The following is a 57,475-nucleotide window of genomic DNA, read 5'->3' as shown; positions in this document are numbered from 1 at the left end:
AAGCTACCTGTAGATAAATATGAATAAATTTTTAAGAGAGTGTTCCATGAAGCTTGATTTTGGTGAGCGGGAAATCTGCAATGAGTTGTCTCTAATGCATGTTGGTGAATATCAAGAGTTTATTTGCCACGAGGCAGCTGTATATTTTGAAAATGAGCCTGAAGATAATTTCCCACTCAATTAAAAGAAATGGCTAATGAAAATTGTTGCGATAGAGGCGAATATTGCCGCAGGGAAAACGACGCTTCTTGAGCCTCTTGCTCAGGAATTATCAAAATTAACAGATGCTACATGGGAGGTCATTAGAGAACCGGTGGATGAAGACCCTATTTTCCTGGAGTTATTACAGATTTTCGTAGAAAACCCTGACAACGCTGATGCCAGAGTCGCCTTTCAACTGTATATAACCCGTAACCGACAGGCTCTTTTAAGCAATATAGCTGAGGGGAATTACATCATTGAACGCTCATTGTTTAGTGACCTGGTATTCTGCCATGCAAATTTCTTAACAACCGAGCAGCCGTCGGCCAGTTACATGTCATACTTCTATCAAATTAAAAATTATCTAAAACATTATCCGCAAATCGATTTGGTCGTCTATGTTGATCGAGATGTTGAATCTTGTTTTAACGCTTGCATGGCTCGTGGGCGCGCCGGAGAAAGTGAATATTCTTTGGATTATTTTCAGGATCTTAAAGCTTTTCACGATGCTTGCTTACCTCAGATTACTCGCCAATACGGGGCAAAACTCGTTACGCATAATGTTGAAACGGGGTTTGCGTGCCCTAATGAAGTGGCGCAAGCAATCATTAAGAATCTATAACAACTCTGCATACAGACCAAATTAATTATGGTTGATGATTCAAATGTAAGTAAAAATAAAGGATGCGATTTTAAAACTTCGCTACTGGCCAAATGCGGGTATTCTCGTAGAGTACAGGAGTCTACTGCGCACGAGAACCGGTCTTAAGTTAAATGAATTTGCAAATAATGTTTTTAATTTAAAAAACATCTAAGCGCACCAAGTCTTCGACACGCTTCCAGAAGGATTAATGTGGGGCGGATTTTGAAAAAATATTAATAACAAGCACCCCGGCACAAATAAGGAACATACCTGCGATCGCGGGGAAATCAAGCTTCTGCCCACTGACCAACCAAGCTAAAAGACTGATTAATACTATCCCAGCGCCAGACCAAATTGCGTATGCAATACCCGTTGGAATAGTCGACAGCGTCTGAGCAAGCAAATAAAAGGCAGTGCAGTAGCACACGATGGTTGCTACAGATGGCCAAAGGCGTGTAAATCCGTCGGAGAACTTCATCAGTGTCGTACCGATGACTTCAGCTACGATGGCCCCAGCAAGAAAAATGTATGAATTCAAAATCTGACCCTATGTGGCAGTCTAAAACAAATATTTTATCACAAAGGGTTAGATGAGTTTGAACATAAACCCAACGCGGTGAGATGCTCGCGCTTCGTTTCGCTGATATGGCTTTGTGCGAAGATCTCTTATGTGATTTTAACCAGCTTGGGTATCGGCAGGCTGTTTGAGCCGGTATATCAGCTGCAGCCGGACAAAGCGCAGTTTGTCCCGGGAATGGAAAATTACTGGCGGAAGTACCCGGCGGTCTATCTTTACTACCTAAAGAGCGCGGGCAGGAGCAAGCGGGTCAGAGTGCTTATCGATTTTCTCATCGCGCAGACGAAACGGTAAGCGTGCTGAATTACGACGCAGATAGCCGTTGGCCCCGGCTGGCAAAAAAAAGAGCCCGCAGGATGGCGGGCTCTTTCGACAGACCTTATGGATTTAGCGCGATTGACGCTGAAATCACCGTGTGACTTACTTTTTCTTCTCGCCCAGCGTTGGCGTTTCGTCGAAGAAGTTCCACGGTTTCAACAGTGCGTGCGCCCATTCGGTTGGCATAATCGGCCACTCTTCCGCGCGAGCCACGTGGGTGGTCCCGGTGGTAATCCATACCACGTCATCGTTATTTTTCAGCGACTCGTCATCCTTCGCATATTGTCCCAGGCCGGTATCGTGCACCGAACGGTTCGGGTATTTACCTTCTGGATAACGCTCTTCCTGATGGTAACGAGTGACCCACAACTGTTTGTCCATAAAGCTCAGGCGATGATAAATCCACTCGTCTGGCGCGAATTTCGCGCCGGTTGCCGCCGGGTGAGTGCCTCCCGCGTAAGGGATAATCTGGTACGACACCGGATTGCCCATGCGGTTTTCTTTGGTGGTGTTGCTCAACAGGCGAATCGTGCCTGGGTCATATTTCTGCGCGGCTTTCTGCTCGGTTTCGATGTCGTACTGGTTCACCTGCATGGTGCTGGTGCGCGGGCCACCGCTGGTGTTTGGCTTCACTTCCGGGTCCATCGCCACCAGGCTGTTATTCTCACCGTCCACGTCGAGATCGAGGCGGAAGTTGTAAATATGCTGGTGGGTGGTGCCGACGATATTATGGTCGATCAGCGTCCCGTAGCGGGTATCGTCTTTGGCGCTTGGGTCGTGCATGGTTTTCGCCAGTACGCCTTTCACCGCTTCAATCCCCGTTGCACCGGCATCGATACCGATAGTGCCGTTTTCGTGGAATACCCAGTCGAAGATGTAGTCGTAGTTACCGACGGTGCTTATCCAGCGCACCACCAGCTCACGACGTTCGGTACTGACGTTCGGCTGGCCCATCTCCTGGTGCTTATATTCCGGCCCGGCATAACGTTCAAAGATTGCCACCGCGCGTGGAATGGTGGTTGGCGTACCGGTGTAGTCGGCAATGGTTTCATCCAGCAGCACGGCGTTAGATGGCGCATCTTTACCGCGGGCGATAGGCGAGGTCAGGGTGCCCATCCCGTAATCGCCGGAGTCCAGATACGCTTTGAAGTACCAGCCGATATCCGGGTCGCCGTAAGGCACGATCATCCCACCCAGCGATCCTTCGTACATCACCTGGCGTTTTTTACCGTTGTCGTTATAGGTCACGGTAGAGAGAATCGGCCCGACGCGGGAGTTCAGGCGCAGGTGGAAGTCCCAGTTCTGCCAGTGCACCATATCGCCGGTGATGGTGTAGTTTTTACCTTCTGGTTCGATAATATCCAGCGGTTTCACCGATTTTGCCACGCGATCGCGACCATCAAACGGACGAGATTCCATTGGCACCGGAATGACCGGGCCTTCTTCAATTTTGATGATTTTTTTCTGCTCAAGATCGACAACGGCCACCAGGTTCTCAATCGGGTGCGCCCAGTAGTTGCCGTCGCCGGTGTTGAGATAGCTGATCACTTTCAGCAGGCGCGCGTCCTGCTTGAGGCCATCTTTGCCGTCGAAGTAGCCGACGGTCAGCGGCGTGGTGACGACCTTGGTAGTGTCTTTAATTCCGCGTTTCTTCAGCACGTCAGCAAACTCGGTGCTGGCGTTAATGATGTTCTGCACGCTGACGAAATCGTCAATCAGCACCATGCCGTGGGCATCTTTGATTGGCGTCCAGGAGAGGATCTTTTTGCTTTGCAGATCGACGACCGCTTCGATAACGTGCTTACCGTCGAGCATAATCACGTCGGCGGTGCGCGGGGCATTCACCGGGGTGCCGTTGAGGGCGAAATCCCAAACCGCTTTTTTATCCGGCTCATGCAGGGAAATCTCGGTGAAACGGGTATTTGGCTGGAACTCAGGCGCGGCTTTCACAATCGTTACCGCTTCGCCAATCTCGGCAGAGGACAGCGAGTTCAGCGGGTGCGGCACCTTCTCAACCTGGAAGGTCTGGTCAAGGCCAGACTGGAACACGTCGTTGATAAAGGTGTCAGAAACCCACGCTTTACCTTGCTTCATCACCACCGGGGCCTGCAAATTCAGGGTTTTGCCGTTGAGGATCGCGGTTTTCGCGCCCGGTTTCACCTTCACATAGGCGCCGTCTTTAATCAGGGTGTACATCTGCGCATAGTCATCCCACTGCACGTCCGCGCCAAATTCCTGCAAGGTTTTGTCCATTGGCACCATATGCGCTTCGCCGCCGTGGGCGAAGGCCGGGCTTTGCCAGGCGCAACACAGCGCGATAGCCAGCGCGAGCGCCGTTTTACGTTTAGACAGATTCAAAGCTTTAGACATTGTGACCTCATCTTATCGTTATGTTGTGCCGTGCCAGGCTTTTCTTGTTCAGTCTCTTAACCTAACAGCCGAACGTCATTCAGCGTTTGCTTGCGCTTGCCAGGTTATTTGTCAGTTTTGCCAGTTACAAAAAAATGCCTCCGCAGAGGCATTGAGTAAATTGTTGCGCTGGCTCGACGTTGGCACACGCCGTTATCGTGCCGCGATGGCGACCGCGTTAGACAGGGAAATCACCCTGCTGACGGGCGACCAGCGTCAGGATGGAGTAGAGGGCGACCGCCTGCTGATGCTGGTTGAAAATCTCCACCGACCATTCCACCACGCCGGTGGCTTTCTCTTCGGCGTTGCGCTGGCGCTTGACCGTTTTACGCTTGCAGGTCAGGCGAACCTGAATGGTGTCGCCCGGCTTAACCGGCTCAATAAAGCGCAGGTTTTCCATACCATAGTTGGCGATAACCGGGCCGACGCCCGCATCAACAAACAGACCGGCCGCGGCGGAAATCAGGAAGTAACCGTGCACCACGCGTTCGCCAAAAATCGACTCGGCGGCGGCAATTTTGTCCATGTGGGCGTAGAAGTGATCGCCGCTCAGACAGGCGAAGTTGACGATGTCCGCTTCGGTTAGCGTCCGGCGCGGGGTCAGCAGGCTATCGCCCGGCTGGATCTCTTCGAAGTATTTACGGAACGGGTGAATGCGGTCTTCCGCGACCTGCGCGCCGCGTACCCACTGCTGGCCGATAACGGCCAGCATGGTTGGGCTGCCCTGAATCGCCGTGCGCTGCATGTAATGTTTCACCGAGCGCAGGCCGCCCAGCTCTTCACCACCGCCGGCGCGTCCTGGGCCACCGTGAACCAGCTGCGGCAACGGCGAACCGTGGCCGGTTGATTCAGCGGAAGATTCTTCGTTCAGCACCTGAATACGACCGTGCGCACGCGCTGCACCGAGAATAAACTCACGGGCCAGCGGACCGCTGGCGGTCACCAGCGTACCGGCCAGGCTACCGCCACCTGCGCGCGCCAGTTGCATGGCGTGGTAGCTATTCTGATACGGCATCAGCGTGGCTACCGGGCCAAAGGCTTCGATGGCGTGAACGGCGGAGACTTCATCCGGCTGGGTGCACAGCAGCAGCGTTGGCGGGAAGAAGGCTCCGGCGGCGCTCAGGTCGGCTTTACCACCCAGCAGCACCTCGCAGCCGGCCTGTACCAGGCGGTTGACGTTGTCCTGCACATCCTGGCGCTGCTCGGCGTTAACCAACGCCCCCATTTTGACGCCTTCCTGCGCGGGGTCGCCGACCACCACTTTTTGCAGACGGGCAATCAGCGCGTCGCTCACCGCCTTAATCTGTGCCTGCGGCACGATAATACGGCGAATGGCGGTACATTTTTGCCCAGCTTTCGCCGTCATCTCACGCACCACTTCGCGGATAAACAGCGCGAATTCCGGCTGTTCAGGAGTCACATCATCGCCTAAAACGCAGCAGTTGAGCGAGTCGGCTTCCATGGTGAATGGAATCGATTTCGCCACCAGATTCGGATGCACGCGCAGCTGCTGCCCGGTATGGGCCGAACCGGTAAAGGTCACCACGTCCTGGCTATCAAGCTCGTCGAGCAGAGAGCCCGCGCCGCCGCAAATCAGGCTGATCGCACCGTTTGGTACCAGACCACTCTCGACAATCGCTTTGACCATTGCCTGCGTCAACTGCGCGGTGGCGGTGGCCGGTTTGATGATAGCCGGCATCCCGGCAAGCCAGGTTGGCGCCAGCTTTTCTAACATGCCCCAGCACGGGAAGTTGAAGGCGTTGATATGTACCGCTACCCCGGATTTCGAGGTCAGTACGTGGCGTGCGGCAAAGCCGCCCTGTTTAGACAGGGGGATCAGCTCATCTTCCGGCCACAGGGTATCGTCCGGCAGCTCACGCCCGCCAAGCCCGGCGTAGGTGAAGAGGGTGCCGATACCGCCTTCAATATCCACCCAGCTGTCGGCGCGGGTGGCGCCGGTTTCGGCAGAAATGGCGTAGAAATCAGCTTTTAGCTCCAGCAGATGTTTTGCCACTGCTTTGAGCATTGCGCTGCGTTCAATAAAGGTCATTGCCTGTAAGGCTTTGCCACCGTTCTCGATAGCGAAACGACGCGCCTGCGCCATATCCAGACCTTCGCTGGTCACTTCCCACAGTGCTTCGCCGCTGATGGCGTGGTGAATGGTGCGGGTGCGGCCCTGGCCTGTCTGCCAGGTGCCGGATAAATAGCTGGCTAACTTCTGCATCGTAAATCTCCAGATATGTTACGTAATCTCGCTATAAATAGTTCTTTTCTGAATCATAAAATGCAAGCCTGATTTTAATAATTTGTTAACAATGCGATCGCGGACACGAAGCGACAATGCGTCACGTGGCTGTTTATAAGAGGTTTTGCAAAAGCCTTTGCGGTACGCATCACAAAATTAACAAACAAAATTTGTGGTTTTATTTAACTAAGATGTAACTTTTATAAAACAAAGTGATTCACAAAAATTGATTTGTTGAATTTATCGGAATCATAAGGTGATGACGTGACAGAAGAACAACGCTTTGACCAGCGCATCGCGCAGGAAACAGCCATCGAACCGCAGGACTGGATGCCCGATGCCTACCGTAAAACGCTGATCCGCCAGATTGGCCAGCATGCGCACTCCGAGATTGTCGGCATGCTGCCGGAAGGCAACTGGATAACCCGCGCTCCAACGCTTCGTCGCAAAGCGATTCTGCTGGCGAAAGTGCAGGATGAAGCCGGGCACGGCCTGTATCTCTACAGCGCCGCCGAAACCCTCGGCTGCGCCCGCGAAGATCTGTACCAGAAAATGCTCGACGGGCAGATGAAGTACTCCTCCATCTTTAACTACCCAACCCTGACCTGGGCCGACATCGGCGTGATTGGCTGGCTGGTTGATGGCGCGGCGATCGTCAACCAGGTCGCGCTGTGCCGTACTTCATACGGCCCGTATGCACGAGCGATGGTGAAAATCTGTAAAGAAGAGAGCTTCCACCAGCGTCAGGGCTTTGAAGCCTGCATGGCGCTGGCTGCGGGCAGCGAAGAGCAACGGCAAATGCTGCAAGACGCGATTAACCGCTTCTGGTGGCCGGCGCTGATGATGTTTGGGCCAAGCGATGACAACTCGCCAAACAGCGCGCGCAGCATGGCGTGGAAAATCAAACTGCACTCCAACGATGAACTGCGTCAGCGCTTTGTCGACAACACCGTTCCACAGGTTGAGATCCTCGGTATGAAAGTGCCGGATGCCGACCTGCAGTTGGACGCAGAGAGCGGCCACTATCGCTACGGCGAAATTGACTGGCAGGAACTCAACGAAGTTATCAACGGGCGTGGCATTTGTAACCACGAACGTCTGGGCGCGAAACGTAAGGCCTGGGAAGAGGGGGCATGGGTGCGCGAAGCCGCGCTGGCACATGCTCAAAAACAACAGGCCCGCGACGCCGCCTAAGGAGAAAGAGAATGAGCAACACATACTGGCCGTTATACGAAGTTTTTGTCCGCAGCAAACAGGGGCTGTCGCACCGCCACGTGGGAAGCCTGCACGCCGCCGATGACCAGATGGCGCTGGAAAATGCCCGTGATGCCTACACCCGCCGCAGCGAAGGCTGCTCTATCTGGGTGGTAAAAGCCAGCAGCATCGTCGCCTCGCAGCCGGAAGAACGCGGTGAGTTCTTCGACCCGGCGGAAAGCAAAGTCTACCGTCACCCAACGTTCTATACCGTGCCGGACGGCATGGAACATATGTGAGGCAGCGATGAATAACCTGAATCCTGTTGCAACGTATGCCCTGCGTCTGGGCGATAACGGCCTCGTGCTGGCCCAGCGCTTAGGCGCCTGGTGCGGCCATGCGCCGGAGCTGGAAATTGATCTGGCGCTGGCCAATATCGGTCTGGATCTGCTGGGGCAGGCGCGCAATTTCTTAAGCTACGCCGCCGAACTCTCCGGCAGCGGCGACGAAGATACGCTGGCCTTCGGCCGCGACGAACGTCAGTTCCGCAATCTGCTGCTGGTTGAACAACCGAACGGCAACTTTGCCGACACCATTGCTCGTCAGTTCTTTATCGACGCCTGGCACGTGGCGCTGTTCAGCCGTCTGGTCAACAGCCGCGATGCGCAGATTGCCGCGATTGCCGCCAAAGGACTGAAAGAAGTGCGCTATCACCAGCGTTTTAGCCGCGGCTGGCTGGAGCGACTGGGCAACGGCTCCGAGCTCTCCGCCCAGCGGATGCAGCAGGCGGTCGACAGCCTGTGGCGTTTTACCGGCGAGCTGTTTATGGCCGATGAGCTGGAATTAACGCTGGTTGAGCAGGGGATCGCCGTCGACTCGCGTGAACTTGAGGCCGAATGGCAGACCACGGTGCATACCGCGCTGCTCGACTCCGGCTTACAGATCCCGCAGGAAGCCGCGTTCCGCAGCGGCGGTAAGCAGGGCCTGCACAGCGAACATCTGGGGCCGATGCTGGCGGAAATGCAGTATCTGCAGCGTTCGTATCCCGGTCAGCAGTGGTAATGGAGGTGGCTATGCAACGTCTGGCTGCAATCGCACCCGCCGAGGTGCGCACCGTCTGGGGATTGCTCAGCGCCATCCCCGATCCGGAAGTGCCGGTACTGACGATTACCGACCTTGGCATGGTCAGAAGCGTTGAACGTCATGGCGACGGCTGGGTGATTGGCTTTACGCCAACGTACTCCGGCTGCCCGGCGACTGAGCACCTGCTGGGTGAGATTCGTTCGGTAATGACCGAGCACGGTTATACGCCGGTGCACATTGTTCTGCAGCTTGACCCGGCATGGACCACCGACTGGATGAGCCCGGACGCCCGCGAGCGTCTGCGCCAGTACGGCATCAGCCCGCCGCAGGCCCACGCCTGCCATGCGGAAATGCCGAGCGAAGTGCTGTGTCCGCGCTGCGGTAGCACCCACACCTCGCTTATCAGCGAATTCGGTTCGACGGCCTGTAAAGCGCTCTATCGCTGCGACAGCTGCCGTGAACCCTTTGATTACTTTAAATGTATTTGAGGTTGCGATGACAACATTTCATTCGCTTACCGTGGCAAGCGTCGAGCCGGAAACCCGCGATGCGGTGACCATCACCTTCGCCATTCCCGACGCACTGCGCAGCGTTTACGCCTTTCGCCCCGGCCAGCATCTGACGCTGAAAACCCGCCTTGGCGGTGAAGAGCTGCGCCGCTGCTACTCCATCTGCCGCAGCCGCTCGCCGTCCGAAATCAGCGTGGCGGTGAAAGCTATCGACGGCGGCCGCTTCTCGCGCTATGCCCAGAGCGATATCCAGCAGGGCATGGAATTTGAAGTGATGGTGCCGCAGGGCCACTTTGGCTATCAGCCGTCTGCCGAGCGCCGCGCTAACTACCTGGCGATTGCCGCCGGTTCCGGTATCACCCCGATGATGGCGATTATTGAAGCCACGCTGGCGACCGAAAACGACAGCCGTTTCACGCTGATTTACGGCAACCGCAGCAGCCATAGCATGATGTTCCGCCAGGCGCTGGCCGATCTGAAGGATCGCTACCCGCAGCGTTTGCAGGTGGTGCACCTGTTCAGTCAGGAGTCGATGGACAGCGATCTGCTGCAAGGGCGCATTGACGGCGACAAGCTGCGCGCACTCTCCGAACACCTGCTTGATTTCAGCCGCTTTGACGACGCGTTTATCTGCGGCCCGTCGGCAATGATGGACGACGCGGAAACCACGCTGCGCGCCCTCGGTATGCCGGAGAAATCCATTCACCTTGAGCGCTTCAACACCCCTGGCACCAGCGTGAAACGCGCCACCGGTGTACAGGCGGAAGGCCGTACCGTCACGCTGCGCCAGGATGGCCGTGAGCGCCTGATTTCCCTGAGCGCCGAGGACGACAGCATTCTGGATGCCGCGCTGCGCCAGGGGGCGGACCTGCCGTTCGCCTGTAAAGGCGGCGTGTGCGCCACCTGTAAATGCAAAGTGGTCCGCGGCGAAGTGGCGATGGCCGCCAACTACAGCCTGGAAGCCGATGAACTGGCCGCCGGTTATGTGTTGAGCTGCCAGGCACTGCCCACCAGCGGCGATGTGGTGGTCGACTTTGATGCGCGGGGGATGGCATGAGCGAACTGCTAATAACCCGTCACGACCGCGTCCTTCAGCTAACTCTGAACCGCCCGCAGGCGCGTAACGCCCTGAATAACGCGCTGCTTGGGCAGATTGCCGAGGCGCTGGAAAGCGCCGCGGCGGACGCCACGATTAGCGTCTGCGTCATCAGCGGCAACCCGCGCTATTTCGCCGCCGGGGCCGATCTCAACGAAATGGCGGAAAAAGATCTGCCCGCCACCTTCGACGATCTGCGCCCCCGTCTGTGGGCGCGGATTGATGCATTCAATAAGCCGCTGATTGCGGTGGTCAACGGCTACGCGCTGGGTGCGGGCTGTGAACTGGCGTTGCTGTGCGATCTGGTGATTGCCGGGGATAACGCTCGCTTTGGTTTACCGGAAATTACCCTGGGCACTATGCCGGGCGCCGGCGGTACCCAACGTCTTATTCGCAGCGTCGGCAAAGCGCTGGCTAGCCGCATGGTGCTGAGCGGCGAAAGCATCGACGCCCAGCGGGCGCAGCAGGCGGGGCTGGTGAGTGATATTCACCCGGCAGCGCTTTCCGATGAGTATGCGCTGAAGCTGGCGGCGACCATCGCTCGCCATTCACCGCTGGCGCTGCGCGCGGCCAAGCAGGCGCTGCGTCTGTCGCAGGAAGTGACTTTGCAGGCCGGGCTGACCCAGGAACGCCAGCTGTTTACGCTGCTGAGCGGCACGGAAGATCGTCGTGAAGGCATCGCTGCCTTCTTAGAAAAACGTACACCGGAATTTAAAGGACGCTAACCGTGGAAGCTTTCATTCAGTGTGAGATTGAACAGGGCGTTATGACCCTGACGCTAAACCGCCCGGACCGCCTCAATAGCTTTAACGATGTGATGCACCAGCAGCTGTCCGATTGCTTAAAACAGGCCGAGCGCGACGACACCATTCGCTGCCTGTTAATCACCGGCGCGGGACGCGGTTTTTGCGCCGGTCAGGATTTGAACGACCGTAACGTTGACCCAAGCGGCCCCGCGCCGGATTTGGGCATGTCGGTAGAGCGTTTTTACAACCCGCTGGTGCGCCGTCTGGCCGCGCTGCCAAAACCGGTTATCTGTGCGGTTAACGGCGTTGCCGCCGGTGCGGGCGCGACGCTGGCGCTGGGCTGCGACATTGTGATTGCCGCGCGCTCCGCCAAATTTGTGATGGCGTTCAGCAAGCTCGGCCTGGTACCGGACTGCGGCGGGAGCTGGGTGCTGCCGCGCGTTGCCGGGCGCGCCCGTGCGATGGGCCTGGCGCTGCTGGGCGATAGCCTTAGCGCCGAGCAGGCCGCGCAGTGGGGGATGATTTGGCAGGTGGTGGATGACGCAGCGCTGAAAGACACCAGCCTGACAATGGCTCGCCATTTCGCTTCGCAGCCGACCTACGGCCTGGGGCTGATTAAAAAAGCGCTGCAGCTTTCCGAGACCCACACCCTTGACCAGCAGCTTGACGTCGAACGTGACTTCCAGCGTATGGCCGGGCGCAGCGACGATTACCGTGAAGGCGTCAGCGCCTTCCTCGCCAAACGCGCGCCACAGTTCAGCGGGAAATAAGCCATGAGCCAGAATCAATTCACTGTCGCCGTGATTGGCGGCGGCACCATGGGCGCCGGCATTGTCGAAGTGGCGGCCAGCGCCGGGCATCCGGTGCGCCTGTATGACATCTCCGTAGAAGCGATTACCCGCGCCATCGACGGTATCCGTCAGCGTCTGGAGAGCCGCGTCAGCCGGGGAAAACTCAGCGCCGAGCAGGCTCAAGCACTGCTTGCGCGTATTACGCCAGCCACCGAATTAAGCCAGCTCGCCGACGCGCAGCTGGTGATTGAAGCGGCATCTGAGCGTCTGGAGATTAAACAGGCGCTGTTTAGCCAGCTGGCGGAGATCTGTTCAGCGTCAACGCTGCTGACCAGCAACACCTCGTCCATCTCTATTACCGCTATCGCTGCCGGAATCAAGCACCCGGAGCGCGTGGCGGGGCTGCATTTCTTTAATCCCGCGCCGGTGATGAAACTGGTGGAAGTGGTCAGTGGGCTGGCGACCTCTGCGGAAGTGGTAGAGCAGCTGTGCGCCTGCGTAAGCCGCTGGGGCAAACAGGCGGTGCGCTGTCGCTCAACGCCGGGCTTTATCGTTAACCGCGTGGCGCGCCCTTACTACGCAGAGGCCTGGCGCGCGCTGGAAGAGCAGGTAGCGTCGGCGGAAGTGATTGATGCCGCGCTGCGTGATGGCGGCGGATTCCCAATGGGGCCGCTGGCGTTAACCGATTTGATCGGCCAGGACGTCAATTTCGCGGTCACCTGTTCGGTATTTAACGCTTTCTGGCAGGACCGTCGTTTTCTGCCGTCGCTGTTGCAACAGGAGCTAGCGATTGCCGGGCGTCTGGGTAAGAAAAACGGCCACGGCGTCTACCGCTGGCCGGTGGAAACCCAGCCAGAACTGGCTGAACCGACATTAACCGCCGACTCAGCCGCGCAAATTATTGTAAGTGACAACGTCACTAAGCTGGATGGCGTTTTGCTGCTCGAGACCTGTGGGGAAACCGCGCTGGCGCTAAGCGTGCGTCACGGCTGTCCGGTGGTGGTTTACGACCATAGCGCTGGCGATACGGTCGTGTTGGCGGCGGCTGCCACCAACTCTCCGGCCGAGACCGATAAAGCTATTTACCACTTCCAGCAGCAGGGCAAAAAAGTGCTGCGTATCGCCGATTACCCGGGCCTGCTGGTGTGGCGCACGGTGGCGATGCTGGCCAACGAAGCGCTGGATGCGGTGCAAAAAGGCGTTGCCAGCGCCGAGGATATCGATACCGCCATGCGTTTGGGAGTGAACTACCCACGTGGCCCGCTGGCCTGGGGCGAATCGCTTGGCTGGGGACGCGTACTGCGCGTGCTGGAAAACCTTCAACAGCACTACGGCGAAGAACGCTACCGCCCGAGTGCACTGCTGCGCCAAAAGGCGCTTCTGGAGATGCGTCATGAGTAACGAAGCCTGGCGCAACGCCCGCGCCATGTACGAGAAAGATACCTGCGCTCGCGCGCTGGGGATTGAGATTATCGAAATGGACGACGGCTATTCGCAGATGACCATGGCGGTAACGCCGTCAATGCTGAACGGCCATCAGACCTGCCACGGCGGGCAGCTGTTCTCGCTGGCCGATACCGCGTTTGCCTATGCCTGCAACAGCCAGGGGCTGGCCGCGGTGGCGTCTGCCGCCAGCATCGACTTTGTTCGCCCAGCGTTTACCGGCGACCTGCTGACCGCCACCGCGCGGGTGAAACAGCAGGGCAAACTGACCGGCGTTTACGACATTGAAATTGTGAATCAGCAGCAAAAAACAGTAGCCCTGTTTCGCGGTAAATCGCACCGCATCGGCGGCACTATCACGGGAGAAGTCTAATGCGCGACGCGTTTATTTGTGACGGAATTCGTACTCCGATTGGCCGCTACGGCGGTGCGCTGGCGGGCGTCCGCGCCGACGATCTGGCGGCGATCCCGCTGCGCGAACTGTTGAGCCGCAACCCGCGTCTGGACGCCAGCTGTATCGATGATGTGATCTTCGGCTGCGCTAACCAGGCGGGTGAAGATAACCGCAACGTGGCGCATATGGCGACGCTGCTGGCGGGCTATCCGCACAGCGTGGCGGGCACCACCATTAACCGCCTGTGCGGTTCGGGTCTGGATGCCATCGGCTTTGCCGCGCGCGCCATCAAAGCCGGTGATGCGGATCTGCTGATTGCCGGCGGCGTCGAGTCAATGTCTCGCGCACCGTTCGTCATGGGCAAAGCCACATCCGCCTTCCAGCGTCAGGCCGAGATGTTTGATACCACCATCGGCTGGCGTTTTGTGAACCCGCTCATGCAGCAACAATTTGGTACTGACAGCATGCCGGAAACGGCGGAGAATGTAGCTGAATTGTTAAATATCAGCCGCGAAGATCAGGACGCCTTTGCTTATCGCAGCCAGCAGCGTACGGCGCAAGCCCAGCGCGACGGCATTCTGGCGCAGGAAATTGTGCCGGTGCAGATAATCGGCAAAAAGGGCGCGGTGAGCGCAGTGCGTGATGATGAGCATCCGCGTGCGGAAACCACGCTCGAACAACTGGCGGCGTTGAAAACTCCCTTCCGTAAAGGCGGCGTCGTCACCGCCGGTAATGCGTCTGGCGTTAACGACGGCGCCGCCGCGATGATCATCGCCAGTGAACAGCAGGCCCATGCTCAGGGGCTGACGCCACGTGCGCGTATCGTGGCGATGGCGACTGCAGGCGTGGAGCCTAAATACATGGGGCTGGGGCCGGTGCCAGCGGTACGTAAAGTGCTGGAACGCGCCGGGCTGAATATTAACGATATGGATGTGATTGAACTCAATGAAGCCTTTGCCGCTCAGGCGCTGGGCGTCATGAGGCAGCTTGGGCTGGCGGATGACGCCGCGCATGTTAACCCGAACGGTGGCGCCATCGCCTTAGGCCACCCGTTGGGCATGAGCGGCGTGCGCCTGGCGCTGGCGGCAAGCCTGGAACTGGAACGACGCAAAGGACGCTATGCGCTGTGTACGATGTGTATTGGCGTGGGCCAGGGCATTGCCCTGATCCTCGAGCGAGTGTGAGCTAATTGACCTGCGAGTACCCTAAAAAATGACAACTACAACAACATTAGATCCGATTGAAACCGCATCGCGTGACGAATTACAGGCACTGCAAACTGAACGTCTGAAATGGACGCTCAAACACGCCTATGAAAATGTACCGATGTATCGCCGTAAATTCGACGCGGCGGGGGTGCACCCGGATGATTTCCGTGAGCTGAGCGACCTGAGCAAATTTCCCTGCACCACCAAGCAGGATCTGCGTGATAACTATCCGTTCGACACCTTTGCGGTGCCGATGGAGCAGGTGGTGCGTATCCATGCGTCGTCCGGGACCACCGGCAAGCCGACCGTCGTCGGCTATACGCAAAACGATATCGACACCTGGGCCAATATCGTCGCCCGCTCGCTGCGCGCAGCCGGCGGTTCGGCGAAAGATAAAATCCACGTTGCCTATGGCTATGGCCTGTTTACCGGCGGCCTGGGCGCGCACTACGGTGCGGAACGTTTAGGGGCGACGGTGATCCCGATGTCCGGCGGCCAGACTGAAAAACAGGCCCAGCTGATTCGTGATTTCAAACCTGACATGATCATGGTGACGCCGTCCTACTGCCTGAACCTGATTGAAGAGCTGGAACGCCAGATGGGCGGCGATGCGCGCGGGTGTTCGCTGCGTACCGGCGTGTTTGGCGCCGAGCCGTGGACCGCCGGTATGCGGGCGGAAATTGAACGCCGCCTCGGCATTACCGCGCTGGATATCTACGGCCTGTCAGAAGTGATGGGCCCGGGCGTGGCGATGGAGTGTATCGAAACCAGCGACGGCCCAACCATCTGGGAAGACCATTTCTTCCCGGAAGTGGTTAACCCGGAAGACGGCACGCCGCTGGCCGATGGTCAACACGGCGAGCTGCTGTTCACTACGTTGACCAAAGAAGCGCTGCCGGTTATCCGTTACCGTACCCGCGATCTGACGCGCCTGCTGCCGGGCACCGCCCGCACTATGCGCCGGATGGATCGCATCAGCGGCCGCAGCGACGACATGCTGATTATTCGCGGCGTCAACGTCTTCCCATCGCAGCTGGAAGAAGAGATCCTCAAAATTGAACATCTGGCGCCGCACTATCAGCTGGAAGTGGATCGTCGCGGGCATCTTGATTCGCTTTCCGTGCGCGTCGAGCTTAAAGAAAGCAGCTTAACGCTGAGCCACGAACAGCGCTGCCAGATTTGCCACCACCTGCGTCACCGCATTAAGTCGATGGTTGGCATTTCCACCGACGTGAGCATCGTCAACTGCGGCAGCATTCCTCGCTCTGAAGGCAAGGCCTGCCGTGTGTTTGACCTGCGTAAAGCGGCGGCAAACGGTTAAGGTCACCCCTCAGCCTTCGGTAGCCCGGCATCGAGCCGGGCTACCAGATCCTGCCATACCCGGGATTATTTCCTGTGCTATGATTCAAAAAGGATATAAATAACAACAGAATGAATCATATGGACAAACTCGATAGCTTTATTCAGCAGGCGGTGACGACGATGCCCATCAGCGGCACCTCGCTTATCGCCTCGTTATACGGTGACTGCTTATCCCAGCGCGGCGGCGAAGTCTGGCTGGGAAGCGTGGCCGCGTTATTAGAAGGATTAGGATTTGGCGAGCGCTTTGTGCGCACCGCGCTGTTTCGCCTGAACAAAGAAGAGTGGCTGGACGTGGTGCGAATTGGCCGCCGCAGCTTTTATCGTCTGAGCGACAAAGGGCTGCGCTTAACCCGCCGCGCGGAGAGCAAAATCTACCGCGCCAGCGCGCCGGAGTGGGACGGCACCTGGCTGCTGCTGCTGTCGGAAGGATTAGAAAAATCCACCCTGGCAGAAGTCAAAAAACAGCTGATTTGGCAGGGGTTTGGCGTGCTTGCGCCGAGCCTGCTGGCGTCGCCTTCGCAAAAGCTCGCCGACGTCCAATCGCTGCTGCATGAAGCGGGCGTGGCGGAGAACGTTATTTTCTTCGAAGCCCATTCGCCGCTGGCAATTTCCCGCGCCGCGCTGCGCGAACGGGTAGAAGAGTGCTGGCATCTGACCGAACAAAACGCCATGTACGAGGCGTTTATTTCGCTGTTCCGCCCGCTGCTACCGCTGCTGCGCGATGCGCAACCGGATGAGCTAACGCCAGAGCGCTGCTTCCAGATCCGTCTGCTGCTGATCCATTTTTACCGCCGAGTGGTGCTTAAAGATCCGCTGCTGCCGGAAGAGCTGCTGCCCGCCCATTGGTTAGGGCAAACGGCGCGCCAGCTGTGCATCAATATCTATCAACGTGTGGCCCCTGGGGCGCAGGCTTTTGTCAGTGAAAAAGGCGAAAGCTCGGTGGGTGAACTGCCCGCGCCGGGGCCGCTCTATTATCAACGTTTCGGGGGATTGCCCGAGGCGTAACAGGAGAAGCCATGCCGATTTACCAGATGGACGGGATGATCCCGGTGGTTCCCGCGGAAAGCTATGTGCACCCAACCGCCGTACTGATTGGCGATGTGATCCTCGGAAAAGGGGTCTACGTTGGGCCAAATGCCAGTCTGCGCGGTGATTTTGGCCGCATCGTGGTGAAGGATGGCGCCAATATTCAGGATAATTGCGTAATGCACGGTTTTCCGGGCCAGGATACGGTGGTAGAAGAAGACGGCCACATCGGTCACGGCGCCATCCTCCATGGCTGCGTGATTGGCCGCAACGCATTAGTGGGCATGAGCGCGGTGATTATCGACGGCGCATCTATCGGTGAAAACAGTATCGTCGGCGCGTCGGCGTTTGTTAAAGCGCGCGCCGACATGCCCGCCAACCACCTGATTGTCGGCAGCCCGGCGAAAGCGATTCGCAGCTTAACCGAGCAGGAACTGACGTGGAAAAAGCAGGGCACCCGCGAGTATCAGGTGTTGGTTGAACGCTGCCAGAATACGCTGTTTGAAGTGCAGCCGCTGACCGAGGAAGAACCCAATCGTAAGCGGCTGGAGTTTGATGACGACCTGAAGCCAAAATCGGCTATTTAGTATCGCGTAGCGCGTCGACCAGCAACGAAAAGGCGGTGGTGTGCTGGCGACGGCTTGGGTAGTACAGATAGTAACCGGGGAACGGTGCGCACCAGTCGGCGAGCACGTGCTGTAAACGCCCGTCGGCAATGGCTTCGCGTACCGTATCGTCTGGCACATAGGCTAGCCCCAGCCCGGCTTCGGCTGCATCAAGCCGCTGCGGCAGGCAGTTAAGAGTCAGCTGGCCTTCCACGCGCACCCGCAGCGGTTCGCCGTTTTGTTCAAACTCCCACGCATATAGCCCGCCGCGCGTGGGTAAGCGCATGTTGATGCAGCGATGCTGCTGCAAATCGTGCGGAGTTTGCGGCACACCGTACTTTTCCAGATACGCCGGTGAGCCGACCACCGCCATACGCATATCCGACGCAATACGCACCGCAATCATATCGCGCGCTACCTGTTCGCCGAGGCGCACGCCCGCGTCGTAGCGCGCATCGACGATATCGGTCAGACCGTTATCAACGGTAACCTCGATATTGATATCCGGGTATTGCTGCATAAACGCTTTGAGTTTGGGCCACAGTACTTCGTTCATCGCATGTTCACCTGCGGTCAGGCGAATGTTGCCCGCCGGATGTTCGCGCGAATCGCGCAGGGCGGAGATCTCCTGCTCAATTTCCAGCAGGTGCGGGCTCAGGCGCTGATAGAGCTTTTCCCCGGCCTCGGTCGGCGCGACGTTGCGCGTGGTGCGTGTTAACAGGCGTACATCCAGTCGACTTTCCAGATTACGCATCGCATGGCTTAGGGCAGACTGCGACACCCCAAGCTGTGCGGCGGCGCGGGTAAAGCTGCGCTCGCGGGCGACCACCATGAAGGAGATCAGATCGTTAATATTGTCTTTTAGCATCGGGGAAGGCCATTAATGAATCTGGTTCATATTTTCGCGGAATTTATTTAGTGTAATGGCCACAGGTTTATATGCAACTCTCTGAATGTTAGCGAGGCCCGATGAAAATCAATGTGGTAGGAACCAGCGGTGTCGGCAAATCAACGCTGGCCCGCCGTCTGGCGCAAACGCTCTCACTGCCGTATATCGAAATGGACCGCTTGTACTGGCGGCTCGATTGGCAGGGAACGCCCGATGACGAACTGTTCGCCAGGCTCACCGAGGCGACCGATGCGCCGTGCTGGGTGCTGGACGGCAACTATAACCGCAGTCGCCCGGTAAAGTGGCGCGATGTTGATATGGTGGTGTGGGTCGATTACGGTTTCTGCCGCACCCTGCGCCAGGCGGTCTCCCGCGCCGCCACGCGGGCGTGGCGAAAGCAGGAACTGTGGCCCGGCACCGGCAACCGCGAAAGCTTTCGCCGATCGTTTGCCAGCCGCGAGTCGATAATCTTGTGGACGCTAAAAACCTGGCGGGCCAACCGTCAGCGTTATCTCAGCGACATGCACGATCCGCGCTGGCAGCATATCCGCTTCGTGCGTCTACAAAATCGCCGTGATACCGAGGCGTTCGTGGCCGAATTGACGGCCCAAAAAATGAATTAATTCGCGGTATTAGCGCACAAAATGCCCGCCGTTTTGTCTGCGCTATGATAGTTTTAAACCTCTAACAATAAGGAGTCCTGCCGATGCCACACGTTGATATTAAATGTTTTCCCCGCGAGCTGAGCGATGAACAAAAAACCGCGCTGGCCGCTGACATTACCGAAGTGCTGATTCGTCATCTGAACACCAAAGACCGAGCGGTGAGCGTGGCGCTTAATCAGGTGCAGGAGAGCGACTGGCAGCAGGTGTGGGACGGTGAAATTGCACCGAAAATGGATGAGCTGATTAAAAAACCGGGCTATAGCATGTAACCGAACTGCCTGCATTCCTGCATTTTTTCGGGCTACGTTCAAGACCATTGAAGCGTAGCCCGAATTCCATTCTCAATCCTGAAACCCCTCGTACAGACGTCGTCAGCCTTACACCGGCTTATCGTCCGGCGTATTGGCGCGGATCTGCCTGCCGCTGGCAACAAACGTCCCAGCACCAAGATGATGCAGCGTATTGCGCTTATCGTCGTCGAATTGCCAGCGTCCAGCAACGAACGCCTGTTCATCGGCGGCGGCGGCAACCACTTCGCCGAAGAGCGTGTCGTACTGCGCCGCCGCGGCGGTGGCGGGCAGTAACCGGCACTCCATCCACGCCAGACATTTTTTTTCCACCAGCGGCAGGCCAAGTACCGGGCCGGTTATCGCCGGAATCCCGTAGGCGTTAAATTTATCCTCTTCACGCCCGCTGACGCTACCGACGGCATAGGTCCAGCTGGCGGCGGCGACGCCCGGTACCACGATGCCAAAGGTGCCATTGCGTTCGATGATTTCCCGCGACCATGCGCTTTTATCGACCACAATCGCTATCCGCGGCGGCGCAAACTCGACCGGCATCGACCAGGCGGCGGCCATCACGTTGCGGCGTTTGGTTTCAACATCATAGCTGGTTATCAGAACGGTAGGGCCGTGGTTAAGCAAACGGCTGGCGTGCTGGAGTTCAACGGGGCGAAAACGGCTCATGGGTTTTCCTTTGCGTAAATAGACATGTCTCTCGCCACACATTAAATCGCAATAAAAGCGTAATCAATACGTCATATCGCCTGCCTATAGTCGCCTGCACTAAGTCCCAAAGAGGATAACACTATGTTAGCTCCCCTGTTTTTATCACAGGTGAGCGTGTCTGCCTTGTCGCCACTCCCATGGGGAGGACGATAATGCGCGCGCTTACCGGCATTCGGCTCGATGGCGTCTCCTTTGCCTTCGGCGCTACCACCGTACTCGATAACATCGCTTTGCACATCGAACCGGGCAGCATTGTTGCACTGCTGGGGCCATCCGGCTGCGGCAAAAGCACGTTGCTGCGCCTGCTGGCGGGGCTCAGCGTCCCGGCGCAAGGCTCTATTCACTTTGGCGATCGACTGGTGGCAAAACCCGGCTGGGGATTGCCGCCGGAGCAGCGCGATATCGGCATGGTTTTCCAGGATTACGCGCTGTGGCCGCATATGACGGCGGCGCAGAACGTGGCGTTTCCGCTACGGATGCGCAAGGTGCCGCGCGATGAACGCGAACGGCGAGTCAACGAGGCGCTGGCGATGGTTGGGCTGGCGGACTTTGGCGGGCGGAAACCGTCGGGGCTTTCCGGCGGCCAGCAGCAGCGGGTGGCGCTGGCGCGAGCGATTGTTGCTGAACCGCGCGTGTTGTTGTTCGATGAACCGCTCTCCAATCTCGATAGCGAACTGCGCGAGTCATTGTGCGTGGAGATGAGCCGCCTGCTGCGCCAGCTGGGTATTACCGCCGTTTACGTCACCCACGATCGCCGCGAAGCCGAGCTGTTAGCCGATCGCATTGTGCATCTTTCTGCGGGCAGCATTGCTGCTGTTCGCGCCGTTGCTTCATCCTCAGGGGAACTTGTATGAAATCCATTAAACAGGGCGTTGCACTTGCCATGATGTTATCTGCCACCATGATTTCCAGCGCCCATGCGCTGACCGTGTATACCGCGGGCCCAGGTTCGCTGGCGAAAAGTCTCGCCAGCGGTTACGAGAAGAAAACCGGCGTGAAGGTGAATATTTTCCAGGCCACCACCGGCAAGGTGATGGCGCGTCTGGAGGCCGAACAGGCCAATCCACAGGCCGATGTGCTGATCTCCGCATCGTGGGACACGGCGGAAGACTTACACCACCGCGGCTGGCTGCTGCCGTATCAGAGCGGTAATGCTGATAAGGTTCCGGCGGCGCTGAAATCGGCGGACTACGTGGCGCAGGGAATTTCGGCGTTAGGGATCGTGTGGAACAGTAAAAGCGGCACCCCGGAACCAAAAGAGTGGCGCGATCTGACCGAAGCGGCGTTTAAAGATAAGGTGACCACGCCAGACCCGGCGCTTTCTGGCGCATCGTTGGATTTGCTGATCGGGTTACAAAATGGGTTAGGGGACAAAGCCTGGACGCTGTTTGAGGCGCTGAAAAAGAATGGCATGGTGGTGAGCGGCCCGAATGCGCAAGCGGTGACGCCGGTGATGCAGGGCGCGAAAGCGGCGGTGTTCGGCGCGGTGGACTATGTCTCCTATGGCAATATTGCGCAGGGCGAATCGCTGAAGGTGATTTTCCCGGCCAGCGGGACGGTGATTGCGCCGCGTCCGATGATGATCCTCAAAACCACTCAGCACGCGGATGACGCGAAAGCTTTTGTCGATTACGTGCTGTCGCCAGAAGGCCAGGCGATGGTGGCCGATGCGTGGCTGATGCCCGCGCGCAGCGATGTGCAGGCAAAACGCCCGCTGTTGGGCGAGCTGAAAATTCTGCCGACCACCAGCGATGGCAGCAGCGAGCGCAGCGCGGTCCTGTCCCGCTTCAACGGTTTGTTCGGTCAGTAATTCCTCTTTGTGGCCCGGTCAGGCGTAAGGCCGCCGGGCTTCTCGTCACCGAAGGACAATCGGGTGAAACAAAAACTTATTTCCAGCGCTACGCTTGCCGCATTGGTCGTGCTGGTGGCGTTGCCGCTTTTCTTTATTCTCCTGCAAGCCATATTCCCACACTTTAGCGCCGGGTCGCTGAGTGCGCCGTTTAGCGGAATATCCGCGTTGCTAAACGATCCGCAGTTGCTGCCGATGCTCGGCGGTACGCTGTGGATTGCCTGTGGCGTGGCGCTGGTGAGCGTGTTAATCGGCCTGCCGCTCGGCGTCCTGCGCGGGCTGTTTAACCTGCCGCTGCCTAAGCTGTGGGATTTGCTGTTTTTGATCCCTTTTCTCACGCCGCCTTATATCGCCGCGCTGTCGTGGATGCTGGTACTCCAGCATAACGGCTATCTGCAGCAGCTCACCGGCTGGGATCTTAACGATCTGCTGTTTAGTCGCTTGGGTATTGTGCTGGTGATGACGCTCAATATCTTCCCGGTGGTCTACTTTGCGGTCTCTCGCAGCCTGCTGGCGAGCGGGCAGCGGCTGGCGACCGTCGCCCGGGTGCACGGAGCGAACAGCGGGCAGGCGTTCTGGCACGTGACGCTGCCAATGCTCTCTCCGGCGTTGGCCGCCGGGATGCTGCTAGCCTTTACGCTGGCGATTGAAGAGTACGGTGTGCCGGCGGCGTTAGGCTCGCGGGCCGGGGTGGTGATGTTGACCGTTGGCATTGAGAAAAAACTCGCCGATTGGCCGATTGATCTCACCGGCGCATCGCTGCTGTCGGTGTTGTTGATTACCGTGGCGCTGCTGGCCTGGTGGCTGCAAAAGCGGCTTACCGGCAATACGGAAGTGACCAGCGTCACCGGCAAACCGGGTGAAAACAGCGGGGCGGCGCTAGGTTGGATGACGCTGCCCGCCGTCTTACTGATGGCGACGATTGGCGCGCTGGCGGTGCTGCTGCCGGGGGCGTCGATGGTGGCGACCAGCCTAATGAGCACGTTATCGGGCGGCCTGAGCGGCGATAACTTTACCTGGCATCACTTTGGCGCGCTGTTTGCCCAGCAGGGCGATGCGCTGTCGGCGCTGGGCACCAGTTTATCGCTGGCGCTGGCCTCGGCGCTGATTGTTGGTCTGCTCGGGCTGGTGGCGGCCTGGTTGGTATTGGTGCAAAAGATCAAAGGCAGCGCGATTATCGATGCGCTGTCGCTGATGCCCGCCGCGCTTCCCGGCGTGGTGGTGGGTGTCGGGCTGATTTTGCTGTGGAATCAGCCGTTCTGGCCGCTGTCGCCGTATAACACGTGGTTTATGCTGCTGCTCTCTTATTGCTGTCTGCTACTGCCGTGGCCGGTGCGCTATGTCGGCAGTGCGCTACGGCAATTGGGCACCAATCTGGAACCGGCGGCGCGGGTTCACGGGGCGTCGTCGTTCCAGGCGCTGCGGCTGATTGTGTTGCCGCTGGTGTTTCCGGCGCTGCTGGCGGCAATGCTGATGGTCTTTGCCGTCGCTTCCCGTGAGCTGGTGACCTCATTGCTGCTGGCTCCAGCCGGGACACAGACCGTGGCGGTGTTTATCTGGCGGCAGTTTGAACAGGGTTCGGTGGGACAGGGCATGGCGATGGCCAGCCTGACGTTGTTTGTCGGACTGGCGTTAATGCTCAGTGCCTTAGCGCTGATGCAGCGCAATACACGCTAGCTCAACCGATCGCACAAAACAGTCAATGCGGGGGCGAAAATAGGCTATAAAGTACGGAAACAGAATGCTGGAGGCATTGATGACCCGCTTTTTAAACGCCTATTTCGCTCGTCTGGGTTGGACGGGCACCCCCGATGTCTCAATCGAGACGCTGCGCAGTTTGCATCTTCATCATAACGGCGCCATCCCCTTTGAAAACCTTGATGTGCTGCTGCCGCGCGAGATGCATCTCGACGATCAGGCGCTGGAAGATAAGCTGGTCAATGCTCGTCGCGGCGGTTATTGCTTTGAACAAAACGGCCTGTTTGAGCGCGCGCTGCGCGAGATAGGTTTTAACGTTCGCAGTCTGCTGGGCCGCGTGGTGCTGGCGCATCCGCCGCAGATGCCGCCGCGTACCCACCGTTTGTTGCTGGTGGAGACCGACGGCGAACGCTGGATTGCCGATGTCGGTTTTGGCGGCCAGACGCTGACTGCGCCAATCAAACTATTGGCCGACATTGTGCAGACCACGCCGCACGGTGATTACCGCCTGCTGTATGAAAATCAGGAATGGATCCTACAGTTCAACCATCACGACCATTGGCAGTCGATGTACCACTTCGATCTTGGCCGTCAATATGCTTCCGACTATGTGATGGGTAACTTCTGGTCGGCACACTGGCCGCAGTCCCATTTCCGTCACCATCTGTTGATGTGCCGCCATCTGCCGGACGGCGGTAAAATGACGCTCACCAATTTCCATTTTACCCACTGGGATAAAAACCACGTGGTGGAGAAGGTGGATTTCCCGGATGTTCCAGCATTGTATGAAGCGCTGCAAAGCCGCTTTGGGCTGGGCGTTGACGATCCAAAACATGGCTTTAGCGTCGCTGAACTGGCGGCGGTGATGGCGGCGTTTGATACCCATCCGGATGCCGGGAAGTAACATCCCCTTAATTGGCGCTGTGCGTCCTGCTCGCGCCGATTAGACTCAGAGTTTCATTGTTCAGGGAAGAAAACACATGGCACTCACGCTTAAGGTCCTGCTGGAAAACCACCGCGCCGTCCGCGCTAACGAAACGCTGCGCGCAAAAGCCGGGCTTAGCCTGCTTCTCCACGATGACAGCACCTCTATTTTGTTCGACACCGGCCCCGACGACAGCTTCCTGCACAACGCGGCGCTGATGGGTGTGGATCTGAGCGATCTAACCGCTACGGTGCTTTCCCACGGCCACTACGATCACTGCGGCGGCGTACCGTGGTTGGCGGAGAATAGCCGGATCATCTGTCACCCCGACGTCGGGCATGAACGCTACGCGGCGCTGTCACTTCCTGGCTTTCAGCGCAAAATCAAAAAACTTTCCCTCGATATCGATTATTCGCGCCACCGCGTGGAGTACAGCCGCACGCCGGTGCAGATTAGCGATCGCTTTATCTGGTCGGGAGAAATTGCGGTAGAGAAACCGCGGGCCTATGGGGTGCTTGGTGGGCAGTCGGCGGCGACGGACTATGTGAGCGATGAGGGCGTGCTGATTTATCTGTCGGATCGCGGTTTGGTGATAATCACCGGCTGTGGGCATCGCGGGTTGATCAATATTGTGCGCCACTGCCAGAACATCACCGGCATCCAGCACGTTCACGCGCTGATTGGCGGTTTACATCTGCGCAGCGCGTTGCCGCGCGAACTGTGGCAGGTGAGACGTTTCTTGCAGGCGCTTAAGCCCGATAAGATCATGGCCTGCCACTGCACCGGCGCGTGGGGGAAAATGTGGCTGCCGGAGGTTATCTCTCCGGCAACCGGTGATACGTTTGTTTTAGGCTAGATGTCGTGCGTTATGACGACTTAGTTCAAACCTAAGAAATGTTGGGCAATTTTGAAGTAAATAATCAGCCCGGTGCCGTCAATCAGCGTGGCGATAAACGGTGCGGAAACCACTGCCGGGTCAATCCCCAAACGCTTAATCACCAGCGGAATGACCGATGACACCACCGCACTCCACAGCGTGACGCACACCAGCGTCAGGCTGACGATAAAGGTGATTTCCGGGCCAATGCCCATCATCCATGCCCGGATACAACCGGCGGTCCCGAGCGTGATAGCCACCAGCACCGCCGTCGACATCTCTTTGCGTAAAATCCGCCCAAGGTCACGCAGGCCGACTTCGCCCAGCGCCATGGCGCGCACCAGCGTCGAGGTTATCTGCGTACCGCTGTTGCCGCCGGTCCCAATCAGCAGTGGGATAAAGAAGGCCAGCGCAATGGCCGACTCCAGCGCCTCTTCGAAATGCTGAATCACGCTGCTGGTGTAGGCTTCGGCGATAAACAGCAGCAGCAGCCACACCGCGCGTTTCTTCCACAGCATCACCGGACTGATGTCCAGATACGGTTTATCCAGCGGCAGGGTGGCGCCCTGGAGCTGCGCATCTTCCGTTACTTCATCCTCAAGCAGCTGAGCGATCTCTTTTTCGTTCAGGCAGCCGATAAGCTTACCGTTATCGATAACCGGCAGCAGAGTCAGATGGTGTTTTTCAATTAAGCTCGCGGCAACGGATCTCGCATCCTGCGGGCCAACGTGAAATAGGGTGGTGGTGATTAATTGCGTCAGTGGCTGATTATCATCGGCGGCTTGCAGTAATTTGCGCGTTGATAATATACCGCGCAGGTTTTCACCGTCGACGACAAATACCGCGCACGGGAAATGATCGTCATTTAATATCTGTAAAAAAAGCTCCCGCGCTTCTTTTACATTCAGATGTTCGGGCAGGGAAATAAAATCTCTGGACATATAGTTCGAGATAATATCGCTGGCGTGCTGCTCGGTTGGGTAGAACGGTGCTGTTGCTTGAATATGTGACATTGGAAATTCCCTATAGAAAAACGCGCTTATAGGGCGAACAAAACTGGAAGAGCTGAGAAGAATCCCTACGTCCCGGTTTTAGCACTGAACAACGTATCTGTACGGTCTATACCGTCAGAAGTTATCTTGGCAACACCTTGATTCGATGGATGCCTGTATTTCCCTGCGATGGTCTCTCTCGATACCACCAGGGCGATAACTTATGTTTGTTCAGGAGCCTCGCCATAACAAGATTATTAATAAATTGGCCGTGCTGACTGATATTTATCGCCGTGAGGAGAACAGGGCGGTAAATGATGTGTTTCTTCACCTCGTTGGTTGTTATCCATTTCGTGAGGGTAATATAGCGTGATATTTTAATTAAGGAAGACAAAGAATATTGTTGTTGAGTCAGCGTTTAGAATTTTCTGGTGGCATAAAAAACCCGGCGTCGCTGTGCTCGGCCGGGTCGGCTATTTAATAATACGGTTATCGACGAGAACGAACTACCTGATAACGGCGGGTCAGATATTCGATTGGCGCGCTCCAGACGTGAACCAGACGCGTGAACGGGAACAGCAGGAATATGGTCATCCCCAGCACCAGATGCACGCGATAAACCCATGCCACGCCATCGAGATGAGCCGAAGCGCCGCCGTGGAAGGTGACCACCGCCTGCGCCCAGTTCACCAGTTTCAACATTTCACTGCCGTCCGGATGCTGGGCGGAGAACGGAATGGTGGAGAGGCCAAGGCAGCACTGAATCAACAGAATGCTGAGGATCAGGATATCGGCGGTGCTGGACGTAGCGCGAATGCGCGGGTTGGTGAGGCGACGAATCAACAGACCCGCGCCGCCGACCAGCGTCAACACGCCGCAGGCGCCGCCGAGAATCATCGCCATCAGCTGTTTCTGCGACAGCGGCAGCCAGGACTCATAGACCCAGTGCGGCGTCAGCATGCCGAAGAAGTGGCCAAAGAAGATCCCCAGAATGCCGACGTGGAACAGGTTTGACCATAGCACCATGCCACGTTTGTCGAGCATTTGGCTTGAGGAGGCGCGCCAGGTGTACTGCCCGTAGTCGTAGCGCAGCCAGCTGCCCAACAGAAACACCGTGCCGCACAGGTAGGGGTAAATATCGTAAAAGAAGACGTTGAGGTACTGTATCATTTCGGGCCTCCCGCACGGACGTCCACATACTGTGGCGCCACGTCCTGGCTAAAGCGTCGTTGATAGCTCTGCAGCGGGGAACTGTCGCAGGCGGTGGCGTTATCTTCGATAAACTTCACCTGCTCCTCTTCCCATACCGCATCCAGCGCCTGGCGGGTGTCATCGCGTGCTTCACCCGCCACCTGTTTAGTGACACTGTCACTTGATAATGAGGTGTTGGCCAACGCCAGCAGGGTATCGAACAGCTGATACCAAGGTGCCTGGCGCTGTTTCAACCGCCCGCCGAGCAGCGCCAGAATCGGCGCCACGTTCTGCAAGCCTTCGCGCGCCTGCTCCTCGGGCAGAATGCTGAGATATTCGAGATACAGCGGCAGATAGTCAGGCAGCTCGCGGCAATCCAGCTGCAAACCGACCTGTTCATACTGGGTCATCAGCTCGACCATCGCCTGGCCGCGATCGCGCGACTCGGCGTGCACGTGCTCGAACAGCAGCAGCGAGGTGGCGCGGCCGCGCTCGAAGATTTCGCACCATTCGGCCTGCTTATCGAGCAGCGCCACGCCCAGATGCTGCTCGAGGAAGGGACGCAGCGCCGGGGCATCGCTGTCGATAAGGGAGAACAGCTCGTCTTTGTTCTCCCAACTGAGCTCATCGGGGTACTCCAGCAGCAGCCCGATGATTTTCAGGATCCGCATTAGTCTTTCTCCCCGATGTTGATGGCATCAATACGATGGCTGTTAAACAGGTTGAACTTGGTGTCGGACCCGTGGCAGCCGTCGCCGAAGGTGAAGCCGCAGCCGTTTTTCTCCGGGAAGGCATCTTCTGCCATTTCACGGTGGCTGGTAGGGATCACGAAGCGATCTTCGTAGTTAGCAATCGCCAGATAACGGTACATCTCTTCGACCTGCTCAACGCTCAGGCCCACTTCTTCAATCGCCCGGGTATCGGTGACGCCTTCGACCGTCTGCGAACGCTTGTAGTGGCGCATCGCCATCATGCGTTTCAGGGCGCGCAGCACCGGGCCCGTGTCGCCAGCGCTGAGCATGTTGGCCAAATACTGCACCGGGATGCGCAGGCTTTCGACCGCAGGCAGAATGCTGTCAGATTTCGGCAGGCCGCCGGCGTCGGCGACGGACTGAATTGGTGACAATGGTGGGACGTACCAGACCATTGGCAACGTACGATATTCCGGGTGCAGCGGCAGGGCCAGCTTCCAGTCCATCGCCATTTTGTACACCGGCGAGCGCTGGGCAGCGTCGAGGGTGTTTTGCGTGATGCCCTGTTTCAGCGCTTCTTCAATCACCGCCGGATCGTGCGGGTTGAGGAACACATCGCACTGGCGTTCATACAGATCGGTTTCGCGCTCGGTGCTGGCGGCTTCTTCAATGCGGTCGGCATCGTACAGCAGCACCCCGAGGTAGCGAATGCGGCCGACGCAGGTTTCTGAACAGACCGTCGGTTGGCCGGACTCAATACGCGGATAGCAGAAAATGCATTTCTCTGACTTACCGCTTTTCCAGTTGAAGTAGATTTTTTTGTACGGACAGCCGCTGATGCACATCCGCCAGCCGCGGCATTTATCCTGATCGATCAGCACAATGCCATCTTCTTCACGCTTGTAGATGGCGCCGCTCGGGCAGGTGGCGACACAGCTTGGGTTGAGACAGTGTTCGCACAAGCGCGGCAGGTACATCATGAAGGTGTTTTCGAATTGACCGTACATCTCCTTTTGCATGGCGTTGAAGTTTTGGTCGTGGGCGCGTTTTTCAAACTCGCCGCCGAGCAATTCTTCCCAGTTCGGGCCCCATTCGATTTTGTTCATCCGCTGACCGCTAATCAGCGAGCGCGGGCGGGCGGTAGGCTGGTTTTTGCCTTCCGGCGCGTTGTGCAAATGCTGATAGTCGTAGGTAAACGGCTCGTAGTAGTCGTCGATACCGGGGATCAGCGGGTTGGCGAAGATTTTAGCCAGCACGTTCACGCGGCCGCCCATGCGCGGGGTCAGCTTACCGGTAATGCCGCGCACCCAGCCGCCTTGCCATTTTTCCTGATTTTCCCAGTCTTTAGGAAAGCCGATGCCGGGTTTGGTTTCCACGTTGTTAAACCAGGCGTACTCCATCCCTTCACGGCTGCTCCAGACGTTTTTACAGGTCACGGAGCAGGTGTGGCAGCCGATGCATTTATCGAGGTTTAAAACCATTCCAACCTGTGAGCGTATCTTCATTTTGACGCCTCCTGAACCTGATCATTGCCTTCATCATCCAGCCAATTAATGTTCTTCATTTTGCGAATCATAATGAATTCATCACGGTTCGAACCGACCGTTCCGTAGTAGTTGAAGCTGTAGGCCAGCTGCGCGTAACCGCCGATCATGTGGGTCGGTTTCGGGCAAATACGGGTGACCGAGTTGTGAATGCCGCCGCGTCGTCCGGTTATCTCCGAGCCTGGAATATTCATAATGCGTTCCTGGGCGTGGTACATCATGGTCATCCCCGGCGGCACGCGCTGGCTGACCACCGCGCGGGCGGTGAGCGCACCGTTGGCGTTAAACGCTTCAATCCAGTCGTTATCGGCAATGCCCAGCTCTTTGGCGTCGGTTTCGCTCAGCCAAACGATAGGGCCACCGCGCGACAACGTCAGCATTAGCAGGTTTTCGCTGTAGGTGGAGTGAATGCCCCATTTCTGGTGCGGCGTCAGGAAGTTGAGCGCTTTTTCCGGGAAACCGTTGGGCGGGATCTCGTTCATATGGCTGACGCTGCGGGTATCAATCGGCGGGCGATAGGCCACCAGGCTTTCGCCAAAATCGCGCATCCACGGGTGATCCTGATACAGCGATTGACGTCCGGAGACGGTGCGCCATGGGATCAGCTCATGGACGTTGGTGTAACCGGCGTTATAGGAGACGTGCTCATCTTCCAGACCCGACCAGGTGGGGCTGGAGATAATCTTACGCGGCTGCGCCTGAATATCGCGGAAGCGGATTTTCTCGTCTTCTTTGTTGGTCGCCAGATGTTTATGGTCGAGCCCGGTAAATTCCCCCAGCGCGGCCCAGGCTCTTACCGCCACCTGGCCGTTGGTTTCCGGGGCGAGGGCGAGGATCACTTCGGAGGCGTCAATCGCGGTCTCAATGCACGGGCGGCCTTTCGCAGGGCCATCGAGCTTGACGTAGTTGAGCTTGCCGAGGAAATCGACTTCGGTCTGGGTTTTCCACGCAATCCCTTTACCGCCGTTACCGAGCTTATCCATCAGCGGGCCAAGGGAGGTAAATCGCTCGTAGGTAGCCGGATAGTCGCGCTCTACGGCGATAATGTTCGGCGCGGTTTTACCCGGAATCAGGTCACACTCGCCTTTACGCCAGTCCTGAATGGCGAACGGCTGCGCCAGCTCCGCCGGGGAGTCGTGCTGCAGTGGCTGTAACACCACGTCGGTTTCGGTGCCCAGATGTCCCTGGCAGATTTCCGAGAACGATTTGGCGATCCCTTTGTAGATATCCCAGTCGCTTTTTGACTCCCATGCCGGGTCAACGGCGGCGGAGAGCGGGTGGATAAACGGATGCATATCCGAGGTGTTCATATCGTCTTTTTCATACCAGGTGGCGGTTGGCAGGACGATATCGGAGAACAGACAGGTACTGGACATGCGGAAATCCAGCGTCACCAGCAGGTCGAGCTTGCCTTCCAGCGCCGCGGTCTGCCATTCCACTTCCTCCGGCTTGACGTCATCGGTCGAGCCCAAATCCTCACCCTGAATCCCGCTGTCGGCACCCAGCAGATACTTCAGCATGTATTCGTGGCCCTTGCCGGACGAACCCAACAGGTTAGAGCGCCAGATAAACATGTTGCGCGGGTGGTTTTTACCGTTGTCAGGCTGTTCGCAGGCCATGCGGATATCGCCGGATTTCAGCGCCTGCACGGTGTACTCCTGCGGAGTCATCCCCAATTCTTCGGCTTTGGCCTTCACCGTCAGCGGGTTAACGTTAAGCTGTGGCGCGGAAGGCAGCCAGCCCATACGCTCGGCGCGGACGTTAAAGTCGATCAGATGACCGGTATAGTTATCCGGGTTAGCCAACGGGGAAAGCAATTCCTGGGCGGTCAGTTTTTCGTAGCGCCACTGGCTGGCGTGGTTGTAGAAGTAGGAGGTGCTGTTCATCTGGCGCGGCGGACGATTCCAGTCCAGCGCGAAGGCCAGCGGTAACCAACCGGTTTGCGGACGCAGCTTTTCCTGGCCGACATAGTGCGCCCAGCCGCCGCCGCTTTGGCCGACGCAGCCGCAGAACACCAGCATGTTGATCATGCCGCGGTAGTTCATGTCCATGTGGTACCAGTGGTTGACCCCGGCACCGAGGATAATCATCGACCGGCCGTGCGTTTTGTGCGCGGTATCGGCGAACTCCAGCGCGATTTTCTCAATGTTATGCCGTGAAACCCCGGTAATCTGCTCGGCCCAGGCAGGGGTATAGGCTTTGACCTCGTCGAACCCTTTTGCCGCCAGGTCATCATTCAGGCCGCGATCGAGGCCGTAGTTTGCCAGTACCAAATCGTAGACGCTCACCACCAGACGGCTGCTGCCGTCGGCAAAGGTCAGCTGTTTTGCCGGCAGCTGACGCACCAGAATCGGATCCTGCTTCACGCTTCTGAAGTGCGGGTTTTCGTTACCGCCAAAGTAAGGGAACGCGACGCCAACCACAGTATCGCGATTCTCGAGCAGCGAAAGGGTGAGTTCAGCTTCTTTGCCCCCGGCCAGCGTTTGCAGGTTCCATTTGCCTTTCTCGCCCCAGCGGAAACCAATCGAACCGTTAGGCGCCACCAGTTCGCCATTGCTGTCATAGGCTACGGTTTTCCATTCTGGATTGTTGCTTTCGCCGAGCCCATCGACCAGATCGGCGGCGCGTAGCAGGCGGCCTGCGGTGTAAGAACCGTCATCGCGACTATCGAGCATCACCAGCATCGGCATGTCGGTATAGCGACGGCAGTAGTTGATAAAGTAGTCGCTAGGGTTGTCGAGGTGGAAGGCTTTTAAAATCACATGGCCCATGGCCATCGCCAGCGCGCTGTCGGTACCTTGTTTCGGCGCCAGCCACTGGTCGCTGAGCTTGGCGACTTCGGAGAAGTCAGGGGTGATGGCGACGGTTTTGGTGCCCTTGTAGCGCACTTCAGTGAAGAAGTGGGCATCCGGAGTACGGGTCTGCGGCACGTTGGAACCCCAGGCGATGATATAGCTGGAGTTGTACCAGTCGGCAGATTCCGGCACATCAGTCTGCTCGCCCCAGGTCATCGGCGATGCTGGTGGCAGGTCGCAGTACCAGTCGTAGAAGCTCAGGCAGGTGCCGCCAATCAGCGACAGATAGCGGGTCCCGGCGGCATAAGAGACCATCGACATCGCCGGAATCGGCGAGAAGCCCGCCACGCGGTCCGGGCCGAAGTTTTTGATGGTCCAGACGTTGGCGGCGGCAATCAGCTGGTTAAGCTCTTTCCATGAGGAGCGAACGAAACCGCCTTTACCGCGCGCCTCTTTGTAGCCGCGGGTCTTTTCCGGGCTTTGCATAATGCTATCCCAGGCCAGTACCGGGTCGGGGTTCTGCGCCAGCGCTTCACGCCACAGTTCAATCAGCTTTCTGCGCGCCAGCGGGTACTTCAAACGGTTGGCGCTATACAGATACCAGGAGTAGCTGGCACCGCGAGGGCAGCCGCGCGGTTCATGGTTAGGCAGGTCGGGGCGGGTGCGAGGGTAGTCGGTTTGTTGGGTTTCCCAGGTGACCAGGCCGTTTTTGACGTAAATCTTCCAGCTGCATGAGCCTGTACAGTTCACGCCGTGCGTGGAGCGGACGATTTTGTCGAACTGCCAGCGCTGACGGTAGCTATCTTCCCAATCACGGTTGTTGTCATAGACCTGTCCGTGACCGTTGGCAAAGGTCTCGCCTTTCTGCTTAAAGTAGCGAAAGCGATCCAGTAGTTTGCTCATGACATCTTCTCCTGACGGAAGACAAAGTCTCCGTGGTTACACTGCTCACATTTTTCCGCCATCGTTGACGTTGCAGATGCCTCACCCGCAGCAGACGGTTGTCCATCGCGGGTGAGGCGTTGCTTTGCTGCCGTCCTACAACGTTCATGACGTAGGGAATCGTTCTATTTATTTGGTTGTCGGCTTACGGCGGCCGTAGACCAGCCAGGTCACCAGCACGCAAACGACGTAGAAGACAAAGAACACTTTCATGGCGCCAACCGGCGAACCGGTCATGGCTAAAGAGGTGCCGAACGCTTTGGGAATGAAAAAGCCGCCGACAGCGCCGATGGCCGAGATAAAGCCGAGCGCCGCCGCGGTATCGGTGACCGCTTCGTGCTGCGCCTCTTCATCGCTGCCGCCGCGCTTTTTCACGCTGTCGATGGTGATTTGGCGGAAGATCACCGCAATCATCTGGAAGGTCGAGCCGCTGCCCAGACCGGCGGTGAGGAACAGCCCCATAAACACCACGTAGAAGGCGACGAAGCTGCCGGAGCCGCTGCCCGGTAGGGTGAGGAACAGCAGGCCGCTAAATAACGCCATCAGAATGAAGTTCACCAGCGTGACCTTGACGCCGCCCAGACGGTCAGAAATGACCCCGCCAAACGAACGCGCCAGCGCGCCGATAAATGGCCCGAAGAACGCCAGTTTCAGGATGTTGACGTCCGGGAACTGGGTTTTCGCCAGCATGGCAAACCCGGCGGAGAAACCGATAAACGAGCCAAAGGTGGCCAGATAAAGCAGACTCAGCAGCCACATATGCGGGCGCTTAAGCACCGGTAGCTGATCGCGCACCGACGCTTTCGAGCTGGCAATATCGTTCATGCCAAACCAGGCGGCGAGCGTTGCGATAATCAGCAGCGGTACCCAAATGATGGCGGCATTGCTGAGTGACAGGGTTGAGCCGTCTTCCTGAGCCACGCCGTGAATACCGATAAAGGTAAACATCGGCAGGAAAATGACCGCCGGGGCGACCATTTGCATCACGCTGACGCCGAGGTTACCAAGGCCACCGTTGATGCCAAGGGCGCTGCCCTGTTTGGCTTTCGGGAAGAAGAAACTGATATTGCCCATGCTGGAAGCGAAGTTAGCGCCGGCAAAACCGCACAGCAGCGCGATGGTAATAAATACCCAGTACGGAGTAGCGGTATTTTGAATGGCGACTCCCAGCCAAATGCACGGAACGACAAGGATAATGGTGCTGATAACCGTCCAGCGACGGCCGCCGATCATAGGTACCATAAAGGAGTAGGGTACGCGTAATATCGCACCGGAAAGAGAAGGTAATGCGGTTAATAAAAATAGTTGGTCAGTGGTGAAATTAAATCCGACTTTATTGAGATTTACCGCAACTGCACTAAATAACATCCAGACGCAGAAGGCGAGTAATAAACAGGCAACGGATATCCACAGGTTTCTTCTTGCAATTGATTTTCCTTTATTTTCCCAGAAGGCTGAGTTTTCAGGTTTCCAGCCTTTTAAAAGGTAATGATTCTCTTTCTCATTATTTGCCATAATACCCTCGAAAGAAACGTCATAAAAAAGAAATAAAGGAAAAACAGCGAAGTAGGTAGAGGGAGATTATTGTCGCCAGGCCGTTTTATCTCTTTATCGTTGAAGAATAGATAAAAAAAGCGCGTTGTAAGAAAACGCGCCGTGAATAAAACGTTGTTAATTGTTACTAAATGTAAATTAAACGGGATTGAGCTCTAGCGTAATATAATGTTGTATATAGCGAGTGAAGGTTTCATCATTAATTTCGTTCATCCCTAGCGCATATATTCCATCTAAGCCACAAACTAAGGCAATTAATCGCCAGGCAATATTGTCTGCATTATCAATCGGTCGGAATTCATTGGCCTCGGTTCCTTGCAAAATGAGCGCGACGGTTTCTTTGTGCCACATGTCCATCGTTAACAGGTACGCGCCCTTAATATCGGCATCGCTGTCGGCCAGCAGCTGCGCTTCACGCCACAGGCGAATGTAGGGCTCAAGCCGGCCATCATCGCTGCCGACCATCGCAAACAGCCGTTCCTGCCAGTTCGCATCGTCAGGGACCAGCGGCATATCGAGCATTTCGCGAATGAGCCGCACGAAGGCCAGCGCTTTAAGTTCGCCAATAGAGGTGAAGTGATGATGCACCTGACCGCTGGCGACACCGGCAATAGTCGCGATATGGCGAACGGTCATTGCCGTAAAGCCGCCGCTGAGCGCCACCTGCATCGCCGCTTTTAGGATCACTTCCCGCCGTTCATCCCGAGTTAAATAGTTCATTTTTCTTTGTTTAAGTGGGGTTTAACTGAGAATAACAAAAAATTGGACATGCGTTCAACAATCCGGCAGGATCCTTTTCCTGGACAAGTGTCCAACATAAATGAAATGAGGAAAGGAACTATGTCACGCCAATGGTTAACGCTTATGGCAATTTTGATGGTCTATATCCCGGTGGCGATTGACGCAACCGTGCTGCACGTAGCGGCACCGACGCTCAGCGTCGCGCTGGGAACCAGCGGCAATGAGCTGCTGTGGATCATTGATATTTATTCATTAGTGATGGCCGGGATGGTACTGCCGATGGGTGCGCTCGGCGATAAAATTGGTTTTAAACGCTTGCTGCTGCTCGGCAGCGGGATATTTGGCGTCGCTTCGCTGGCGGCGGCGTTTTCACCCACCGCGCTGGCGCTTATTGCATCCCGCTCGCTGCTGGCGGTCGGGGCCGCAATGATTGTGCCGGCGACGCTGGCGGGGATCCGTAGCACCTTCGCTGAAGCTAAACATCGCAATATGGCGCTGGGGCTGTGGGCAGCGGTAGGTTCCGGCGGTGCGGCGTTTGGCCCGCTGGTGGGCGGCCTGCTGCTGGAGCACTTCTACTGGGGATCGGTATTCCTGATTAACGTGCCGATTGTGCTGGTGGTGATGGTGTGCAGTGCGCGCCTGGTTCCACGGCAACCGGCGCGCCGCGAGCAGCCGCTGAACCTGACTCAGGCACTGATGCTGATCGCCGCCATTTTGATGCTGGTGTATAGCGCCAAAGCGGCGCTGAAAGGGCAATTAGCTCCGTGGATCACCGCATCGGTGGCGCTGGTCGGTCTGCTACTGCTGGTGACGTTTGTTCGCCAACAGCTGGCGGCGACTCGCCCGATGATTGATATGCGTCTCTTTACCCATCGCATCATCCTCAGCGGCGTGGTGATGGCCATGACGGCGCTGGTCACGCTGGTGGGCTTTGAACTGCTGATGGCGCAGGAACTGCAGTTTGTGCATCAGAAAACGCCGTTTGAGGCGGGGATGTTTATGCTGCCGGTGATGGTTGCCAGCGGTTTCAGCGGCCCAATTGCTGGGATACTGGTTTCACGACTGGGACTGCGGCAGGTCGCGACCGGTGGCATGCTGCTGAGCGCATTTAGTTTCCTCGGCCTGTCGGTCACGGATTTCAGCACCCAACAGTGGCAGGCATGGGGGCTGATGGCGCTGCTGGGCTTTAGCGCCGCGAGCGCGCTGTTAGCGTCAACGTCGGCGATTATGGCGGCGGCACCGAAAGAGAAAGCGGCGGCAGCAGGGGCTATCGAAACCATGGCCTATGAGCTGGGTGCCGGGTTGGGGATTGCGCTGTTTGGCCTGATTCTGACCCGCAGCTACGGCGCGGCGATTGTGTTACCACAGAATCTGGATAGCGAATCCGCTACCCGCGCGGCATCGTCAATTGGCGCAGTCGCTGCCGGTTATTCCGGCGCAGGCATTGGTTGAAGCGGCACAAACGGCGTTTATTAGCGCCCACAGCGTGGCGCTGGGCACGGCGGGTGTTTTACTGCTGCTGTTGGCAGGCGGGATTTGGCGCGGGCTGGCTAAAGTACCGAATCCGGTATAAGTCTGATGTTGCCTAACACGCCGAGTTTAAGATTGAGATACCCGGGACGACCACCGGGTTTGGTGTCCCTCCGGGAACCAAATCCCGGCGTTTCCCCTAATCACTTTACTTACGTGGACGGTGTTAGGGTATTGATTGGATATCATGTTGGGCGCAGGCGCAAGCTTGCGCCCGATGACGTTTAGGGACGCCGGGTGGCGTACCAACACAGCAGTGAACCACCGCAGACCATCGCCGCATCTTGCCAGAATGACCACGAGAGCGCGGCGCTTAACAGGAATGCCGCCAGCGCCGACGACAATACCGGCGTAAAGTAAGAGGCGGCAGCCAGCAGGCTGACGTTCCCGTGAAGAATACCTACGTTCCATGCAGCGTAAGCAAATCCTAATGACATGGCGCAGGTCACAAGCTTAATTACCACCGGCCAGCTAAAGATCATCGGCGGCTGTTCGCTCATCAGGAATTTCACCCACAGGCTTAGCGCCGTCAATAACACAAAGAGGGTGATGCCGTTTTTACCTTTGGCATACTTCGCGGTGACCGTACAGTAGGCTGCCCAGATAAACGCACCCACGAATGCCAGAATATAACTCAGCGGGCTGGAGATAACATTGCTGCTTATTTCCGCAATATCCAGCCCGTGTTCGCCGCCTAATACCCAGGTGACACCCACTATCGACAGTAATAATCCCGGGATGACCAACCAGGTTGTTTTTTGACCATTAAAGATAATCGCAAATAAAATCGTCAGGCTGGGCCAGAGATAATTCACCATGCCGACTTCAATCGCCTGTTGGCGGGTACCGGCATAGCCTAAAGAGAGCGCCAGGCACATTTCGTAGCTGACAAAAAACAGGCTGCCGACCAGCAAATAGCGCGGAGGGATTTGGCGTAACTGTGGGAAGCCGACGGTAAATATCAGCAGCAGACCGCTCAGGCTGTAGATCATTGCCGCACCGCCTACCGGGCCAAGTCCTTCGCTTACGCCGCGAATCAGCCCCACCATCGTACTCCACAAAATAATGGCGCTAAATCCAATGAGCGTCGCTCTTTTCTTATCCATGCCCGACCTGATGCTTTAACCAACGAAGTCTGCGGTTATAGCATTTTTTCTCCTCAGTCGGTGATATTTTTCCGCAGCCTATAACCCTTAAGTATTAATTAAAATCGCTATCGCTGACTATTAAGGGGGGATCGGTTTTCGACATTGATTTGACGCAAAAAATTCAGGGGTATTGCTGTTAGCTTGGCCGGCAAGTTCACCTGATAATGAGGAAAACAATGGACGTCAGCCGCAGAAAGTTTTTTAAAATCTGCGCGGGCGGTATGGCTGGGACGACGGCAGCGGCGCTGGGCTTTGCCCCGAAAATAGCGCTGGCTCAGGCGCGTAATTTCAAATTACTGCGCGCCAAAGAAGTTCGTAATACCTGTACATACTGCTCCGTGGGTTGTGGGCTATTAATGTATAGCCTGGGCGATGGAGCAAAAAATACCCGTGAAGCCATTTACCATATTGAAGGCGACCCGGATCATCCAGTAAGCCGTGGCGCACTTTGTCCGAAAGGCGCGGGCCTGCTGGACTACGTGAACAGCGAAACTCGCCTGCGTTACCCTGAATATCGCGCCCCTGGCTCGGATAAATGGCAGCGTATCTCGTGGAATGAAGCCTTCGATCGCATCGCAAAATTGATGAAGGCCGACCGCGATGCCAACTTTATTGAGAAGAACGAGCAGGGCGTGACGGTTAACCGCTGGCTCTCCACCGGGATGCTGTGTGCATCGGCGGCAAGTAATGAGACCGGCATGTTGACGCAGAAGTTTGTGCGCTCGCTTGGCATGCTGGCGGTAGACAACCAGGCGCGCGTCTGACACGGACCAACGGTAGCAAGTCTTGCTCCAACATTTGGTCGCGGTGCGATGACCAACCACTGGGTTGATATCAAAAACGCCAACGTCGTGATGGTGATGGGCGGTAACGCCGCTGAAGCCCATCCAGTGGGATTCCGCTGGGCGATGGAAGCGAAGAATAATAACGATGCGACGCTTATCGTCGTCGACCCGCGCTTTACGCGTACGGCGTCGGTGGCCGATATCTATGCGCCAATTCGTTCCGGTACCGACATTACCTTCCTGTCGGGCGTCCTGCTGTATCTTATCGAAAACAATAAGATCAACGCCGAATACGTGAAGCATTACACCAACGCCAATCTGTTGGTGCGCGATGACTTTACCTTCGAAGACGGCCTGTTCAGCGGTTACGATGCCGACAAACGTCAGTACGACAAATCGTCGTGGAACTATCAGTTCGACGAAAACGGCTACGCCAAACGCGATGAAACTCTGACGCATCCGCGCTGCGTGTGGAATCTGCTCAAAGAGCACGTTTCTCGCTATACGCCGGACGTGGTGGAAAATATCTGCGGTACACCAAAAGCGGACTTCCTGAAAGTGTGCGAAGTGCTGGCCTCGACCAGCGCGGCGGATCGGACCACTACTTTCCTGTATGCACTGGGCTGGACTCAGCATACCGTCGGCGCGCAGAACATCCGTACCATGGCGATGATCCAGCTGCTGCTGGGCAATATGGGTATGGCCGGTGGCGGCGTGAACGCCCTGCGCGGGCACTCCAACATTCAGGGGTTAACCGACTTAGGCCTGCTGTCGACCAGCCTGCCGGGCTATCTGACGCTGCCGTCGGATAAGCAGACCGATCTGCAAACCTATCTGGCCGCGAATACACCGAAAGCGACGCTGGCTGACCAGGTGAACTACTGGAGCAACTATCCGAAGTTCTACGTCAGCCTGATGAAGTCGTTCTATGGCGATGCTGCAAGTAAAGATAACGACTGGGGCTTTAACTGGTTGCCGAAATGGGATCAGGCCTACGACGTTATCAAGTACTTCAACATGATGGATAACGGCAAAGTCACCGGTTATATCTGCCAGGGCTTTAACCCGGTCGCGTCGTTCCCGGATAAGAACAAGGTGGTTCGCAGCTTAAGCAAGCTGAAATACATGGTGGTTATCGATCCGCTGGTTACCGAAACGTCAACTTTCTGGCAGAACCACGGCGAATCGAACGATGTCGACCCATCGACGATCCAGACCGAGGTCTTCCGTCTGCCGTCGACCTGTTTTGCTGAAGAAGATGGCTCAATTGCCAACTCCGGCCGCTGGCTGCAGTGGCACTGGAAAGGTCAGGATGCCCCGGGCGAAGCGCGTAATGACGGCGAGATTCTGGCCGGTATTTATCATCGTCTACGCGAGATGTATCGCGAAGAAGGCGGTAAGGGCGTTGAACCGCTGCTGAGCATGGGCTGGCACTACAAACAGCCGGATCATCCGGAATCCGAAGAGGTGGCCAAAGAGAGCAACGGCTACGCGCTGGCGGATATCTATGATGCGAACGGCGTACTGGTGGCGAAAAAAGGCCAGCTGCTTAATAGCTTTGCGCTGCTGCGTGACGACGGGACGACCTCATCCTCGTGCTGGATTTATGCCGGTAGCTGGACTGAGCAGGGTAACCAGATGGCTAACCGCGATAACTCTGACCCATCCGGTCTGGGGAATACGTTGGGTTGGGCATGGGCGTGGCCGCTGAACCGTCGCGTACTGTACAACCGCGCCTCTGCGGATGTGAACGGTAAGCCGTGGGATCCGAAACGGATGCTGATCAAGTGGAACGGGAGCAAATGGACGGGTAACGATATCCCGGACTTTAATACCGCGCCTCCGGGCAGCGCGACGATGCCGTTTATCATGCAACCGGAAGGTCTCGGCCGTCTGTTTGCCATCGATAAGCTGGCGGAAGGGCCGTTCCCGGAACACTACGAGCCGATGGAGACACCGCTGGGCACTAACCCGCTGCACCCGAACGTTATCTCAAGCCCGGTTGTGCGCCTGTATGAAGAAGATGCGGTGCGCCTTGGTAAGAAAGATAAGTTCCCGTACGTGGGGACGACGTATCGTCTGACCGAGCATTTCCATACCTGGACTAAACACGCGCGTCTGAATGCGATTGCGCAGCCGGAACAGTTCGTGGAAATCAGCGAAGGGCTGGCGAAGGCCAAAGGTATCGCTAATGGTGACAAGGTGACGGTCAGCAGTCAGCGCGGCTTTATTCGCGCAGTGGCGGTAGTGACTCGTCGTCTGCAGACGCTCAACGTCAACGGCCAACAGGTGGAAACCGTCGGTATCCCGCTGCACTGGGGCTACGAAGGCGCGGCACGTAAGGGCTATATCGCCAATACCCTGACGCCTAACGTCGGCGATTCCAACTCGCAAACGCCGGAATATAAGGCGTTCCTGGTTAACATCGAGAAAGCGTAAGGAGCGTTTATATGGCGATGGAAACACAAGACATTATCAAACGCTCTGCGACCAACTCAATGACTCCCGCGCCTCGTGCGCGGGACTACAAAGAAGAAGTAGCCAAGCTGATTGATGTCTCCTCCTGCGTGGGCTGTAAAGCCTGCCAGGTGGCCTGCTCTGAGTGGAATGATATCCGCGACGAGGTGGGGCATTGCGTGGGGGTTTACGATAACCCTGCCGATCTGAGCGCTAAATCCTGGACGGTGATGCGTTTTAGCGAAACCGAACAGAACGGCAAGCTGGAGTGGCTGATTCGTAAAGACGGCTGTATGCACTGTGAGGATCCTGGCTGCCTGAAGGCCTGTCCATCGGCGGGTGCGATTATTCAGTACGCTAACGGGATCGTCGATTTCCAGCAGGATAACTGTATCGGCTGCGGTTACTGCATCGCCGGGTGTCCATTTAATATTCCGCGCCTCAATAAAGAGGATAACCGCGTGTATAAATGCACCCTGTGCGTTGACCGTGTTAGCGTCGGTCAGGAACCGGCCTGTGTGAAAACCTGTCCAACCGGCGCTATTCACTTTGGCACCAAGAAAGAGATGCTGGACGTGGCGCAGGAACGCGTGGATAAGCTCAAGAAACGCGGCTACCCGCAGGCGGGAATTTACAATCCGCAGGGCGTGGGTGGGACGCACGTGATGTATGTTCTGCATCATGCGGACCAGCCGGAGCTGTATCACAAGCTGCCGAAAGATCCGTCGATTGATACCAGTATCAATCTGTGGAAAGGGGCGCTGAAACCGCTGTCCGCCGCCGGCTTTATCGCCACCTTTGCCGGGCTTATCTATCACTACATTGGTATTGGCCCGAACAAAGAAGTGGATGATGACGAGGAGGAAGATGGCCATGAGTAAGTCGAAAATGATTGTGCGCACGAAGTTTATCGATCGTGCCTGTCACTGGACGGTGGTGATTTGCTTCTTCCTGGTGGCGGTCTCGGGGATTTCCTTCTTCTTCCCAACGCTGCAGTGGCTGACCGAAACCTTCGGTACACCGCAGATGGGGCGTATTCTGCACCCGTTCTTTGGTGTGCTGATTTTCGTCGTGCTGATGTTTATGTTCGCCCGCTTTGTGCACCACAACATTCCGGATAAGCAGGATATTCCGTGGGTGCTGGGGATTGTCGAAGTGCTGAAAGGCAACGAACATAAGGTCGCCCGGGTTGGGAAATATAACGCTGGGCAGAAGATGATGTTCTGGACCATCATGAGCATGATTTTCGTGCTGCTGGTGAGCGGGGTGATTATCTGGCGTCCGTACTTTGCGCAGTACTTCCCGATTCAGATGGTGCGTTATGCGCTGCTGATTCATGCGACTACGGCTATCATTCTGATCCACGCGATCCTTATCCATATGTATATGGCCTTCTGGGTAAAAGGGTCGATTAAAGGGATGATTGAAGGCAAGGTCAGTCGTCGCTGGGCGCAGAAGCACCATCCGCGCTGGTATCGTGACGTTGAACGCCTTGAAGCGAAGAAAGAAAATTCGGAAGGGCTGAAGTAAGTTCTCTTTCTGAATAAGCGAGAGCGGTTTAATGTTCCCTGGGGGGGGCGTTAAATCGCTCTTTTTTGTTTGTGTGAGAAGTGAAAGCCAGGTATTGGAGAGCAGTGCATCAAGCGCCGCAATGACGCTTGATCGGGGGCGGTATAAGCTACGGACAAACACTTGAGCCAACATTCGCCTTGGTATGAATCATTTGCGCTGTTTTCATGGATTATCCCATCGTTGGGTGATTTTGGCTGGTCTGTGCTCAGCGAATGGTCAATAATGCCGTCCCGCAAAGGCAACATAAACAAGTGATTAGAGGGATGAAAAAGACAATTTTCGCATTGGCACTGGGCACTTTTGGTCTGGGAATGGCTGAGTTTGGCATTATGGGCGTCCTCCCTGAACTGGCGCATGATGTCGGTATTTCGATCCCCGCTGCGGGGAATATGATCTCCTGGTATGCCTTTGGCGTGGTGATTGGCGCGCCGATTATTGCGTTGTTTTCCACGCGCTACTCGCTGAAGTCAATCATGCTGCTGCTGGCGGCGCTGTGTATTGTTGGCAATATCGTTTTCACCGTCTCTTCAAGCTACGTGATGCTGGCCATTGGCCGACTCATCTCCGGTTTTCCGCACGGGGCGTTTTTTGGCGTCGGCGCCATTATTCTGTCGAAGATCGCGCCACCGGGTAGGGTGACGGCGGCGGTAGCCGGGATGATTGCCGGGATGACGGTCGCTAATCTGGTAGGGGTTCCCGCCGGAACCTGGCTTGGGCATCAGTTTAGCTGGCGCTATACGTTTCTGGCGATTGCGCTGTTTGACGCCGCGGTGCTGGTGGCGATCATTGCCTGGGTGCCGACCCTGTTTGACAAATCCGATGCTCGTCTGCGCGAACAGTTTCATTTCCTGAAAAGCCCGGCGCCGTGGCTGATTTTTGCCGCCACCATGTTCGGTAACGCCGGGGTGTTTGCGTGGTTTAGCTATATTAAGCCGTTTATGATGAACGTTTCCGGTTTCTCCGAAGGGGCCATCATGTTCATCATGATGCTGGCGGGGCTGGGGATGGTACTCGGCAATATTCTCAGCGGTAAGCTCTCTGGCCGCTACAGTCCGCTGCGGATTGCGGCCACCACCGATGGCGTGATTGTCGCGGCGCTGCTGCTGATTTTCCTGCTCGGCGGGATGAAGATTGCGTCGCTGACGCTGGCGTTTATCTGCTGTGCCGGGCTTTTTGCGCTGTCGGCACCGCTGCAAATACTGCTGCTGCAAAATACGAAGGGCGGAGAGATGCTCGGGGCGGCGGGTGGACAGATTGCTTTTAACCTCGGGAGCGCGATTGGCGCGTTCTTCGGCGGGCTGATGATTACGCTGAATTTTGGCTGGAATACCGTCGCCTTGCCGGCCGCAGCACTGTCGTTCCTGGCGATGACGTCATTACTTATCTATGCGCGGTATCAGCAGCGTCAGCTGGTTTTGGCTGGTGGATGATAGCGGGAAATAGCCTCTCCCAGGCGGGAGAGGCATAGAGCATTAATGGCGTAAATCAATCACCATACGGCCACGGATCTGGCCTTGTTCCATCTCTTTAAAGATAGCGTTGATGTCTTCCAGCGGACGCATCGTCACTTTCGGCACTACTTTGCCTTCGGCGGCAAACTGGAACGCTTCGGTCAGATCCTGACGCGTACCGACCAGTGAACCTACCACTTCAATCCCATCCAGTACCAGACGTGGAATGTCCAGGCTCATGGATTCCGGCGGCAGGCCAACGGCGACCACGCGGCCACCGGCGCGAACGGCGTCAACGGCGGAGTTAAACGCGGCTTTCGCCACGGCCGTCACGACGGCCGCGTGGGCGCCACCGGTTTTTTCCTGCACGATCTTCGCGGCATCTTCGCTACGGGAGTTGATCACCAGATCGGCACCCATTTCCTGCGCCAGCTTCAGCTGCGCATCGTTGACGTCCAGCGCGATAACTTTGGCATTAAAGACGTTTTTCGCGTATTGCAGCGCGAGGTTGCCCAGACCACCCAGGCCGTAAATGGCAATCCACTGGCCTGGTTTGATGTTGGAGATTTTCACTGCTTTATAGGTGGTCACGCCCGCGCAGGTGATGCTACTGGCGGCGGCAGAATCGAGACCATCGGGAACTTTGACCGAATAGTCAGCGGTGACGATGCACTCTTCAGCCATCCCGCCATCGGCGGTGTAGCCGGCGTTGATGACTGAACGGCACAGGGTTTCATTACCGCTGTTGCAGTATTCGCAGTGGCCGCAGCCCTGGAAGAACCATGCTACGCTTGCGCGGTCGCCAACTTTCAGTGAGGTTACGCCCGGGCCAATTTCCTTAACGATGCCGACGCCTTCGTGGCCGAGGATAACCCCGGTCTTGTCACCGAAATCGCCGTTTTTCACGTGCAGATCGGTGTGACAGACACCACAACACTCCATTTTTAACAGGGCTTCACCGTGCTGCAGCGGGCGCAGCTTTTTATCGGTGACGTTTACCTGATGATCCTGAGTGACAACAGCAGCCTTCATAACCTTACTCCTGGTTGATATGTATTTGATAATAATACTCATTAATGATTAGTCATTAATGGTGAAATTGCAAGGTGGGAGGGGGGAATAATCTGGTGGGTTTTCAGGCTGATAGCGCTAAGCGTTCATAAAAGAGCCACTAAGCGCTCAACATCTATTCGATTGCAATCATCTGTAACATTAATGGGTTCAACATTGGCACCGCCGAAATCAGGCCGCTGATATCTGACCTCAAACCGCAGGGGCAGATATTGCTGGTTGTTGACCAGCTAGCGCCCCTGGTGAAAATGTCCTATTTTGAAGATTACATGCGTTAAATTTTCATTTTATCAAATTAGAAATAATGAGATTTATTCGAAAGCGTTATGAAATGTAATGACCCCAGAGGGCAATTGATTAATATTATTCAGTGATTGTGCCAGGAAATATTCAGCAGGAACACCTTCAACAATAAAATGATGGTTATGATGAAAACCAAAGCATGAGTAATATTCTGGGGCACCCAAAACAACAAGGCCGTCAATATCTTTTTCTTTTAGCAGCAAAATAGATTGTTCTATCATTTTACTGCCAATTCCCTGCCTCTGCATCGAAGGCGAAACGGAGACCGGTGCCAGAGCATGCCAGCGGGTTGCCATTCCATCTATTTTTACGGGTGAATAGGAAAGATGACCAATGATTCCGCTGTCATCCTCCGCAACCAATGATAATGTCATGGCTTTTGCATCACGTAATTTTTTGACAATCATATGCTCAGTTGGTGGGGACCCCGGTTCATGATGAGGGTGTCCCGTAAACGCCAATAAAGTTAACTCTTCTATCTGGTTTATATCTTGCTTCTTTTCTTCTCTGATGATCATTTTATTGTCTCTTTTGTATAATAAAAAATTGATATCCATACTCACCAAGACAGGCATCATGGATATCTAATTCGCTTTTAAGGTCCTGCCAGGCCATGGAGTGGTTAAGTTTACGTTTTAAAAGTTCAACTCTTTTGCTCAGCGGGACAAGATAAAGCTCCCAGGCTTCTTTACTCATTTCGAAACTTGAGATTAGATCGTAACCTGCCTTTTTAATCAGCATCTTATTTTGTGCAACGCTTAACATCGCTGGATAATTTTTCGACCAGAAAATACTGGCGCGTTCGCCAGGTGTATTACTTAACCAGACTATTTCACTGATGACCAAATATCCACCGTCTCTCAGATACCTTTTCCATGACAGTAATGCATTATTGAATCCCATTATGTAGGCACTACCTTCTGCCCAAATAAGATCAAATATGCCACAGGTAAAAGGAAGTGCTGTCATACTGGCACAGCACAGATTCACGCGGTGACGCAGGTCATATAACGCATTCAAATATCGTGGTTCATTATCTAGCGCTGTAATGCTAGCCTGTGTATTTGACGCTAAAATACGCGTTGCTATCCCACGTCCACAACCAATCTCAAGAATGTTTTCTGGCTTATCTGGAACCATGCTTAACGCTTTTAACGTATCGGTTTCAGAGCCAGGTCCAAGGCGAATGAGATCGAGAAATATTTCATTAAAGTCAGACATATATGAATCATGTCCATGAATATTTCTTGAAAGGTTGCGAATTCTTAGGGCCTCTTTTTCATTAATACCCTGCGTATTGAGCCACTGCAAATGCACATCTGGCGATATTTTTTCCAACTCTTGATGCCATGTCCGTTCTTCTGAAACACCTAACATAGACTCCAGTAACGTTTTAGCCCGTAATTTTAGGGCTATGTCATCTTCGAGTTGTTTCAACCTTGCGGTTAAAAGTCGCTTATCACTTTTCACATTTATACATACCAGGCACTCCTTGAGAGTCAGGCCAGCAGCATGCAGATGGATGACTAACTGTAGCCTCTGAACATCTTTTTCGCTGTAGGTCCTATAGCCATTAGGGAGCCTGGTGCTTTTAATAATCCCGAGCTTTTCGTAGTAAAGCAGCGCTGTGCGAGATAGGCCTACAATGGCGGCAACCTCTGATATTCGAAACATACCCAACCTCCAGAAGTGAAGTATCAACTATGAAGTAATAGACAGGTCAATACCAACATATCTATCGACGGAAGATCAGTTCGCCAATCGGGCAAAAGAGATGCTGGAGCAGTTTGTTCAGGAGCGAGGACATAAAATAGCCAGCTACTATCGGGGGAACATCAGTGGGACAAAACTTGATCGCTCTGAGCTGGGTCGCTTACTGATGGACACTCACTGCAATGGTATTTTGCTGGTTGAGCTGCATGGGGTACTGGACGAAGCGACCAGCCACCTTGATGTTGAGAGTGAAATCCAGATAAGCCAGACGCTACGCCAGTGGGGCTACCTGTTCTGCTGATAGCCCATCGCCCGGAAACCATTGCCTCTGCAGACCGGGTTTTGTATCTGGCTGACGGATATTTTACTGAGCTGAAGCACCAGCGCACAGTCGATGGTGACGATCTGGTTTGTAATCTGACAGATGAGTTACAGGTCAAAAATCAGCCTTAACGTACAATAATTTTCGATATCCAAACTGACCCCGTATAAGATAAACCTAGGATTATGGTTTAAACACTTAGCACCGCAGATGAACTAGCATGACCGAAATAGCGGTGGCTCGGTGTAGACCCCTAACAGGGTAGCCCGCCTAATTGGGCTACCCTTGAAGCATATATTGTGACGTGGCGTTAACCGGGCCGCCTCGTTCTGGACTGGTGCTAACCGATTAACTGATGAATCTGCATAATTTCCTCCTGCCATTGTTGCTGGAGTTGGGGTTTCTGGTGTTTGGGTTTACGCGCCAGATCTTCCTCCAGCCGCTGCTCCAGCATGACCAACCGTTCCAGCAGTTCGTCATCGTTAAGCGTAACCGCCGCACTCCCGATAACCGGCGGGTGAGTGGGTTCCAGCCGATCGCTATTTCTGAGCTGCTCGTAGACCGCGTCGGCATCTGGCCATTCGCTGAGCCCGTGCTCATCAATCAGCCAGAAGTGATTGCAGCTTTGGCTAATGAGCTGGCGGTCGTGGCTGACCAACAGCAATCCGCCCGGATAATCACACAGTGTCTGTGCCAGCGCTTCTTTGCCGTCCATATCCAGATGGTTGGTCGGTTCATCAAGCAATAGTAGGCTGTAGCGAGCCAGTGAAAGCCCGACAAATAGCAGACGCGAACGCTCGCCGCCGCTTAGCGTACTGACTTTTTGTCCATGCCGCGCCCAGCCAAAACCGGCGGAAATCAGTGCCCGTTTGCGTGTTTCTGCCGCGGGTTCGAAGTCTTCCAGTGCGTCGAGCAGGGTGGCGTTATCGGCTAACTGATGCAGCGTTTGGTCGTAATAACCGGCATGCAGGCGCGGGTGAAGCCGCAGCCCTTCGTCCGGCGTTTCCTGCTGCATCTGCCGCCACAACAGACGTAATAGCGACGATTTCCCTCCGCCGTTACGACCCATAATTGCCACCCGGTCACCGCTTTGCAGTCGTGAAATACCGGTAGTGAACAGCGGTGCTAAGCCTGGCGCCGGCGGGACCGGCAGTTGCTCCATTTCCAGCAGTCTGTCGGCGCGAAGCACATCGCCATGCAATGCCAGGGTCCACGGCGTGCCTTGGGTGAGTTCGGTCTGGCTTTCTTTGAGCCGCGTCACCTGCTTTTCCATTTGCTTGGCTTTACGCGACAGATCTTCGTTGTCATACACCCGTCCCCAGGTGGCCAGCCGTTTGGCACTGGCGGTGACGCGGTCGATCTCTTTTTGTTCCGCTTTATGACGTAGCGCGTCGCTTTCGTCCTGCGCCTCTAGCGCTTGCCGGGCGGCAGTGCAGGGCAGTGCGAAGGCGTGCAGGCTGTTGTCGCGCAGGATCCAACTGGTATTCGTTACCGCATCCAGCAGCGGATTATCATGAGAGACCAGCACGAAGCTACCGCTCCAGTGAGTCAGGAAGCTTTCCAGCCAGAGCAGCGTAGGCAGGTCGAGGTGGTTGCCGGGTTCATCCAGCAGCAGTAAATCCGGCTGTAAGATCAGCGCGCGCGCAAGCAAGAGACGCGTATGCTGTCCGCCGCTTAGCGTTGATGCAGTTTGTTCAATCTGCGGGCTGATAAAACCCATCTCCAGCAATAGCCGTTCTGCCTGCCAACGCTGGCTTTCACGCGCAGAGACGGGAAGCTGTGCAAGGACGGCATCGATGAGTGACTGATTTAGCAAGGACACGGGTAAATGCTGTTCCACCCGCGCCATTAAACAATGGCTGGCGAGTGAGACTAGTCCTGCAGAGGGCGCAATCGTGCCGTCGAGTACCTGTAACAGGGTACTTTTTCCGCAGCCGTTATAGCCAATCAGGCCAATGCGGTCGCCTTTTTTTAGGGTAAAGGAGAGTTGGGTGAAAAGAGGGCCGAACGCCGTCTCAACGTGAAGAGATTGTGCCGTTAGTAATGTGCTCATTTGCTTACTCAAGAGTTACAGGCATGAGAATGCCTCGTCAAACATCGCTGACGATAACCTGGTAAGCCCGAGGGAAGGGATTAAGAGTTGGTGTCTTCGCTCAAGCCGAAGTTATCGCAGCACGCTATCGATAACGCTTGAGCTGGTGCGATCACCAAGGGTATGTGAAATATTAAAATTTTCACAATACAGCATAATTAGCCTCCTTATTTTAGGTTCAGGTTGAAGAGTGAAAATAGTGTAGCGTTGCGAATAATATTACGCCAGTGAATAAATAATTAGTTACAACATACATTATATTGATTATAAAATTACCGGTCTGAAACAAGGTGCGCGGTAAGGTTAATTAGCCCGTTCATGTGCCATCACGGCCACGCAAACGGGCTAGGGAAGAATTAGATAGAGGTACGACGGTAGCTGCGGTATTCCGGCTGCCAGAAGTTCTCATCAATCGCTTCCTGCAGCGCATCGGCGGAGGTATTCGTCGCCACACCTTGCTGCTGGGCCATTTTGCCAACGGCAAAGGCAATCGCTCGGGAAACCTTGTGAATATCCTTCAGTTCTGGCAGCACCAGGCCTTCACCGGTGTTGGCCAGCGGCGAGTGCTTCGCCAGCGTTTCGCTCGCCGACATTAGCATTTCGTCGGTAATGCGTGACGCTCCGGAGGCCATCACACCCAAACCAATGCCAGGGAAGATGTAGGAGTTATTACACTGGGCAATAGGATAAACCGCGTCTTTCCAGACCACTGGGGCAAACGGGCTACCGGTAGCAACCAGCGCCTGGCCATCTGTCCAACTGATGATGTCCTGAGGCGTCGCCTCTACGCGTGACGTCGGGTTCGACAGCGGCATAACGATAGGGCGCGGGCAATGCGCATGCATTTCACGAATGATCTCTTCAGTGAACAGCCCGGTTTGGCCGGAAACGCCGATCAGGATATCGGGTTTCGCATTGCGAATGACATCCAGCAGGGAGATTTCGTCATTCTCATGCGTCCAGTCCTGAATTTTTTCCTGTTTTTGCGCCAGTTTACTCTGGAAAGCGAGGAGGTTCGGCATCTGGTCGGTCAGCAGGCCGAAACGGTCGACCATAAAGACGCGGCCGCGCGCCTGTTCTTCGCTCAATCCCTCGCGCTGCATCTGCAGGACTATCTGCTCGGCGATACCGCAGCCGGCGGAACCGGCACCGAGGAAGACGATTTTCTGCTCGCAAAGCTGGCTGCCTGCGGCGCGGCTGGCGGCAATCAGCGTGCCGACGGTGACCGCGGCGGTTCCCTGAATGTCATCGTTAAAGCAGCAGATTTCATCGCGGTAGCGGTTTAGCAGCGGCATCGCGTTTTTCTGCGCGAAGTCTTCGAACTGCAGCAGCACGTTCGGCCAGCGGTGTTTTACCGCCTGAATGAAGTCATCAACAAACTGATAGTACTCGTCATCGCTGATACGCGGGTTACGGCAGCCCATGTACAGTGGATCGTTCAGCAACTGCTGGTTGTTGGTGCCCACATCAAGAACCACCGGCAGGGTGTACGCCGGGCTAATACCGCCACAGGCGGTGTACAGCGACAGTTTACCGATTGGAATACCCATGCCGCCGATGCCCTGGTCGCCCAGGCCGAGAATACGCTCGCCATCGGTGACCACAATCACTTTGATATTATGGTTTGGCACGTTTTGCAGAATATCGTCCATGTTGTGACGATTCTGGTAAGAGATAAACACGCCGCGCGCGCGACGGTAAATCTCAGAGAAACGCTCGCAGGCTGCGCCAACGGTCGGGGTGTAGATGACCGGCATCATCTCATCGAGGTGGTTTTCCACCAGACGATAGAACAGCGTTTCGTTGGTATCCTGGATATTGCGCAGGTAGATATGTTTATCGATCTCAGTTTTAAATCCCTGATACTGGATCCAGGCGCGCTCGGCCTGTTCTTCAATAGTTTCAACCACTTCAGGCAATAGCCCGAGTAGGTTGAAATTGCTGCGTTCTTCCATGCTGAACGCACTGCCTTTATTAAGCAGAGGGAATTCCAACAGTACCGGCCCCGCATAGGGGATATACAGGGAACGATTTTTATGACCTGATAACATCTTACGTAACTCCGTTGTCTTCATTCCAGACCCGGCGACGGGCTGGCAGAAACTGCAGCGCGCAAGATTATAGAGCAACCATTAACATGATGGTGACAAATTGGGGGTAAGGGCACAAAAAAGCCGCCAACTGCTGACTATTTCGCCACCTTAACCTATCTGTCGACCTTAACGCTATACGATAGATGACAGACGCCGGGCTATCCCGGCGTCACTTTATCGGGCGGTTAGCGCGCCTGGAACATAATGGTATCGCTCACGAAACTGCCATCCTCGCCAATCGCGAAATGCGTCCGGACATCGTCCGAGACTTTAGTTTGCAGATAGCGAATTGCCTCGATGATATTTTCCGGCGTTTTCATGCGGGCAACCCAGGAGGAGAATTCCAGCGGCAGTTTATCGCCGACCAGTTTTTCCACCACCATCCCGCGATTGTTGACCATGGCCAGCCACTGTCCCTGTGAATAGTTATGGATATGTGAAGGATCGCGCAGCATTTCAACGGTTTGCAACCAGACATCGAGCATCGCTTTGCCCGGTGAGGCGATGTCCATCATGATAAAGCGGCCGCCGGGTTTCAGGACGCGACGGATTTCCATCAACGCCGCCTGAATATCGTGCCAGTGGTGCGCGGAGTAACGGCTGATAACGATATCAAAGCTGTTGTCGGCAAACGGCAGCACTTCAGCGGGCCCCTGTGCACAACGGATATTGCTAAAGCCGCGCTTTTCCGCTTCCTGAGAAACCACCGCCAGCATACCTTCCGACAGGTCATATGCGGTGACTGCTGCAACTAACGGTGCGGCGGTAAAACTGGCATGCCCGGCGCCGCAGCCCACATCCAATAATTCGGCTGAATTATCGTCAGCTAACCATTCGCTCAACCGGCGTAAATCTGCGCCCTGAGCGTGAACGCTGCTCTGTAAATAGGCCGTTGCCTGACCGCTGAACTGCGACTTCACTAATGCTTCATGATGGTTGCTCATACCTGTCTTCCTCTGTTGTTATTGTGTTGTTAAGGCGGACTATACGATGGTATTAATACGGGTACAATATGGCCATTTATACTGGTATATAGAGTTACTACCATGGACAAATCGGGGCTGACTGGGCCAGAAGCACTGGGTGCTTTTTTACGTGTGAAACGGGAGAATACCTCGCCGGAAAGGCTAGGGATCCCGATAATTTCGCGGCGCAGAACCAAAGGGTTACGTCGCGAGGAAGTCGCGCAGATGAGCGCTATCAGTACCACCTGGTATACCTGGCTTGAGCAGGGACGCGATATTACCGTGTCGGCACAGACCCTATCGGGGATCGCCAGTGCATTACAACTGACACCGGCGGAGCGCGAGTATCTGTTTTTGCTGGCACACAAGAGCGACCCGCTGAACGAGCGGGTTCCGGCCGTTGAACCCACGATTCTGGCAACGGTTAACTGCGTCTCGCAACCCTGCTATCTGCTCGATCTCACCTGGCAGGTGTTGGCATGGAATAAAGGTGCCGAGGCGTTATTTGCCGGTTGGCTGGATATTGACGAGGCTCCTAATATGATGAGTTTTATGTTCCAGCATCCGCTGGCGCGTAAGCTGGTCGATAACTGGGAAGCCCGCGCCAGGCGCATTGTGGCCGAGCTGCGTGCTGATGCTATTCATTATCCAAACGATACGGTGTTGAATGCATTTGTGCAGCAGATGAACGAAAGCAGCCGTGACTTTCGCGAATTCTGGTCGCAGCAGCAGGTGATTGTGCGGGAAGGGGGCGAACGCTTATTCCATCATGCCGTGAAAGGCGATTTGCTGTATCGCCAATTAAGCTGGCAGCTCACCAGCAACCGGGCATTAAAGATGATTATGCTGATTCCTGAGGACGAGAACGACCAGGAGCAATGACTTTTAAGTGACAACGTCACCTATGCGTGAGGTTTCTCTGCGAAACAGCAGGGAATTGGCCGGAAAGATATGCGGAGCCAATCCGTCTATGCGGAGCTCCATACTTTTTGTTGCGTTCATGTTAATTCTGCAATAGCATCCACGCTTTCGGAGTTCGAAAATGTCTGTTGCCGATTCACTTCTCGCTTTTTCTTTTGCCGCCTTACTCCTTACGCTGACTCCAGGGCTTGATACCGCTCTCATCCTACGAACCTCAACGGCCGAGGGTGGGAAAAAAGCTTTTCAGGCCGCCTTGGGAATTGATACCGGCTGCTTTATCTGGGGCGCATTGGTAGCTTTTGGGCTGGGTGCGGTGCTGGCGACATCGGCGTTACTGTACGATATTCTCAAATGGTGCGGGGCCTGTTATCTGTTCTGGTTGGGAATACAGCTGCTGCTGAGGCCACGGCAAACCGCTGCAAATCTGCCGTCTGAAGGGCGACGCCCAGAGAGTGGATTTGTTCGCGGAATGTTGAGTAATGTACTTAATCCTAAAATGGGCGTGTTTTACGTTTCATTCTTACCGCAATTTATTCCCGCCGGACATTCACCGGTTATTTGGACCTTTCTGTTGGTGGCCATTCATGTTGCTATCGGAACTTTATGGTCTTTAACGCTTATCCTGGCAACACGCTATGCCTCACGCGTTTTACGTAAGCCACGGTTTGTGAGGGGAATGGATCAAGTTACCGGCGGAGTCTTTATGCTGTTTGCGCTGCGACTGGTGTTCAGCCATCGCTAGGTAATCCGCGCGGTTTAAGCTGAGACTGGAGAAAAATGGGTAGCCTGATGCTACCCATTGTTTTACGCGGTTAACTGTTCAACGACATCAGCTACCGGGGTAATGGTTTTGATGCTGCCGATCCCGGTGCCCAGCGAGATATAGCCTTCATCGGTATTGCCTTCCAGCATACCAAGTCGCAGTCCGCGTAGGCCACCCATCGCGTTGCCAATCTCTTCTTTGCTGGCACCCGCTTTATCCATCTCCACCAGTTTGCTCGTCAGCTTGCCCGGTAAAGAACGATAAAAGTCAGGCAGGGTACGGAACAGGTTCAGATCCAACCCATTTGCGGCGACGATTTTCTCTTTGATTGACAGCGGTACGCGGCTTTCTTCAGTACTAATAAACACTGAACCCGCGAATACACCCTCTGCGCCCAGCGCATGAGCCGCGCGGGCAGTGCGTTTATCAACAATCCCGCCGGCCGCGAGCACAGGGGCATTCTCCACCGCGTCGGCAATCATCGGCACAATAGAGAAGGTGCCCAGCACGTTACCCGGCAGCGTGCCGCCTTCATCAAATCCGGTGGCGACAATAATATCGGCCCCCGCGCGTTCTGCTTCACGGGTGTTTTCCGGCGTGGGGTTGATATCGCGGTAGATAATGGCAATCCCCGCAGCTTTAAGTTCGTCAAACAGCGCCGGAATAATGGCACCCTCGCCATATCCGGTATACACCACCGCGTGGACTCCTTCTTCTTTAATGACCTTAAGAATAGGCGGGGTCCAGATATCATTCTCCGGCGTGGGGATCAGGTTTACGCCAAAGGGTTTTTCGGTCAGTTTTTTCGTTTTACGGATCTCTTCACGCATTTTCTCAGCGGTGGCCTCTGGGGTAGAGACGGCGGTTTGCGCGGTTAACCCGGCATTCGGCCCCAAAACGCCCAGCCCGCCAGCGTTACTTACGGCCGCCACCAGACGCGCGTCGGTCAGCCATGATAATGGCCCTTGAATCACCGGTTTTTCGATACCCAGAATCTGACAAATACGGTTGGTTTTCATAATGTTATTTCCTTGTTACAAGCAGGGATATGCTGGAATGCGGGCAGTGTAGGCCACCTGATTGTTTGGAAAAATAGTGAAAATTATTCTTCACTATTATTAAATAGATAATAATGTTGTCCGTTATGTCGCTGGCATTGCGTTATGCAAATGAATCTATTTGAAAACATTAAAATTTTTATTGAAATTGTTGATTCGGGCAGCTTTACTCAGGCTGCGGAAAATCTGCAGATTCATCGCCCTGCGGTGACAAAAGCGCTGCAGCAGCTAGAGCAAGAAAGCGGCGTTCGTTTGCTTCAGCGCACCACGCGGCGTATCAATCTGACCTCGGAAGGGGAAGAATTTTATCGTCGCAGTAAGCCATTGCTGGCGCAGGCGGATGATTTACTGGACTCGTTCGCGCCCGAGCGACCGCTTCATGGCCAGCTGCGTATTGATATGCCCATTGCGTTCGCCCGCCAAATTGTGGTTCCAAAATTGCCGGCGTTTTATCAGGACCATCCCGATCTGGATATTATTTTAAGTAGCTCAGATGTGCGGCGAGATATGCTCCGCGACGGGCTCGATTGCGTATTAAGGATGGGGGCACTGGATGATGGGGATTATGTTGCCAGACCGCTTGGCAATATTAAAATAACAACCTGCGCCAGCCCAGCCTATATTGCGCAGCACGGTATGCCGCAAACACTTGAGGATTTACAGCATCACCAGGGGGTTAACTGGATTAACAGCAACAGTCGACAGGTCATGCCGTGGTATTTTCAGCATGCAGCCGGAATAGAGGAGATATCTATTCCAGGTAAACTCATTCTCGATAACTCCGAAGTATATATTGCGGCAGGCATTGCCGGACTCGGCTTATTACAGGGAATGAACTTCTTCTTACAGCCTTATATCGATAGTGGTCAGTTGGTCGAGGTTTTACCCGATTTTCCATCCCCATCACGCAGACTATCGCTGCTTTACCCGCACCGTCATTTGTCGCATAAGGTGAGGGTGTTTGCCGAATGGCTGGAAGGGCTGATTGTGGAATTACGCTAAGGAAGGTGCGAATAA

49 protein-coding genes, 3 pseudogenes and 1 riboswitch are annotated in these 57,475 nt (G+C 55.6%); of the genes and pseudogenes, 32 read left to right on the top strand and 20 right to left on the bottom strand.

Going from position 1 to position 57,475, the window contains the following annotated elements; genetic code table 11:
* Positions 1 to 46 precede the first annotated feature (46 nt).
* Positions 47 to 184, top strand: coding sequence for a hypothetical protein (locus LZ634_RS18345; RefSeq protein WP_234507758.1), 138 nt, complete (start codon positions 47 to 49; stop codon positions 182 to 184).
* 12 nt (positions 185 to 196) lie between these two features.
* Positions 197 to 823: a deoxynucleoside kinase gene (locus LZ634_RS18340; RefSeq protein WP_234507757.1), complete on the top strand. Its 627-nt coding sequence runs from the start codon at positions 197 to 199 to the stop codon at positions 821 to 823.
* A 226-nt stretch (positions 824 to 1,049) separates the two neighbouring features.
* On the opposite strand, the gene LZ634_RS18335 is transcribed toward LZ634_RS18340, so the two are convergent.
* A complete protein-coding gene (locus tag LZ634_RS18335; protein ID WP_234507755.1) occupies positions 1,050 to 1,382 on the bottom strand; it encodes an EmrE family multidrug efflux SMR transporter in 333 nt (110 codons plus the stop codon).
* Between the two features lie 135 nt (positions 1,383 to 1,517).
* On the opposite strand from LZ634_RS18335, the pseudogene LZ634_RS18330 reads away from it, so the two are divergent.
* Positions 1,518 to 1,715, top strand: a pseudogene (locus LZ634_RS18330) (LysR family transcriptional regulator); the annotation flags it as partial.
* A gap of 126 nt (positions 1,716 to 1,841) precedes the next feature.
* Here the strand turns inward: LZ634_RS18330 and tynA are convergent.
* Positions 1,842 to 4,109 (bottom strand): primary-amine oxidase, encoded by a 2,268-nt coding sequence (gene tynA, locus LZ634_RS18325; protein ID WP_234507752.1) that lies wholly within the window; start codon positions 4,107 to 4,109, stop codon positions 1,842 to 1,844.
* Positions 4,110 to 4,326: 217 nt separating this feature from the next.
* A complete protein-coding gene (paaZ, locus tag LZ634_RS18320; RefSeq protein ID WP_234507750.1) occupies positions 4,327 to 6,372 on the bottom strand; it encodes a phenylacetic acid degradation bifunctional protein PaaZ in 2,046 nt (681 codons plus the stop codon).
* Between the two features lie 285 nt (positions 6,373 to 6,657).
* Here paaZ and paaA point away from each other — a divergent pair, with 285 nt between their 5' ends.
* The 13 genes from paaA (at position 6,658) to paaY (ending at position 17,832) form a co-directional block, all read left to right on the top strand.
* On the top strand, positions 6,658 to 7,587 hold the full coding sequence (paaA, locus tag LZ634_RS18315) for a 1,2-phenylacetyl-CoA epoxidase subunit PaaA (protein ID WP_234507748.1): 930 nt from the start codon (positions 6,658 to 6,660) through the stop codon (positions 7,585 to 7,587).
* Positions 7,588 to 7,598: 11 nt separating this feature from the next.
* On the top strand, positions 7,599 to 7,886 hold the full coding sequence (gene paaB / locus LZ634_RS18310) for a 1,2-phenylacetyl-CoA epoxidase subunit PaaB (RefSeq protein ID WP_052283318.1): 288 nt from the start codon (positions 7,599 to 7,601) through the stop codon (positions 7,884 to 7,886).
* A gap of 7 nt (positions 7,887 to 7,893) precedes the next feature.
* Positions 7,894 to 8,649, top strand: a complete 756-nt coding sequence (gene paaC, locus LZ634_RS18305) for a 1,2-phenylacetyl-CoA epoxidase subunit PaaC (protein ID WP_234507746.1) — start codon at positions 7,894 to 7,896, stop codon at positions 8,647 to 8,649.
* An 11-nt stretch (positions 8,650 to 8,660) separates the two neighbouring features.
* Positions 8,661 to 9,158, top strand: a complete 498-nt coding sequence (gene paaD / locus LZ634_RS18300; protein WP_234507744.1) for a 1,2-phenylacetyl-CoA epoxidase subunit PaaD — start codon at positions 8,661 to 8,663, stop codon at positions 9,156 to 9,158.
* Between the two features lie 7 nt (positions 9,159 to 9,165).
* On the top strand, positions 9,166 to 10,236 hold the full coding sequence (paaE, locus tag LZ634_RS18295; RefSeq protein WP_234507741.1) for a 1,2-phenylacetyl-CoA epoxidase subunit PaaE: 1,071 nt from the start codon (positions 9,166 to 9,168) through the stop codon (positions 10,234 to 10,236).
* Positions 10,233 to 11,000: a 2,3-dehydroadipyl-CoA hydratase PaaF gene (paaF, locus tag LZ634_RS18290; RefSeq protein ID WP_234507740.1), complete on the top strand. Its 768-nt coding sequence runs from the start codon at positions 10,233 to 10,235 to the stop codon at positions 10,998 to 11,000. Before paaE ends, paaF begins: the two co-directional genes overlap by 4 nt.
* 2 nt (positions 11,001 to 11,002) lie before the next feature.
* Positions 11,003 to 11,791 (top strand): 2-(1,2-epoxy-1,2-dihydrophenyl)acetyl-CoA isomerase PaaG, encoded by a 789-nt coding sequence (paaG, locus tag LZ634_RS18285; RefSeq protein ID WP_234507738.1) that lies wholly within the window; start codon positions 11,003 to 11,005, stop codon positions 11,789 to 11,791.
* Between the two features lie 3 nt (positions 11,792 to 11,794).
* Positions 11,795 to 13,213, top strand: coding sequence for a 3-hydroxyacyl-CoA dehydrogenase PaaH (gene paaH, locus LZ634_RS18280; protein WP_234507736.1), 1,419 nt, complete (start codon positions 11,795 to 11,797; stop codon positions 13,211 to 13,213).
* Positions 13,206 to 13,628, top strand: a complete 423-nt coding sequence (paaI, locus tag LZ634_RS18275; RefSeq protein ID WP_234507734.1) for a hydroxyphenylacetyl-CoA thioesterase PaaI — start codon at positions 13,206 to 13,208, stop codon at positions 13,626 to 13,628. Before paaH ends, paaI begins: the two co-directional genes overlap by 8 nt.
* Positions 13,628 to 14,833 carry a 3-oxoadipyl-CoA thiolase gene (pcaF, locus tag LZ634_RS18270; RefSeq protein ID WP_234507732.1) on the top strand — a complete coding sequence of 402 codons (1,206 nt, stop codon included), beginning with the start codon at positions 13,628 to 13,630 and terminating at the stop codon, positions 14,831 to 14,833. Before paaI ends, pcaF begins: the two co-directional genes overlap by 1 nt.
* A 28-nt stretch (positions 14,834 to 14,861) precedes the next feature.
* The gene (gene paaK / locus LZ634_RS18265) at positions 14,862 to 16,178 is read left to right on the top strand and encodes a phenylacetate--CoA ligase PaaK (RefSeq protein WP_234507730.1); all 1,317 of its coding nucleotides are present in this window, start codon (positions 14,862 to 14,864) and stop codon (positions 16,176 to 16,178) included.
* A 119-nt stretch (positions 16,179 to 16,297) separates the two neighbouring features.
* Positions 16,298 to 17,224: a phenylacetic acid degradation operon negative regulatory protein PaaX gene (paaX, locus tag LZ634_RS18260; protein ID WP_234507728.1), complete on the top strand. Its 927-nt coding sequence runs from the start codon at positions 16,298 to 16,300 to the stop codon at positions 17,222 to 17,224.
* 11 nt (positions 17,225 to 17,235) lie between these two features.
* A complete protein-coding gene (gene paaY / locus LZ634_RS18255) occupies positions 17,236 to 17,832 on the top strand; it encodes a phenylacetic acid degradation protein PaaY (protein ID WP_234507726.1) in 597 nt (198 codons plus the stop codon).
* Here the strand turns inward: paaY and LZ634_RS18250 are convergent.
* Positions 17,825 to 18,718 (bottom strand): LysR family transcriptional regulator, encoded by an 894-nt coding sequence (locus LZ634_RS18250; RefSeq protein ID WP_234507725.1) that lies wholly within the window; start codon positions 18,716 to 18,718, stop codon positions 17,825 to 17,827. The genes paaY and LZ634_RS18250 overlap by 8 nt on opposite strands.
* A 101-nt stretch (positions 18,719 to 18,819) precedes the next feature.
* Between LZ634_RS18250 and LZ634_RS18245 the strand changes: the two genes are divergently transcribed.
* Positions 18,820 to 19,362, top strand: a complete 543-nt coding sequence (locus LZ634_RS18245; RefSeq protein WP_234507723.1) for an AAA family ATPase — start codon at positions 18,820 to 18,822, stop codon at positions 19,360 to 19,362.
* An 83-nt stretch (positions 19,363 to 19,445) separates the two neighbouring features.
* The gene (gene pptA, locus LZ634_RS18240; protein ID WP_052283306.1) at positions 19,446 to 19,673 is read left to right on the top strand and encodes a tautomerase PptA; all 228 of its coding nucleotides are present in this window, start codon (positions 19,446 to 19,448) and stop codon (positions 19,671 to 19,673) included.
* Between the two features lie 108 nt (positions 19,674 to 19,781).
* On the opposite strand, the gene LZ634_RS18235 is transcribed toward pptA, so the two are convergent.
* On the bottom strand, positions 19,782 to 20,372 hold the full coding sequence (locus tag LZ634_RS18235; protein WP_234507721.1) for a flavin reductase family protein: 591 nt from the start codon (positions 20,370 to 20,372) through the stop codon (positions 19,782 to 19,784).
* Between the two features lie 191 nt (positions 20,373 to 20,563).
* Here LZ634_RS18235 and LZ634_RS18230 point away from each other — a divergent pair, with 191 nt between their 5' ends.
* From LZ634_RS18230 to LZ634_RS18210, 5 genes are all read left to right on the top strand, one after another.
* Positions 20,564 to 21,268: an ABC transporter ATP-binding protein gene (locus tag LZ634_RS18230; RefSeq protein WP_234507772.1), complete on the top strand. Its 705-nt coding sequence runs from the start codon at positions 20,564 to 20,566 to the stop codon at positions 21,266 to 21,268.
* The gene (locus tag LZ634_RS18225; RefSeq protein WP_234507719.1) at positions 21,265 to 22,224 is read left to right on the top strand and encodes an ABC transporter substrate-binding protein; all 960 of its coding nucleotides are present in this window, start codon (positions 21,265 to 21,267) and stop codon (positions 22,222 to 22,224) included. Before LZ634_RS18230 ends, LZ634_RS18225 begins: the two co-directional genes overlap by 4 nt.
* Positions 22,225 to 22,287: 63 nt before the next feature.
* A complete protein-coding gene (locus tag LZ634_RS18220) occupies positions 22,288 to 23,940 on the top strand; it encodes an ABC transporter permease (RefSeq protein WP_234507717.1) in 1,653 nt (550 codons plus the stop codon).
* A 79-nt stretch (positions 23,941 to 24,019) separates the two neighbouring features.
* The gene (gene nhoA / locus LZ634_RS18215; protein WP_234507716.1) at positions 24,020 to 24,865 is read left to right on the top strand and encodes an N-hydroxyarylamine O-acetyltransferase; all 846 of its coding nucleotides are present in this window, start codon (positions 24,020 to 24,022) and stop codon (positions 24,863 to 24,865) included.
* 76 nt (positions 24,866 to 24,941) lie between these two features.
* Positions 24,942 to 25,742, top strand: coding sequence for an MBL fold metallo-hydrolase (locus LZ634_RS18210; protein ID WP_234507714.1), 801 nt, complete (start codon positions 24,942 to 24,944; stop codon positions 25,740 to 25,742).
* A gap of 20 nt (positions 25,743 to 25,762) precedes the next feature.
* Here LZ634_RS18210 and LZ634_RS18205 read toward each other — a convergent pair whose 3' ends face one another.
* From LZ634_RS18205 to LZ634_RS18175, 7 genes are all read right to left on the bottom strand, one after another.
* Entirely contained in the window at positions 25,763 to 26,776 is a 1,014-nt protein-coding gene (locus LZ634_RS18205; protein WP_234507712.1) for a magnesium transporter, read from the bottom strand.
* Positions 26,777 to 26,832: 56 nt separating this feature from the next.
* Positions 26,833 to 27,015: riboswitch (M-box (ykoK) riboswitch) on the bottom strand.
* Between the two features lie 229 nt (positions 27,016 to 27,244).
* Entirely contained in the window at positions 27,245 to 27,925 is a 681-nt protein-coding gene (gene narI, locus LZ634_RS18200; protein ID WP_061279729.1) for a respiratory nitrate reductase subunit gamma, read from the bottom strand.
* Positions 27,922 to 28,617 (bottom strand): nitrate reductase molybdenum cofactor assembly chaperone, encoded by a 696-nt coding sequence (gene narW, locus LZ634_RS18195; protein WP_234507710.1) that lies wholly within the window; start codon positions 28,615 to 28,617, stop codon positions 27,922 to 27,924. The genes narI and narW overlap by 4 nt, the downstream gene beginning before the upstream one ends.
* Positions 28,617 to 30,143: a nitrate reductase subunit beta gene (narH, locus tag LZ634_RS18190; RefSeq protein ID WP_234507708.1), complete on the bottom strand. Its 1,527-nt coding sequence runs from the start codon at positions 30,141 to 30,143 to the stop codon at positions 28,617 to 28,619. The genes narW and narH overlap by 1 nt, the downstream gene beginning before the upstream one ends.
* A complete protein-coding gene (locus LZ634_RS18185) occupies positions 30,140 to 33,880 on the bottom strand; it encodes a nitrate reductase subunit alpha (RefSeq protein WP_234507706.1) in 3,741 nt (1,246 codons plus the stop codon). Before LZ634_RS18185 ends, narH begins: the two co-directional genes overlap by 4 nt.
* A 168-nt stretch (positions 33,881 to 34,048) precedes the next feature.
* Positions 34,049 to 35,434, bottom strand: coding sequence for a NarK family nitrate/nitrite MFS transporter (locus LZ634_RS18180; RefSeq protein ID WP_265179001.1), 1,386 nt, complete (start codon positions 35,432 to 35,434; stop codon positions 34,049 to 34,051).
* Between the two features lie 177 nt (positions 35,435 to 35,611).
* Complete coding sequence (locus LZ634_RS18175) at positions 35,612 to 36,193, bottom strand: TetR family transcriptional regulator (RefSeq protein ID WP_234507704.1); 582 nt, start codon at positions 36,191 to 36,193, stop codon at positions 35,612 to 35,614.
* A 120-nt stretch (positions 36,194 to 36,313) separates the two neighbouring features.
* On the opposite strand from LZ634_RS18175, the pseudogene LZ634_RS18170 reads away from it, so the two are divergent.
* Positions 36,314 to 37,787 (top strand): annotated as a pseudogene (locus LZ634_RS18170) (MFS transporter).
* Positions 37,788 to 37,968: 181 nt separating this feature from the next.
* Here the strand turns inward: LZ634_RS18170 and yddG are convergent.
* On the bottom strand, positions 37,969 to 38,850 hold the full coding sequence (yddG, locus tag LZ634_RS18165) for an aromatic amino acid DMT transporter YddG (protein ID WP_234507702.1): 882 nt from the start codon (positions 38,848 to 38,850) through the stop codon (positions 37,969 to 37,971).
* A gap of 218 nt (positions 38,851 to 39,068) precedes the next feature.
* Between yddG and fdnG the strand changes: the two genes are divergently transcribed.
* From fdnG to araJ, 4 genes are all read left to right on the top strand, one after another.
* Entirely contained in the window at positions 39,069 to 42,116 is a 3,048-nt protein-coding gene (gene fdnG, locus LZ634_RS18160; RefSeq protein WP_234507700.1) for a formate dehydrogenase-N subunit alpha, read from the top strand.
* 11 nt (positions 42,117 to 42,127) lie between these two features.
* Positions 42,128 to 43,015 carry a formate dehydrogenase subunit beta gene (gene fdxH / locus LZ634_RS18155; protein WP_172729164.1) on the top strand — a complete coding sequence of 296 codons (888 nt, stop codon included), beginning with the start codon at positions 42,128 to 42,130 and terminating at the stop codon, positions 43,013 to 43,015.
* On the top strand, positions 43,008 to 43,664 hold the full coding sequence (fdnI, locus tag LZ634_RS18150) for a formate dehydrogenase-N subunit gamma (protein WP_234507698.1): 657 nt from the start codon (positions 43,008 to 43,010) through the stop codon (positions 43,662 to 43,664). Before fdxH ends, fdnI begins: the two co-directional genes overlap by 8 nt.
* 305 nt (positions 43,665 to 43,969) lie before the next feature.
* Positions 43,970 to 45,136, top strand: coding sequence for an MFS transporter AraJ (gene araJ, locus LZ634_RS18145; protein WP_234507696.1), 1,167 nt, complete (start codon positions 43,970 to 43,972; stop codon positions 45,134 to 45,136).
* Positions 45,137 to 45,178: 42 nt separating this feature from the next.
* Here the strand turns inward: araJ and adhP are convergent, their stop codons facing one another.
* The 3 genes from adhP to LZ634_RS18130 form a co-directional block, all read right to left on the bottom strand.
* Positions 45,179 to 46,189 (bottom strand): alcohol dehydrogenase AdhP, encoded by a 1,011-nt coding sequence (adhP, locus tag LZ634_RS18140; RefSeq protein ID WP_234507693.1) that lies wholly within the window; start codon positions 46,187 to 46,189, stop codon positions 45,179 to 45,181.
* A gap of 350 nt (positions 46,190 to 46,539) precedes the next feature.
* A complete protein-coding gene (locus LZ634_RS18135) occupies positions 46,540 to 47,049 on the bottom strand; it encodes a GNAT family N-acetyltransferase (RefSeq protein WP_234507691.1) in 510 nt (169 codons plus the stop codon).
* A 1-nt stretch (position 47,050) separates the two neighbouring features.
* Positions 47,051 to 48,205: a MerR family transcriptional regulator gene (locus LZ634_RS18130; protein ID WP_234507689.1), complete on the bottom strand. Its 1,155-nt coding sequence runs from the start codon at positions 48,203 to 48,205 to the stop codon at positions 47,051 to 47,053.
* A gap of 100 nt (positions 48,206 to 48,305) precedes the next feature.
* Here LZ634_RS18130 and LZ634_RS18125 point away from each other — a divergent pair.
* Positions 48,306 to 48,446, top strand: a pseudogene (locus tag LZ634_RS18125) (resolvase); the annotation flags it as partial.
* Positions 48,447 to 48,906: 460 nt separating this feature from the next.
* On the opposite strand, the gene LZ634_RS18115 reads toward LZ634_RS18125, so the two are convergent.
* From LZ634_RS18115 to LZ634_RS18105, 3 genes are all read right to left on the bottom strand, one after another.
* Positions 48,907 to 50,619 carry an ATP-binding cassette domain-containing protein gene (locus LZ634_RS18115; protein WP_234507687.1) on the bottom strand — a complete coding sequence of 571 codons (1,713 nt, stop codon included), beginning with the start codon at positions 50,617 to 50,619 and terminating at the stop codon, positions 48,907 to 48,909.
* 395 nt (positions 50,620 to 51,014) lie between these two features.
* Positions 51,015 to 52,709, bottom strand: a complete 1,695-nt coding sequence (locus LZ634_RS18110) for an NAD-dependent malic enzyme (RefSeq protein WP_234507685.1) — start codon at positions 52,707 to 52,709, stop codon at positions 51,015 to 51,017.
* Between the two features lie 227 nt (positions 52,710 to 52,936).
* Positions 52,937 to 53,695 (bottom strand): class I SAM-dependent methyltransferase, encoded by a 759-nt coding sequence (locus tag LZ634_RS18105; protein ID WP_234507683.1) that lies wholly within the window; start codon positions 53,693 to 53,695, stop codon positions 52,937 to 52,939.
* A gap of 102 nt (positions 53,696 to 53,797) precedes the next feature.
* Here LZ634_RS18105 and LZ634_RS18100 point away from each other — a divergent pair, with 102 nt between their 5' ends.
* Both LZ634_RS18100 and LZ634_RS18095 read left to right on the top strand, forming a co-directional pair.
* Positions 53,798 to 54,598, top strand: a complete 801-nt coding sequence (locus tag LZ634_RS18100; protein WP_234507681.1) for a helix-turn-helix transcriptional regulator — start codon at positions 53,798 to 53,800, stop codon at positions 54,596 to 54,598.
* A 160-nt stretch (positions 54,599 to 54,758) separates the two neighbouring features.
* Entirely contained in the window at positions 54,759 to 55,379 is a 621-nt protein-coding gene (locus LZ634_RS18095) for a LysE family translocator (protein ID WP_234507680.1), read from the top strand.
* Positions 55,380 to 55,441: 62 nt separating this feature from the next.
* Here LZ634_RS18095 and LZ634_RS18090 read toward each other — a convergent pair whose 3' ends face one another.
* Positions 55,442 to 56,419, bottom strand: a complete 978-nt coding sequence (locus LZ634_RS18090; RefSeq protein ID WP_234507678.1) for an NAD(P)H-dependent flavin oxidoreductase — start codon at positions 56,417 to 56,419, stop codon at positions 55,442 to 55,444.
* Positions 56,420 to 56,569: 150 nt separating this feature from the next.
* On the opposite strand from LZ634_RS18090, the gene LZ634_RS18085 reads away from it, so the two are divergent.
* Positions 56,570 to 57,460: a LysR family transcriptional regulator gene (locus LZ634_RS18085; protein ID WP_234507768.1), complete on the top strand. Its 891-nt coding sequence runs from the start codon at positions 56,570 to 56,572 to the stop codon at positions 57,458 to 57,460.
* Positions 57,461 to 57,475: the final 15 nt, after the last annotated feature.

The organism is Kluyvera intermedia, assembly GCF_021440345.1.
GTDB lineage: Bacteria > Pseudomonadota > Gammaproteobacteria > Enterobacterales > Enterobacteriaceae > Kluyvera > Kluyvera intermedia_A.
This window is presented reverse-complemented; position numbering and strand designations above follow the sequence as displayed.

What these genes read in the sequence shown, in the direction of transcription:
- LZ634_RS18345 (WP_234507758.1), top strand. Translation starts at nt 47, where the DNA reads ATGAAGCTTGATTTTGGTGAGCGGGAAATCTGCAATGAGTTGTCTCTA.
- LZ634_RS18340 (WP_234507757.1), top strand. Translation starts at nt 197, where the DNA reads ATGAAAATTGTTGCGATAGAGGCGAATATTGCCGCAGGGAAAACGACG.
- tynA (WP_234507752.1), bottom strand. Translation starts at nt 4,109, where the DNA reads ATGTCTAAAGCTTTGAATCTGTCTAAACGTAAAACGGCGCTCGCGCTG.
- paaZ (WP_234507750.1), bottom strand. Translation starts at nt 6,372, where the DNA reads ATGCAGAAGTTAGCCAGCTATTTATCCGGCACCTGGCAGACAGGCCAG.
- paaB (WP_052283318.1), top strand. Translation starts at nt 7,599, where the DNA reads ATGAGCAACACATACTGGCCGTTATACGAAGTTTTTGTCCGCAGCAAA.
- paaC (WP_234507746.1), top strand. Translation starts at nt 7,894, where the DNA reads ATGAATAACCTGAATCCTGTTGCAACGTATGCCCTGCGTCTGGGCGAT.
- paaD (WP_234507744.1), top strand. Translation starts at nt 8,661, where the DNA reads ATGCAACGTCTGGCTGCAATCGCACCCGCCGAGGTGCGCACCGTCTGG.
- paaE (WP_234507741.1), top strand. Translation starts at nt 9,166, where the DNA reads ATGACAACATTTCATTCGCTTACCGTGGCAAGCGTCGAGCCGGAAACC.
- paaF (WP_234507740.1), top strand. Translation starts at nt 10,233, where the DNA reads ATGAGCGAACTGCTAATAACCCGTCACGACCGCGTCCTTCAGCTAACT.
- paaH (WP_234507736.1), top strand. Translation starts at nt 11,795, where the DNA reads ATGAGCCAGAATCAATTCACTGTCGCCGTGATTGGCGGCGGCACCATG.
- paaI (WP_234507734.1), top strand. Translation starts at nt 13,206, where the DNA reads ATGAGTAACGAAGCCTGGCGCAACGCCCGCGCCATGTACGAGAAAGAT.
- pcaF (WP_234507732.1), top strand. Translation starts at nt 13,628, where the DNA reads ATGCGCGACGCGTTTATTTGTGACGGAATTCGTACTCCGATTGGCCGC.
- paaK (WP_234507730.1), top strand. Translation starts at nt 14,862, where the DNA reads ATGACAACTACAACAACATTAGATCCGATTGAAACCGCATCGCGTGAC.
- paaX (WP_234507728.1), top strand. Translation starts at nt 16,298, where the DNA reads ATGGACAAACTCGATAGCTTTATTCAGCAGGCGGTGACGACGATGCCC.
- paaY (WP_234507726.1), top strand. Translation starts at nt 17,236, where the DNA reads ATGCCGATTTACCAGATGGACGGGATGATCCCGGTGGTTCCCGCGGAA.
- LZ634_RS18250 (WP_234507725.1), bottom strand. Translation starts at nt 18,718, where the DNA reads ATGCTAAAAGACAATATTAACGATCTGATCTCCTTCATGGTGGTCGCC.
- LZ634_RS18245 (WP_234507723.1), top strand. Translation starts at nt 18,820, where the DNA reads ATGAAAATCAATGTGGTAGGAACCAGCGGTGTCGGCAAATCAACGCTG.
- pptA (WP_052283306.1), top strand. Translation starts at nt 19,446, where the DNA reads ATGCCACACGTTGATATTAAATGTTTTCCCCGCGAGCTGAGCGATGAA.
- LZ634_RS18235 (WP_234507721.1), bottom strand. Translation starts at nt 20,372, where the DNA reads ATGAGCCGTTTTCGCCCCGTTGAACTCCAGCACGCCAGCCGTTTGCTT.
- LZ634_RS18225 (WP_234507719.1), top strand. Translation starts at nt 21,265, where the DNA reads ATGAAATCCATTAAACAGGGCGTTGCACTTGCCATGATGTTATCTGCC.
- nhoA (WP_234507716.1), top strand. Translation starts at nt 24,020, where the DNA reads ATGACCCGCTTTTTAAACGCCTATTTCGCTCGTCTGGGTTGGACGGGC.
- LZ634_RS18210 (WP_234507714.1), top strand. Translation starts at nt 24,942, where the DNA reads ATGGCACTCACGCTTAAGGTCCTGCTGGAAAACCACCGCGCCGTCCGC.
- LZ634_RS18205 (WP_234507712.1), bottom strand. Translation starts at nt 26,776, where the DNA reads ATGTCACATATTCAAGCAACAGCACCGTTCTACCCAACCGAGCAGCAC.
- narI (WP_061279729.1), bottom strand. Translation starts at nt 27,925, where the DNA reads ATGATACAGTACCTCAACGTCTTCTTTTACGATATTTACCCCTACCTG.
- narW (WP_234507710.1), bottom strand. Translation starts at nt 28,617, where the DNA reads ATGCGGATCCTGAAAATCATCGGGCTGCTGCTGGAGTACCCCGATGAG.
- narH (WP_234507708.1), bottom strand. Translation starts at nt 30,143, where the DNA reads ATGAAGATACGCTCACAGGTTGGAATGGTTTTAAACCTCGATAAATGC.
- LZ634_RS18185 (WP_234507706.1), bottom strand. Translation starts at nt 33,880, where the DNA reads ATGAGCAAACTACTGGATCGCTTTCGCTACTTTAAGCAGAAAGGCGAG.
- LZ634_RS18180 (WP_265179001.1), bottom strand. Translation starts at nt 35,434, where the DNA reads ATGGCAAATAATGAGAAAGAGAATCATTACCTTTTAAAAGGCTGGAAA.
- LZ634_RS18175 (WP_234507704.1), bottom strand. Translation starts at nt 36,193, where the DNA reads ATGAACTATTTAACTCGGGATGAACGGCGGGAAGTGATCCTAAAAGCG.
- yddG (WP_234507702.1), bottom strand. Translation starts at nt 38,850, where the DNA reads ATGGATAAGAAAAGAGCGACGCTCATTGGATTTAGCGCCATTATTTTG.
- fdxH (WP_172729164.1), top strand. Translation starts at nt 42,128, where the DNA reads ATGGCGATGGAAACACAAGACATTATCAAACGCTCTGCGACCAACTCA.
- fdnI (WP_234507698.1), top strand. Translation starts at nt 43,008, where the DNA reads ATGAGTAAGTCGAAAATGATTGTGCGCACGAAGTTTATCGATCGTGCC.
- araJ (WP_234507696.1), top strand. Translation starts at nt 43,970, where the DNA reads ATGAAAAAGACAATTTTCGCATTGGCACTGGGCACTTTTGGTCTGGGA.
- adhP (WP_234507693.1), bottom strand. Translation starts at nt 46,189, where the DNA reads ATGAAGGCTGCTGTTGTCACTCAGGATCATCAGGTAAACGTCACCGAT.
- LZ634_RS18135 (WP_234507691.1), bottom strand. Translation starts at nt 47,049, where the DNA reads ATGATCATCAGAGAAGAAAAGAAGCAAGATATAAACCAGATAGAAGAG.
- LZ634_RS18130 (WP_234507689.1), bottom strand. Translation starts at nt 48,205, where the DNA reads ATGTTTCGAATATCAGAGGTTGCCGCCATTGTAGGCCTATCTCGCACA.
- LZ634_RS18115 (WP_234507687.1), bottom strand. Translation starts at nt 50,619, where the DNA reads ATGAGCACATTACTAACGGCACAATCTCTTCACGTTGAGACGGCGTTC.
- LZ634_RS18110 (WP_234507685.1), bottom strand. Translation starts at nt 52,709, where the DNA reads ATGTTATCAGGTCATAAAAATCGTTCCCTGTATATCCCCTATGCGGGG.
- LZ634_RS18105 (WP_234507683.1), bottom strand. Translation starts at nt 53,695, where the DNA reads ATGAGCAACCATCATGAAGCATTAGTGAAGTCGCAGTTCAGCGGTCAG.
- LZ634_RS18100 (WP_234507681.1), top strand. Translation starts at nt 53,798, where the DNA reads ATGGACAAATCGGGGCTGACTGGGCCAGAAGCACTGGGTGCTTTTTTA.
- LZ634_RS18095 (WP_234507680.1), top strand. Translation starts at nt 54,759, where the DNA reads ATGTCTGTTGCCGATTCACTTCTCGCTTTTTCTTTTGCCGCCTTACTC.
- LZ634_RS18090 (WP_234507678.1), bottom strand. Translation starts at nt 56,419, where the DNA reads ATGAAAACCAACCGTATTTGTCAGATTCTGGGTATCGAAAAACCGGTG.
- LZ634_RS18085 (WP_234507768.1), top strand. Translation starts at nt 56,570, where the DNA reads ATGAATCTATTTGAAAACATTAAAATTTTTATTGAAATTGTTGATTCG.